Here is a 43,615-nt window from a genome sequence, read left to right on the forward strand (position 1 = left end):
ATGCCAGCCCGGGAAGCCTACGCCCCAGGGGGAATCCCATTCCATGGCGCGCTTCTTGTCCTTGGGGCTGAACTTCCAGAGTGCGAAGTCAGTAGCGTTGCGCTTTTCGCCCATGTCGATACGGCTACCCTTGCGGAGGTTTTCCACGTCAAGGCGGGCGAAGTCGGCATAGCGGGGGAACTTCAGGCTATCGAAGTAGATGCCGTCGGAAGTACGGTAGGTAAAGCCCTTTTCTTCGAGGGTCTTCACCAGGTCAATCTGTTCCTGGATGTGCTGGGTTGCAGGAGTCCAGCGGGTGGGTTCCTGAATGTTCAGACGATGCCAGTCGGCCATGAAGGCGTCGGTGTAGAACTTGGCGATGTCCCAGACGGACTTGCCTTCGCGTGCGGCGCCCTTTTCCATTTTGTCATCACCGGAGTCGGCGTCGCTGGTCAAGTGGCCCACGTCGGTGATGTTCACGATGTGGTTGACCTTGTAGCCGTAGTAGTTCAGGGTGCGGACCAGGAAGTCTTCGAAAATGTAGGTGCGGAGGTTGCCGATGTGGGCGAAGTGGTACACCGTAGGGCCACAACAGTACATACGCACGGCGGGAACGCCTTCGGGAAGAGTAAACAGTTCTTTCTTGCGTGATGCGGTGTTGTAGAATTGAAGTGCCATTTGAGCCTCCGGTTAAATATTTTTCGGCGGAAAAAATAGTAAATTCCAAGGTAGATGCACCCGGAAATTAAGCCCTAGGTGGTTGAATGGTAAAAAAGATACTTTGCATATGCCTTATTCTTGCGGCGTCCGCCCTTTGTAAATTGAACGAGGGTGGCAGTGCTGTAAGTTTTTCTGCCGGCTATGCCCAAAATTTTACCTCCTTTAACCCTGTGGCTGACCTGGATTTTAGGGTGGTGATTTTCCCCTCGGTGTCGAATGGATTGGAAGTGGGCTTTGGAGCCTTGCCGTTCCAGGTTGCCTTTACAGGCGATTTTCAAACCGTGTCCGACAATGCCCTGATGGATCTGGTTCTGGGCGCTAACGGCCTTTTATGGTATGCAATAGCCTCGCGATCGGCGGATGAAGAATCGGCACATAAGTTTATGTGGCCGGTAATTGTGCCCATGCTTCTAACCAATGGCTCTGTGTATTGGCCCCTCACTGCCAACGGAAACCTTGGCATTGTGAACAAGAATAGGCTGGTGACCCAGATTATTACCGAAGGATTTCATCTGAAGAGTTTTACCTACGAAGATGATCTTGGCGTGCGCTACTACATGGACCTGGATTCTCAGGCAACCCATAACGATAGCAAGAAAAAGATTACCCGAATGTTCTTTGACGCGGGTATTCGTCTGAGCAAGAATTTTGATTCCGATATGGATTTCAAGTTCTTTTTGAATGTGGGGCTTCTGAAGGGTTTCAGAAGACAAAATTAAAAGCATTGACCCGCCCTCAAAAATGGCCTAAAATGATGTCGCTGAACAGGCGACCACGGCGGACCTTCTCAAAAGTACATTGTATGTGTACAAAAAGAGGAGGCTCCTATGAGCGATGTAGAAAGACGATATCATGAAAATGGCAAATTGCGTTTTGAATGTCCCCTGAAGGAAGGCTTGCGCCATGGGGAAGGCCGGGAATTTTATGAATCCGGCGCTTTGCGGGGTACATACTTTTATCAGGATGGTCTGTTGGAGGGACCCCATGAGTTGCTCCATGAAAATGGTCAGAGGCTTTGCCGCCATGTTTATAGAAAGGGCCGTGTCATCGACAGCTTTGTTCCCATACTGAATCCGGATGGTTCCATTTATTACACCGAATACTGGGAAAATGGACGTTGCCGCGGTTACGATAAGAACAACCGTCTTCGTCGTGAGTTCGGTATGTTCAATACCAGCCATGACGGAATTTATCGCACGTTCTTCGGGGATGGACGCGTTGCTTCCGAGATGTTCTACAACGCTGGCACGCTGGATGGCTTTGCCAAGTACTGGTCCGAAGATGGCCTGAAGTGTAACGTCTATTTGTACGTGGATGGGGAAGAGTGTGTTTCCAAGAAGATGGAATACCATGAGAATGGTATGCAGTCCAGGGAAATCGATATGAACGGGGATCTGCCCGATGGCATGGAATTGACCTACCATGAAAATGGAACGTTGCGAACCCGCATGTTCTACGAAAAGGGTACGGCCAAGGATGGTCCCGTCAACTATTACGACGAGGATGGCGTTCCCACCGTCTTTACCCATTGGGAAAACAATGTTGCCAAGAGCTATACCGAAGAAGGAAAATTGGTGCTGAAGGCCTACTACTATCGGGATATGCAAAATGGCTTGTGTGTTTCCTATGTGGATTCCGAGGAAGTGAGTTATTACTTTGATGATGTGGAATGCGAATCCAAGGAAGATTTCCTGGAAAAGACTTTTGTTCACCTGTCTGAAAAGTTGGAGCGGAGCCTTTCTGATAATGTGGGCTTTGAAGCGAATACCTTTAAGGAATTCTTTGAGGAACAGTACAAGAAAATCATGACCCAGTCCAATGCCGGTCAGGAATTTTTCAACTATGAGGAATTAATTCGCTGCCCAGAAAATACGGGACGCGAGGAATGGATTGTGCGTTTGGCTGTTCGCGAGTTTATGCTTCGCCTTCGCTTGCCTAACGATGGCGATACCGAAGAGCGAGTTGTGAATGGATTAAAAAAGTTGCTTGGCGTGTCTTAAGGATAAGTAAAATCCTATATTGTCTAGTGATTAGAACAGAGGGTTTTATGAAAAAGTTCTTAAGTGTATTTGGTGCAGTAGCGGTGGCTGCTTGCATGACCGCTTGCAATGAGCAGAAAACCGCGCAGAATCAAACTGCTGCGGAACCTGCCGCAAAGGCGCAGAAAAATGCTGTGATTTATTATTCACAGACGGGAACCACCAAGAAGGTGGCCGAAGAATTTGCAAAGCAGCTGGGTGCCGATGCCATTGAACTGCAACTTGTAACGCCTTATCCTTCCACTTACGACAGCACCATTACCGCTGTCCGTGCTGAGCGAGAATCTAAGAAGTGGCCCGCCCTCGCTAACGCCAAGCAGGATCTTTCCAATTACGATACGCTCTATGTGGGCGCTCCCATTATGTTTGGTTTCTTTGCCCCGCCTATGTACACCTTCCTGGATTCCAACGACTTGAGCGGAAAGGTGCTTGTACCTTTCTGCACTTACGGAAGCGGCGGTCGCCTGGCCAGCGCTAAGGAATTGAAGCAGTTGGAACCCAACGCCAACGTGGTGCTTTCCTACGGTATTTCTAATCGTCGCGCAAACAATCCCGAAGTAGATTTGTCCGGCGAAGTTGAAAAGCATATTACTGCAGTTCGCGCCGGAACCGATGAGAAAAATTTCGTAGGCGCATATGGCGAATCTCGCCAGCCCACGGAAGAAGACTTGGCTGTGTTTGCCGAAGCCACTAAGGATTATGGTTATTTGAACTTGACTCCGTTTACGGTTTCTTCTCAGGTTGTGGCGGGAATGAATTACATCTTCCAATGCCAAATGAAGGCCTTTGGCGAAGAGCTGGCGGCCTCTGTGAAAATCTTTAAGCCGTTACCGGGTCGCGGCCCTGCCCAGCTTATTAGCGTGGATAAGTAAAAAGAAAAACCGCTAAAAAAATGTCCGCCAAAAAGCGGACTTTTTTGTTTTTTGAAATGGGGAAAATTACGAGAAGATGCCGTACATAAACTGATGGCAGATGTCGAAGGCTTCGCGGTCCGTCAGTTTGATAAGTCCACTCAAGTAGGCTTGTACGCTGGAGTTGATGACGCCTAGGAAAGAGTAGGCGTAACGCTGGTGGCGGCCTTTCATGTTTCCGTGATCTTTGCTTGCGGCAAGGAAAACTTCCATCAAGGCGTTAAGTTGTCTTTCGTAGAGGGGTGCCACTTCGTCGTGGATGTCGCCTTCGTTGGGTGTTACCACCATGGTGGAAAACCAAGCGTAGAATTCCGGATTGCGCTTGGCCAAATCGAAGTATACGCGGGCGATGCTTTCCAGTGTTTTGACGATGTCGTGATTGTATGCGGTTGCGGCGTCAAACTCGGTCCAGAAACTTTCCAGATTCGTTGTGAGTACGGCGTTCAAAAGGCCACGCTTATTTCCGAAGTAATGGTACAGCGTGGGCTTGCCTACGCCTGCGGCGTCTGCCACTTTCTGCACGCCGGTAGCGTCGTAGCCTTCCTTGCGGAAAAGGATCAATGCCTGCTGTAATAGAACTTCTTTTGTACTCATACTGAACTCGCGCTGTGCTTCAAATATACTTTTATGTACCGCTGGGTACAAGGACGCAGCCCCACTTGGCGGGAATTTGAACCGTCAATTTTCCGTTTTTTGTGGTAATGTTCGTCTGCGAATTCAGCAAGTCGTGCCAATGACTTGCGATCCCGCCGCAATTTAAAGAACCGCCGCAGTTTAAAGAACCGCCCCGGTTTCCGTAATGCTTCTTCAAATCGATTTCAAATTGCACCGGGGAATCCTGCAGGTTTGCAAGCACTAGCGCGTCGCCCTTCGGGTGTGTGCGCCAGAAGGCCAACTGCTGGGAATGTACGAATTCCTGCTGGTAGCCGCCATCTCGCAAGGCGTCGGAATCAAGGCGCACGCCGGCTAGATGCTGAATTTCAGAAAGAAGATTTTCTTGACCTGCGGCGCACTTGCCACTGCCCAAACTGCTCATGGGTGGGCGAAGGTTCCAATCGTCGCATCCGCCTTTCTTTGCATCAAGAGCATACTCTTCGCCATAATAGAGGGTGGGCACGCCGGGCAATGTATAGAACAGCAAATGTTGAACGTAGTTGTCGCTCTTGTTTTTCAAGGTGGTGTAAATTCGGCTTACGTCGTGGTTCTCATTAAAGAGCTGTAGTCTCGCGCCCTTGCAAGTTCCGCCCTTGTCGTCAAAAAGCTGGTTCAGGTTATAGGCCAGTTCAAACATGTTCCCGTCGTTAATGGAACTCCAGCAGGATTTATAAGTCTGATAGTTGGTCACAGAATTCAAGCCGGCCTCCAACCATCGGCGAGGATCTCCGAAAACCACTTCTCCCATCATCCAAAAATCCGCGCGCTTCCTATGGCAAGCATCCGCCAGATGCTTCAAGAAACCAAGGTCCATATCTTGGGCCGCGTCAATCCTGATTCCGTCAATGCCGAATTCATCCATCCAGTATTCTGCGCAATGGATCAACTCCCATTCCACCGCGGGATTTCGCAGATCGAAGGCCGGCAATTCCTGAAAACCGGCCCAACAGTCCACCGTAAAGGGGTCGCCGCAAAGGTTGGGCTTGTCAAACTGAATGTTGCGATACCAGGCGGCGAAGGGGGAGTTTCGTCCCTTTTCCCGCAGGTCGCGGTAAGCAAAATGATGCCTGGAGGAATGGTTCCAAACGGCGTCGAAGAACACGTGGAAACCTGCGGCCTGGAAACTGACAACCATCTGCTTCAAATCTTCGTTGTTACCCAGGCGGGGGTCCAGCTGATACATGTCGGTCACGTCGTAGCCGTGGGTTTCGCTCTTGAAAATAGGACCCAGGAGAATGGAGTCGGCGCGAAGACCCTGCAAGTGGGGAATAAGGCTGGTCAGCTCCCGGATATTCCTGAACCCGGCGCTGTTTGTGCCCCAGTATCCAGCGTGATCACCACTCCAGTCACTTTCTTTCAGTGCTCCCAAGGGGAAAACATGGTAAATGTGGTTGGGTCTCATAACGCTCTCCTTTTTTTGTTATATACCGAACGGTATAATAAATTTAGTATACCGGATGGTATATTGTCAAGGGGGAACTTCTAATACCGTCAAGGGGCGTTTCCCTAATGCCGTTAAGGGGCGCGGTCCGACATCGTAAAAGGCGCTTTCAAATAAGAAAAACCTCCCGAAAAATCGGGAGGCTTTGCGATGATCAATTTCTTGCGTTGCGCGAGACCTTAAATCTTCAAACCGTTCTTTTTCCTGTGGTGATATTCCGCTGTGGCGGTGAAGATAACGTCGCTACTGGAGTTCAGTGCGGTTTCCATGGAGTCTTGTACCACGCCCAGGATAAAGCCCACGGCTACGGCCTGCATGGAAATGTCTCCGCTAATGCCCAGGATAGAGCAGGTCATGGGAATAAGGAACAGGGAACCGCCAGCGATACCGGAAGTTCCGCAAGCGCCAATGGCACTCATGACGCAGAGAATGCAAGCGGTGGGAAGGTCCACATGGATGCCCAAGGTGTTTGCCACGGCCAGAGTCATGACGGCAATGGTCACAGCGGCGCCGCACATGTTGATGGTGCAACCCAGAGGAATGGAAACAGAGTAGAAATCCCTTTCAAGACCCAGGCGTTCGCAAAGAGCCATGTTCACGGGAACGTTGGCGGCAGAACTACGAGTGAAGAATGCGGTAACGCCACTGTCGCGAAGGCAGCGGAATACCAGGGGATAGGGGTTCTTGCGGAGGGTGATGGCCACGATGATGGGGTTCAGCACCAAAGCCACAACCAGCATACAGCCCACCAGCAGGCCCAGGAGCTTTCCGTAGTCTGCAAAGATGCTCATTCCATTTTCGGCCACGGAGGAGTACACCAGGCCAAGGATGCCGAAAGGTGCCATCTGGATAATCCAGCGGATGACCTGGGAAATGGCGGCAGAAGCGTCGGTAATGACGGTGACGGTGTGATCTACAGGAAGCTTCTTAAGAGCCAAGCCGAATACGATAGACCAGAAGAGGATTCCGATATAATTTGCGTTGGCCAAAGCTGCGATGGGATTCTGCACGCAGTTCTTTACCAGGTTGGTCAGTACTTCGCCGATTCCGCTGGGAGCGGTACCTTCTGCTGCGGTAGCGGTCAATTTCATGGTGACAGGGAACAGTTCGCTGCCCATGACTGCCAAGGCTGCGGCACCAATAGAGCTAATGACATAAAGCAGGATTACCTTGCGGAATCTGCTGCCGATACCTTCGCCTGCGCCTGCGATGGAACTTGCCACCAGAGCAAAAACCAGGATGGGAGCGGCTCCTTTCAAGGCGCCTACGAAAAGCGTTCCTAAAATTCCGATTCCTGTACATTGGGGTGCGAGAAGCCCGAGGATGGCGCCAAGTACAAGACCTATGACGATGCGAATGATGAGACTTGTGTCAATCCATTTTTTAACAATACGTTTCATGGGGAATCCTTTTGTGTTGAGCGGAAAAAATATAGTATGAACGAAATGGTTGTGTACTTATTGATTGTTGTACTCAGTTCAATGTTGGTGCAATTTGCTACCTTTGCGCTATGCTTTTTGACGAAATCATCAATGACGCTTACGAGCCCCGCGAATACCCTGCCTTGGCCAGACTCTCTGATGAATGGGTGAGAACTAGACCTTTTGAAGGCTTGAAGATTCTTGCAGCAACTCCGATTTTCAGGAACACCTTGGTGCAGTACCGCGCCTTGATTGCGGGCGGTGCTGAACTCATCGTGGGTAGGGCCGAAGGTTCCGGCGATGGTGCCAGCATGCCTTGCGATCCGTCCATTGTGAACATGCTCAAGGAAAATGGCGTTCCCGTCATTAGCGATAGGGACGTAAAGTCCGGCGCGGTGGAAGATGATTTCGACTTGATCCTGGATTGTGCAGGTCAGTTCAGTTTCTGCAACCCTCACGTGGGTTTTGTGGAACTCACTCGCTCCGGTGTCCAGTTCTATGAAAAGTCTCCCTATCCGGTTTATGTGGCCGATAGCGGTATCGTGAAAAGAATCGAAACTACCCTTGGTACTGGCGAAGGTTGCTTCCGTGCCTTGGACCAGCTTGGTTTCAATACCTTGGGTTACGAGGGCAAGAGCCTGGTGGTGTTCGGTAGTGGAAAGGTTGGTTGTGGCATTGCTCTTCAGGGTGTCCGTCGCGGAATGAATGTCTGCACAATTACGGATACAACTCGAAGAAATGCGGGTTCTGATTTCTGCCATGTGCTGGAAAACAATGAAGTGCAAATTGTGGATTGCAAGAACGACACTTCTGTTTCTGCGATAGTTTCCTCTGCGGACTATGTGGTGACTGCAACAGGAGTCAAGGGGGCTTTGAGCCTCGCGGCGGTTTCCGCAATTCTGGATAATCCGCGAATTGTGGTGGCCAACATGGGTGTAGAAGATGAGTTCGGAGAAATGGTCCCCGCCAATCGTGTGCTGAACAAGAAGGCTCCGCTGAACTTCTTGCTGGAAGAGCCGACTCACTTGAAGTACATCGACACCAGCCTTGCACTGCATGCTGCCTTGGGGGAACGCTTGCTTCAGGAATCTGCGCAGTGCATGGTGGGTTTCCCGTTCTCTGGGGTTAAGGACCCGGCAGGGGATTTGGAACAGTTGCTGTTGATGACTACCATTCAGCACGGTGTTATCGGCCCTGAAATTTGCGATATGCTGAGGTAATTTTTTATTACAAAGGGAATGGATTTTGCGCCTTATTATAAAAAACTTTTTATAGTAGGGAGTCCATTTTTTAGGATGGTTTTGGACTATATTTGGGAAAGAAGAATGGGAGTGTGTATGTTGAAAAGAATTCTTTGTCTCGTTGCTTTTTTGATGGTTTGTTCCTTTGCTGATGATATCATTGCTACCACGTCTAACGGCTCTACGGTAATTCTTCACGATAATGGCCGCTGGGAATATTACCAGAACAACGCCAAGATTCGTGATGTGCGCCCCACTGCAATTCCCGAAGATGCCAAGTACGAAATTTCCATCAAGTACGAAAGTGTTGATCGCATCAAGAAAGATGTGCGCATGGCCATGGAAGCGGACTTTGCTACTGAAGAAGAAATTAAGGATAGCCTCCGCAAGGTGCCTAAGGGAGGTATCGTTTATTTCCAGGTGCCCACCAAGCAGATCAAGCCGGGCTTCGTTCGCGAATTGACCTACTCCATTTACGATACGGGTAAGAACCCGATTTTTACAAAGACCGATAGTGATGATCACGCAACTGCTAGCGAAGACCGTGGCGTTTCTAACTTGATGGTTGTTCCCATTTATGCACGCCCCAAAGCAAAGGTAATGAAGGCTAAAGTTGTGAGCGAAACTGGTCGCCAGACTTTGGAATTTGATATTCCGGTAAAGTAATGAAGTTTGCTGTTGTTGATCTAGAAACGACAGGGGGAAAGGCCGAGCTCGGTCGAATTATCGAGATCGGAATTGTTTTGTTGGATGATTTTGAAGTGGTAAAGACTTACCAGACTCTTGTGGATCCTGGTCTGCCCATTCCTGAATTTATTCAAAATCTTACTGGCATCACCGACGATATGGTTCGTGGCCAGCCGCAGTTTAGTGCTGTTGCCGAGGAGGTGGCGGAACTTCTCCAGGGAAGGATTTTCGTTGCCCACAATGTGCTGTTTGACAGCAAGTTTATGCGTGCGGAGTTGAAGCGCTGTGCTATTAAGTACGACCCGCCGCGGCTCTGTACGGTGAAGCTTTCCCGTCGCTTTTTTCCGGGGCTTCCCAGCTACAGTTTGCATAACTTGATTATGTCTCTTGAACTGCCGGACTTTAATCATCATCGTGCATTGGATGATGCAATGGCCGCGGCGGAATTGTTGAAGCTTGCCTTGCAGAAGGCGGGTGCAGAAAAAATCCAGAAAGAAGTGAAAAACATTACCAAGGCAGAAACCTTAGTGATGTTCTAGTTTTCTGCGGCGGCGGTTTCGTTTGCTTTTCCAGCTTCGCCGTCGCTTTCGATTGCGTCTCCATTCTTCACTTGGAGAATGCCTGACTTGTATTTCATCTTCAAAATACGTGCGGCGGATTCTTCAACGCGCTGCTTGTATTTGCCGCTTTGTTTGGAAAGATTTGCCAAGATGTTCACCATGTCTACCGCCTTCCTGGGGAAGGTGATCATGAACATGTCGTTGCCTGCGGTGAGCGCAGTGAGGACTAGTTTCTTGAAATCCTTGGCGGGATAGTTCTTTCCCTTTACGCGCTCGGTTCCGCTGACCCATGCACGTAAGGAAACTCCCCAGAGGTCGTCTGTAAGGATCACTGTTTCTGGCGACATATCGCGGGCCATCTGCACAATCTTCGGTTCAAAAACCGCCGGCCTGTTGGAAATGCGAACGAATCGCACGCTGCTCATCATGGTGATGGGAATGTCGTTTGACAGCGCCTTGAAAAATTCAACGTTCTTCTGGATCTTGGCCTTAGGCGTTGCGCTGATGGCGATTTGATGGTCGCTGTTGGTCCAGGAATCGTAACCAGGGAAATGCTTCGAAACGCAGACGATTCCGCTTTGACGCATGCCGTCCACAAAGGACCTTACTTTATTTGCATTAGTGGTGTCTGCGCCCCAGGAGCGGTCGGATTCTTCCATAAAGGAATTCTTGCCTCGGCTATCTTTGGACGGATCAAGAACGGGAGCCAGGTTCACGTTGATGCCAACTTCCTTCATGGCGGCTCCGATTTTACGGCCGATGTTTTCCACCTTCTCGTTGGTCATCTTGCGCATAGATTTTGCGCTAGGTGTGCGTTCCCATTTGGGATTGATTGCGGAAACTCGATTGACTAAACCGCCTTCCTGGTCCACGGCCACAATGGGCGGGATGATCATGGTGCTATTGACGGTCTTCAAATTTTCCTGGAAGTTGTCCAGTTTCTTGAGGTGGTTCTTCATGACGAGATATCCGCCGAATTCATTCTTGATCATGAAATCTGCGGGAGTCATGTAGACCATCACCATCTGGGCGGCCTTCTGCTTGATGCTCAGCTTTTCCCAGAGGGGCATCAGTTCGCAGGGAAGATTATACGGATTCTGAGAAACGTCGCATTCGGCTGCTGTCGCGGCTGGCTCAGTTGCTGATTCTGCTGCAATCTCTGCAGAAACATCGCTTCCATTGTCTGGCTTTACTTCTGCGATGGCACTTTCCAATGCGGAAAGGTCGGTGAGCTCCTGCGCAAAAACCACACTGAACAAAGTCAGTGCGGTAAAAAAAGCGCTTGTAAACCTAAACCTAAACATCAAACCTTTCGCTAGTCAGTGATTTCTTGTGGCCTCCCAACCATCCGTCACTTTAACCCGGGTCCTGGCCTTAGGCCATGAACCTCGAACCTGACACCTGGAGCCTCGAACCTCCTAAGGCACGTAATCTTCGGCACTGCTCTTTGCGGCGGACTTCTTGGCGCCCCAGCGTCTCGGCTTGAATTCGCGAGGCGGGAAATCGAACTTCAGCTTGCCGCTCTTGTCCACATAGAGGAATGCGTCGAAGGTGCGGTGAGTCTTGTTGCTGCGGAAGCCCTTGATGAGTTCTGTCTTAACGCCCACGCCGGAAAGCATGGTCTTGATGGCGTCCAGAGGAATTTCCTTGCCCAAAAGAATCTTCGGCAACTGCAGGCCGCTAGGTTCTTTCTTCACATAGGAATCGCTGACGTAGCCGGTCAATGTTTCGAACACCGGTGCTCCATCCAGCGGGGACACGCCAACCTGTTCGCCCAATTCTACTTCGGCGCCGTCGCGGTTGTCGTCAAAGACAAATTCAATCTTGTTCTGGTCGTTGATTATGACCACGGCGGAGAATTCGGCGCCCTTCTTGCTGCGGAAACCAGCGAGAGGGCCAATCTTTCTGTTGGTCAAGAGTTCGACAATTTCTTCATCGGAAAGACGTTTACCGCCAATCATCTTGCGGATCACGATCCCGTCTTCGGTAGTGTAGCGGCTAACGGTTTCCATGACCTTCTTGCCGTTCACCGGGCTGAAGCTTGCTTCGCCTGTAGTACTTTCTTCCTTGAAGCCCTTGATGTTCTTCACCATGGTCTTGGTCATTTCCACGATGCCGTTCATGAAGCTTTCGCGGGTTTCCTTACCCTTTTCAATCTGCTCCATCTTGTATTCCCATTCGCCGGTCAGTTCCGGGCTGGTGAGGGCTTCGATGTCCATGGCCTTCAGCACCTTGATGAGGTCGAATGCCTTGGCGGTGGGGATCATGTCCTTGCCGTCGCGGACCACGTACTTGTCGGTGACCAGTTTTTCAATAATAGCTGCACGGGTAGCCGGAGTACCAAGGCCGCGTTCCTTCATGGCGTCGCGGAGTTCGCCCTCTTCCACCAGCTTACCGGCACTTTCCATCATGGAGAGGAGGGTGCTTTCGGTGTAGTGTGCAGGAGGCTTGGTAAAGTCTTCCTTGGCTTCGATTTCCACGTTCTTGGCCTTGTCGCCCTTCAGCTGCGGGATGTTGGATTCATCATCGGAATCCTTGCCGTAAACAGCCTTGAAACCGGGTTCCACCAGAATCTTGCCTTCGGTGAGGAAGGTTTCCTTTTCCACGGTGGTGACGCGGGTGGTGTTCAGGTACTTTGCAGGCGGATAGAACACGGCGATAAAGCGCTGGCAGATCATGGTGAAGATTTTCTGTTCCGCTTCGGTCAAATCCGTGGGCATGACGCCGGTGGGGATAATGGCAAAGTGGTCCGAAATCTTGGAGTTGTCAAAGACCTTGGGAGTCTTGACGATCCAGTTGTTGTTGAGGGCTGCCTGGGCGAAGGTGCTGAGGCTGCCGGTAATCTTGCCCATGGTGGACTTTACGGTGCCCACGTAGTCTTCGGGGAGGCACTTGCTGTCGGTACGCGGATAGGTGGTTGCCTTGTGGCGTTCGTACAGGGCCTGGGCGATAGAAAGGGTAGTCTTTGCGCTAAAGCCGAAACGGTTGTTGGCTTCACGCTGAAGGGTGGTCAGGTCGTACAACGGACCGCACTTCTGAAAACTGGGAGCGGTGGTCTCCTGGATGGTGCCGGCTTTGCCCTTCACCTTCTTGAGGATGTCCTGAACACGCTTTTCGTCAAAAATCTGCTTCTGCTTGCTGTCGCCTTCGGTGGTAAACCACTTACCGGCGTAGGTGCTGCCTTCGTTGTCGAATTCCGCTTCCACCGTCCAGAACTTCTTGGGAACGAACTGGTGGCGTTCTTCTTCGCGGTTCACGATGATGGCGAGGGTCGGGGTCTGCACACGGCCGCAGGGGGTAATCTGGAAACCGCCCATGGAGCTATTGTAGGCGGTAAGGCCGCGGCTACCGTTCATGCCGATAAGCCAGTCTGCCTCAGAACGGCAAATGGCGGCTGCCTTCAGGTTTTCCATGTCGGCGCCGTCGCGCATATTGTCAAATGCTTCCTGGATGGCGGCAGGGGTCATACTCTGCATCCACAGACGCTTGATGGTCTTGCCTGTAAACTTGCCCTTCAGAACGTAGTCCAGGATGTAGAAGAAAATCAATTCACCTTCGCGGCCAGCATCGCATGCGTTCACGATGGTGGTTACGTCCTTGCGCTTGATCAGCTTGCTCAAGATGGAAAGCTGGGCCTTGGTCTGCGGGTTTGCGGACAAGGGGAACTTTTCCGGCAACATGGGAAGAGTGCTCATTTCCCATTTCTTGTAGCGTTCATCGATTTCCTTGGGATCGGCGATTTCAACCAGGTGGCCGATGGCGTGGCTCACGATGGTGGTGTCGCTTTCATAGACTCCGTTACCCTTGGTAAAGGACTTTTGACCGAGGACTTTTACCAGGTCCAGGGCGACGCTGGGCTTTTCGGCGATAATGAGGGTCTTGCCTTCAACAGCGGGCTTGGCGGCTTTTGTGGCCTTAGTGGCCGTTGCCTTTGTGGCCTTGGCTGCGGTTGCAGTCTTTGCCTTGGCGGTAGTAGCCTTTGCTGTAGTAGTTTTAGACTTAGTAGTAGTTGCCATCTGCTATTTCCATTTGAATTTTCCGAGCAGACCGAAAATAACGGCTAGCACGGTGAAGGGGGCGATAAGGAGTTCTACAGGAATACACCACTTGAGGAGGTGCGGCTGTTTGAACACCTTGAGCCCGCGGACTATTAAAACGAAGTCGCCTACGCACTTGAGTGCGAAGACAATGGCTGTGGCCATGAAAATTTCAAAACTGAAGGGAGAAAGGATGGTTGCGATGCACTGCATGGCAAGGAACAGGAAAATCATGGACAGGACGAACACAATTTTCGGTGTGTAGTGGATCGTGGTGGAGGCCCAGCGTTTGCGCTGTTCCCACAGTCCCTTCAAAGTGTCTTTTCCGCTGGTGGTAACAAAGGTTTCTTCGGTTACGCAGTAGCGCATTGCCCAGGGACGTTCCTTGGCCAACTTTTGCATCAGCAGGTCGTCGTCACCGCTTTGCAGCTTGATGACGTTATCAAAACCGTTTACGTTCTTGAAGAAGGTCTTGCGGTAGGAAAGGTTGTTGCCGGTGCTGGTGAGGGGCAGGTGCATGGCGATGCCTGCGGTTCCTGCCACGCGGTAAATCATGGTTTCCACAGCCTGGAGGAAAATCAGTGCGCTTTCCTTGCCCGGGGTGGTGGGAATGTAGGAGTGACCGGCTACCATTTCGATGCCCGGTTCGAATTCGCGGACGGTACCCGAAATCCAGGTGGGCTTTACAATGCAGTCGGCGTCGGTAAGGCAGAGGATGTCACCGTCGCAAACTTCGATCATGCGGCTAAGGGCATGCTTTTTGGGGCTTACACCTTCGGGAATTTCCTTGATGGTCAAGACGTGGAAATTATCCGGATAGCGTTCGGCGTATTCAGCAAGGATTTTTGGGGTGTCGTCGTCACTGCGGTCGTCTGCCACCCAGACTTCCCAGAAGCCGTCGTAGTCCTGTGCCATGACGGAGTCAAGACAGGCTCGGATTCCTTCCGCCTCGTTTCGAGCGGCAATGAGGATACTTACCTTGGGAGCGGGGGTGACGTCGCTATTGCCAGCACGCACTTTTCCCAATACAAAGAAAAAGCGGAGGACCAGCCCGAAGTAGAACAGGCCGGACGCCACAAGCAGCGCAATGACTATATATGTTACGACGTCAAAAAACATTTTCCGCAGCAAATGTAGTTCAAGTTTCTAGGGCTCAAAAAACGTGACAGTGAAAAATGCACGGGATTTTTAAAATAATCTGCACAAATGTTTACTAAAAAAGAAGGCCCGGCCGGTTAGGTCGGGTCTCTTAATATATATGTAAGAAGTTCTTATTACAGAGCCTTTACGGTGAAGGTCCTCTGGGCGAGGCCGGAGGTAACCTTCACATGGAGAACACCCTTGGCTTTCAAGGTGAAGCTTGCGCGGCCTTCGGTGCTGATAACTTCCTGGACCTTGTTGCCCAGCATGTCGAACACCTGAACCTTGAAACCTTGGTTCTTTGCATTGACGATGGACAAGTCCATGCCGCTCTGGCTCATGGAGAAGGAACTGCGCTTGACGATTTCCGGAATGATGGTGGACGGAGAGTCCTTCTTGGTGGTGTCTGCCGGCTTTTCAGCTTCCTTGATACCGAGATCCACGTCGGTCTTCGGAGCCTTCTTGCTCAAGATGTAACCAAGTGCGCCAACCAAGGGGGCGTTCAAATCTACGCAGACTTCGTTCACGTTCCACTGGGACTTGTCACCGCTGTGGTTGCCATCGCTGAAGGCGCCTGCAATCATGCCGCCCAGCAACTTGTTCTTTTCAGGAACGTTGAAACCGGAATTCACGTCCATGTCCGGGTTTTCGTTGGCGTAGTAGCCACGATGGTGCGGGGATGTGGGAGCCTTGGCGCTGTTGCGGGTAAAGCCGACCACGTAGGACTTCTTGTTGCCGTTGTCGCCCAGCAAGTAGGCGATGTTCTTTTCAATAGCGTCATCGTAGTCGGTGTCGCCAGAGAGCTTTGCATAAAGGGCGTAAAGGAATGCGCCACCGGACGGGGTGCGTACGGAGAAGCTTCCGCCACCACCGGTTTCACGCATAAAGATGTCGCCGCTGTTCTTTTCGTAACCAGAGTAGATATGGTCAAGAAGCAGCAATGCGTCGCGGTACTGTCCACCAGGAGACAGGTCGAGAACCCACTGACCCATCACGACGGAAAGGGGAACTGCGTTGGCATAGTTCAAGCGGGTGTCGCTACCTTTCATGAATTCAATCTTGTCGAAGAGGCTCTTTGCGTCAGACTTGTAGGTTTCGTCCTTCGTGGTACGGTAGAGTTCCAATGCGGCGAGGAATACGCCATCGGTGGTTCTGCCACCCCACCAGGAGGATTCGTAGAAACCGGAGGAGTTGGTGATGCCACTGTGGCTCTTGGAGTAAGCGTAAGCGGTCTTTGCTGCAGCCAGGTACTTGGTACGGTTGGATTCGTCAGGGTCGATACGGGCCATCACAGCCAGCATTGCGGATGCCATACCCGGAGTGAAGCTGTCGTTTGCATTACCGGTAATGGAACGGGATTCGCCGCCTTCGCCAGAGCCGAGGGTGCTCATCTTACCCGGGGTCACCCACTTGGTGTGGTCTGCGTTACCGTCGCCCTTGACGGTGACGAAAGCGCTGGAACTGATGGCTGCCTTTACCCAGAAATCGGCTTCGTAACGGAGTTCTTCCAAAAGGTCGCGAACCTTATTGGGCTTACCGCTCTTACGGCTGTAGTCGTTTGCTGCCTTGTAGTCGGAATAATCACCGGTATAAAGGTCATAGAAACCTTCGGTGAATTCTGCGTAGGACAGTGCGAGAACGTAGGAAGAGAAACCCTGGGACTGACCGTACATCACGTGGTCGCCGCAGTCGAACCAACCGCCGGAAACATCCTTGCCCTGGTAGTTGTCCTTTGTGAAACTGGTAGTGTAGTTTGTGCCGAAAGCGAGCCAGTTCGGACCCTGGCCGGAACGCTGTGCGCCGTAAAAGCGTGTTGTCATCCAGGCTGCTTCAACGTAGTCGTCGGTGCTAAGTGCTGCAAGGGAGTCTGTTGCAGCGAGACCGAAGCATGCGAGGCCTGCCATAAAAAGCTTTTTAAAATTCATAGGTATCTCCGTTTTGGACCAAACACCAATGAGCCAAAATTACCTTATTTCTTAAGGCATTCCGGAAACCCCTGAGATAAATTCAGGAGGTTTTTGAAAGTGTGTAACTTTATCTAAACAGACTTGAGAATTACGGCTTCTAGGGGCAATAGAGAACCTTCGGTAGCGTTGGATTTTTTCGAAGGTGAACAGCACTCAATGCTGGAAATTTGGAGGCTGTGATTTTGGATCAATGATTTGTCGAACGTAGCTTCGGTTTCCGACATGTTCACAAGGATTGTCCAGGACCGGCTTTCGCAAGTTCTTTTGTATGCAAAAATTTGAGTGTGCTCAGGAATCAAGGCTTCGAAACGTCCGTTCATAAGAGACGGATTTTCAGCTCGCAATTGGATAAGTTTCTTGTACCAATTCAATACAGACAAACTGTCGTTAGTTTCGCTTTCCACATTGATGCTAGTGTAGTTTTCATTGACGGGAAGCCATGGCTTGCCTGTGGTAAAACCTGCGTTTGCGCTTGAGTCCCATTGCATGGGGGTGCGGGCGTTGTCGCGGCTGAAAAGGTGGACGAATTCCAGTGCCTGCGTCGGGCTGAAACCTTCTTCCAATGCAAACTTGTACTGAGCCTTGGAATTGACTTCGTTGTACGTGTCGATGGAATCCCATTTCACGTTGGTCATTCCCAGTTCCTGGCCTTGATAGAGGAACGGGGTTCCTCGCAAAGTGAACATCAATGTGCCCATGGCTTTGGCTGCCAGCACTGGGTCTGCGTCTGGGGAGAAGTAGTTGTTGATGCAGCGGGGCTTGTCGTGGTTCTCAAAGAATACGGGATACCAGCCGTTGGTGGCGGTGGCCTTCTGACTTGCGATTAGGGCTTTCTTGAAGTCCATGATTCCGAAGGGCCCCGGCTTGCACCAAAGTTCTACGTCGTGCAAATGACTGAATTCAAACAACATATCGAAGGCGCCGTTTTCTCCTACCCAGTACTTTAGATCATCGGGCCCCACACCGTTGGCTTCCGCTACGGTGAATACGTTCTTGCCGTCGGTAACGTTCTTCTTGAACTCGTAAAGAAAATCCAAAATGCCTGGCGTGTTAACAGTCATGGTGTGGACGCTGACAAGACCGTCTCCCGCGTCCGGTTCGCCATCCCCAAAATCCTGTGGTTTCTTGATGTAGGGGATGGCGTCAATCCTGAACCCGCCAACGCCCTTCTTGATCCAGAAGTTGGCGATGTCGTAAAGGGCCCGACGAACCTCGGCACATTCCCAGTTTAAGTCCGGCTGAGCGGTCGCAAAGGTGTGCATGTAGTACTGGCCTCGCTCTTCGCACCATTCCCACACCGAGCCTCCGAAAATTCCACGCCAGTTGTTGGGCGGACACCTGCGCAGTTCGCCGGTAGCTTCATCTTTCACAAAGCGGGGGTCGCGCCAAATGTACCAGTCGCTTTTTGGATTTGTTTGACTGGATCTAGATTCTAAAAACCACTTGCATTGGTCGGAGGTATGGTTGAATACCAGGTCCATCACGATCTTGATACTGTGGCGGTCCGCCTCCCGGATCAGGTTGTCCATGTGGTCCATGGTGCCGAAAATAGGGTTGATGTCGTAAAAGTCGGACACGTCGTAGCCGTTATCCACCATGGGGGAGGCGTACACCGGGGTGAGCCACAGGGCGCCCACCCCCAAGGACTCCAGGTAGGGTAGTCGGCTTGCGATTCCGTTCAAGTCGCCGATGCCGTCGCCGTTGGAATCCTGGAAACTGCTGGGGTAGATTTCGTAGGCGATGGTCTTCTTCCACCAGTCCGCGCGATTCTTGTCTGCGCAGCCCTTGCCCGATTCCTTGAAATTTGTCCGATTTTCACACATAGTGACCTAAATCTATGAACATTATGGACCTATATTGACTCAAAAACGGGTTTTTACTAAATTTGAGCCACTTTGAGATTCGATATTGCACAAACACTGACTGAACCCGAAGACCGCCAGGTGGTCTGGTCCCATGCCGATGCCCCTGAAATCTTCGACGAACTGCACCTAAAGGGCGATCTGGTAGCTCAGGTGCTGGTTAGCCCCGAAGGCGACAACAAGTGGCTTGTGACTGGTACGATCTCCGGCGTGCAAACGCTGACCTGCTCCCGCACCTTGGAGCCGTTTGACCGACCCTTCTCCACTGAAATCGTGGTCGAAGTTGAACGTACTCAGGTGCAAAAACAGGAACTGGACGACGAAGACGTCGACGTCTACGCGTTCAAGATCCCCCAGGGGCAGTACTTCGTTGACGTTTCCGAGTGCGTTCGTGAGCTAATTATACTGCAAGAACCGCAGGCACCCGTGAAAAATCCCGACGAAGATTTTATCTTTGTAACAAACAACAAGCCAGAAGAGGAAGCCGATGGCGAAAAGCCCTTGGATCCCCGCTGGGAAAAACTCAAAGCTCTTAAGAGCAAAATGGAAAACAGGAGTTAAAAATGGCAGTACCTAAAAGAAAAACTTCCACCGCTCGTCGTGACAAGCGTCGTACCCACTGGAAGATGGAAGTGCCCGCTATGGCTACTTGCGATCATTGCGGTTCCGTGAAGCGCCCGCACCGCGTGTGCCCGGTTTGCGGTTTCTACAATGGTGTCGAAGTTATCGACATGAAGGCCGAAGCCTAATTTTTAGTGTATATTAAGGTAAGCTCTGGTGCGCCCGGAGCTTACCTTTTTTTCTCTAAGGGACCTTTTATAAGGGTCAAAAGTTTTTTGATGTATAAGGAAGTCTACCATGATTAAAGTAGCTTTGGATGCCCTGGGTGGCGATTTCGCTCCCGACGTAGTGATTGATGGCGCCATTAATGCTGCCAACAAGGATGCTGATTTGCACATTGTTTTGTGCGGACCTGAGGCCGAGGTCAAGGCTGGTCTTGAAAAGCGTGGCTATACCGGTCACGGCATTTCCGTGGTAGATGCACCGGATCCGGTGGCTATGGACGAACATCCTGTCATGGTTCTCAAGAAGAAGCCCCACTCTGGCCTGGTGACCTGCGTTGCCCTCCAGAAGATGGGCAAGGTAGACGCATCCGTCAGTGCTGGTAACTCCGGCGCCATGATGGCTAGCTGCCTTATGCTTCTTGGCAAGACCACCGAAAAGTTTGGCCGTCCGCCTATCGGCTGCGTGATCCCCACCGCCGAAAAGCCCATCGTCCTTGTTGATGCTGGCGCTAACGTAGACGAACGCGCTTCTGTACTCGTAGACTTCGCTATTGCAGGTTCTGCATTTGCCGAAACCTACTTCGGTCGCGAAAAGCCGAAGGTCGGTCTCGTGAACATGGGCGAAGAAGAACACAAGGGCCCCGCAGTTTGCCAGGAAGCCTACCAGCTCCTGAAGAACGCTCCCGTGAACTTCATCGGCAACATCGAAGGTGAAGATCTGATCATGGGCAAGGCCGACGTGGCTGTTACCTCTGGCTTTACAGGTAACGTAATCCTCAAGATGATCGAAGGCTTCTACGAAATGCATCACAAGATGTTCGGCAACATTGATTCCGAAGCTGGACGCAAGTTCGACAATATGTGGGACTACCGCATGACTGGTGGCGCTCTGCTCCTCGGCCTCAATGGTACTGGCATTATCGCTCACGGTCGTTCCGATGCTCTCGCAATCGAAAAGGCTGTTGAAGTTGCTGCCAAGTACGCTCGTCTTGGCGTGGCTAAGAACGTGAACGCACGTCTTGCCGAAATCAAGGACGAAGAAGCTCCCGCTCAGGCTTAATCCGCGGATTGTCATCCCGGGCTCCGACCCGGGATCTCATAAAAAAGACAGGTTTAAATGAAAACCTGTCTTTTTTATATTTGATAGTAGTAATTGTCTTGAATGAGGATGCTGAAATGAAGAATGTTTTTCATATGATCTGTATTCTGCTGGCAATAGTTAACTGTGCCTGGGCGAATGTTTGGACTGGTTCTACGAGCGAACCTCAAGAAATAAAAACGATTGATGGTAGGGAATTTTATGTCATTACCAATGCAGAAGAATTGGCGTGGTTTGCGGCCAAGGTGAATGGCGGCGATGTTGATGTCAGCGCGATTCTCGGCAACGACATTTTTTTGCTTCAGATGAAGCTAGCACGAGTGCTGTTGCATGGACCCCGATAGGGGTGGATGAAAACCATCAGTTCTCGGGTACCTTGGATGGTGCGGGTTTTACCATTTATGGACTTTATGTGGGAAAACATCAATATGCAGGACTCATTGGGGCTTTAGCTGAAACAGGTGTTGTAAGGAACTTGAAACTTGCTAGTGGTTCCAATGAAGGTACGAAATATGCTGGGGGAGTTGTGGCTTTGAGTTATGGTACTATTCAAAACACAACGAATTTTAGTTCTGTTTCCGCTACAGGAACCCTAGTTTATGCGGGGGGCATCGTTGGCTATAACGAAGGAAATATCCTTGATTGCGATAATGAAGGAAAAGTATCCACTACTTATGAAAGTGAGAAGGCTGGAAAATACTATGGTTATTCTGGTGGTATGACTGGTTACAGTACAGGTTTTGTAACGGGATGTTTGAATAAAGCTGCTGTTTCTGCCTATATCCGTATATACAATTCTTACTCCGCTTATGCATATGTTTATGCGGGAGGCATTGCCGCTTATAGTACGGGCTCTGTCGTCAAGAGCATGAATAGTGGATCGACTTCTGCGAAATTCGGAGCGTCTTATTCCTATTCTCCTGATGCCTATGCTGGCGGAATCGTGGGATATAATACAGGAATTCTCTCCACTTGCGTCAATAGCGGGGTTATTGAATCCAATGGAAGTACGTACTCTACTCAAGGTTATGATCATGAATATGCTGGAGGTATTGCTGGTTCTAGTGTAAGTGTAGTTTCTGATTGCTTTAATAAGGGAAAGACTAGTTCGTCGGGGTATTATCACTATGCTGCAGGGGTACTTCCGAAGGGAAAAGCGGCAAACTCGTTTGATGTAGTCTCTTTAAAGTACTGGATTAAAGAATCTGAAATTCAGGGGACGGAGAGCTTGATGAAAAGTGCTCAGTTTGCTTGGCTTCTTAACACATCGAACGGAAGTACTGATAATAGTGGTATTTGGAGTTGGAACAATGAATTCCCCTATTTAGCAGATGAATCTAATAGACCTATTTACAGGGTGACATTCAATGATGGTATCGTTGATTCTTATGTGTATAGTTCCTATATGGGGACCACTCCGAAGCCTGAGGATGCTGAACCTGAAGCTGGAGAAAAATTTGTTGCGTGGATAGATAAAGATGGAAAGGTGTTCCGTTCTCGTGATATTGTGTCTGAAGATCGTGCCTTTTATGCCGTATTTATTGATGAGGAGGCTTCTGCCTATATAATCACCATTAAAGACGGAGATAATACTTACTCGATTTTAACAGATGAAGAAGGAAAATTGACTTCGTTGCCTGAACATGGTTTAGTTCCTGAAGGAATGGAATTTGATGGTTGGTTCACGTCCGACAAGAAAAAAGTTGATGAATCAACAATTTTCAATTCTTCGACAACGATTACTGCGGTATATACTCGCTTAAAGTATACGATTACATTCCTTGATTTTGATGATAGGGTGGTTCTTGAAGATCGCTTTGAGTTGGGCTCTACCCCTGTTGCTGAATCTCCAGAACGGTCTTCAACGAGTTCCTATTCTTACACCTTCAAGGAATGGACTCCTCAAATTGTTGCTGTTGACGGTCCTGCTACTTATGTTGCGGTCTATGATTCAACAAAAATAATATGGTTGTCCGTAAATATAGACGGAAAGGAAAGCTCTGTTGTCGATGGTGAAGAAATTTTACTGCCTTCGGCATCGGAACGAGACGGCTATGTCTTTGTTGGATGGTATGATGCGGAGGGAAACAAATTAGGGGATGAAGGTGATAAGATCGTAGTTAACACGGACTTAGTCATAGAAGCCAAATACGAAAAGATAAACGACAGTTCGTCTAGTTCCAAAACGGAACCTACTAGTTCTTCATCAATGCCTATGGAGTCGAGTTCCAGTCAAACGGAAAAGGTTATTACTGTTGTAAATAACCCAAAATTTAATGTAAACGTCGAAGGTCACGTATTGCATGTTTCTGGAATTCATGAAAATTCTCTTGTTGCTGTTATGGATCTGCAAGGACGGGTTGTAAGAACGGGATATGCTGATGGTGCAAATTTTGATGTGGTACTTCCGGTTTCTGGTTCGTATATGATTCGCATAAGCAATTATACCCGACTTGTGCATGTTAGATAAGGTCTGTTCAAAAACAGGACGTAAGCCCTAGGACACCTTTTTATATCATTGAATTTGGGCCGGACCCTCCTGTTTGTGGTATGAATTTTGTAATTTTGTGATGTAAATTACAACTCGTTGTTTAACTCAAGGAAAAACGATGTCCAAGACTATTCTTCTTTTCCCTGGCCAGGGCGCACAGTACGTCGGTATGGGCCAGACCCTCGCTTCTACTTTTGAACCTGCAAAGAAGATCATGCAGGAAGCTGACGAAATCCTCGGCTTCTCCCTGTCCAAGCTCATGGCAGAAGGTCCGGAAGAAGTTCTCAAGAGCACCGACAATACTCAGCCGGCTCTCTTCACCGTGTCCGCAATGGTCATGGAACTCCTGAAGTCCGAAGGTTTTGAATTTGACTACGTTGCGGGTCACTCCCTGGGTGAATACTCTGCAATCTACGCTGCCGGCGGCTTCAGCTTTGCTGACGGTCTCCGCCTGGTCCGCACCCGCGGCGAACTCATGGCTTCTGCCGGTTCCAAGAACCCGGGTGCCATGGCCGCTATCATGGGTCAGGAAGAAGCTAAGATTTTGGAACTCTGCGAAGCCGTGAAGGATGCTGGCGTCGTGGTTCCTGCAAACATCAACTGCCCGGGCCAGATCGTCGTGTCTGGTGCTCAGGAAGGCGTTGCCAAGCTCTGCGAAAACTGCGGTGCTGCTGGCATCAAGGCCATTCCTCTGGCAGTGTCCGGCGCTTTCCACTCTCCGCTGATGCAGTTCGCTCAGCCGGGTCTCGCAGAAGCTATCGCAAAGACCACTTTCAACGATGTGGCTAAGCCGGTTATCGCTAACGTTATCGCAGAACCTGTCACCTCCGGCAAGGAAATTGCAGACCTCTTGGTCCGCCAGCTGGTATCCCCGGTCCGTTGGAACGACTGTATGAACAAGGCCATCTCCCTCGGTGTTGACCAGGGTGTTGAAGTGGGTTCCGGCAAGGTCCTCATGGGCCTCATGCGCAAGATCAGCCGCGACGTGAAGGTCACCCCCGTCGAAACCATCGAAGCATTTGCTGCATTAAAAGGTTAATAGGCTCGAGGCACGAGGTCGGTCGCAAGGCTCCCTCCGAGCTAAATGAACGCGGCTTTGCCGCAAAAAGTAGAATTAGAACTCTAGGCCCAGAACCTCAACCCTGGAACCTGGAGCCTCGAACCTCATAGGAGAAATATATGGGTAAACTTACTGGTAAGAAGGCAATCGTTACTGGCGCATCCCGCGGTATCGGTCTCGCCATTGCAACCGAACTGGCACGTGAAGGTGCCGATGTTGCCATCCTTTCCACTTCCGTGAAGGAAGACTTGGCAGCCAAGTTGAGCACCGAACTGGGTGTGCAGGTCAAGAGCTATGCTTGCGACGTGGGCAACTCCGAAACTGTGCAGAACGTGTTCAAGCAGATCATCACTGACATGGGCACTGTAGATATTCTCGTGAACAACGCTGGCATTACCCGCGATGGTCTCCTGATGCGTATGAAGGACGAAGACTTCGACGCCGTCATCCAGACCAACCTCCGTTCCGTATTCCTTTGCACCCGCGCCGTGGCTCGCACCATGATGGGCAAGCGCGCAGGCCGCATCGTCAACATCACCAGCATCAACGCTATCCGCGGTCAGGCTGGTCAGGCCAACTATGCCGGTGCTAAGGCTGGCGTTATCGGTATGACCAAGTCCAACGCCATGGAATTTGCTTCCCGCGGCATTACCGTGAACGCTGTTGCTCCGGGTTTCATTGGCACCGACATGACTGCTAAGATGGACGACGCTACCAAGGAAAAGTACGCTGCTTCTATCCCCCTGCAGCGCATTGGTAACCCCGAAGACGTGGCCAAGGCAGTGGCATTTTTGGCATCTGACGACGCTTCCTACATTACCGGACAGGTATTGGGCGTTGACGGGGGCTTGAACGCTTAACGATTTTTTACTAAATTAAACACAAACACTTAATCCAAAAATGGAGACTAAAATGAACGAAGAAATTTTTAAGAAGGTTGTCGACGTTATCGTTGCCAAGCTCGAAGTTAAGGCTGAAGATGTGAAGCCGGAATCCGAATTCGGTAACGACCTCGGTGCTGACTCCCTCGACCGCGTCGAACTCGTCATGGCTCTCGAAGACGAATTCGAAGTCGAAATCCTCGACAGCGATGCAGAAAAGTTCCAGAAGGTTTCTGACGTCGTCGCTTTCATCGAATCCAAGAAGGCATAATTAATCAATATGTGTAGCGGCCGCAACATTGGTCGCTCCCAAAGTTGATTAACGACTTTAAAAAGTGGCCCCTGGTTAAGCCGGGGCCGCTTTTTTTATTGCCCTCACTCATGGCCGTCATCCCGGACTTGGTCCGGGATCTCCTTTTTATTAACTTTGTACAAAACCAATCTGCGGCCCAATCCGCAATCCCCAAAGGAGATAAACTTGGAAAAATCAAATCTACTTCACAAAGTCTTAAAACTCTGGTTTCGCCAGAAGTCCGGTGACGGGCTTGAGGCGAAGCTCGGGTACCAGTTCAAGGATCCGGAACTGCTGGCTCACGCTCTGGTTCACCGTTCATACCTCATGGGCAAGGACATGCCCTACGAAAGCAACAACGAGCGCCTGGAGTTCCTGGGCGATTCCGTGCTGAACATGCTGACCACGGAATACCTGTACAAGATGTTCCCCGACGATCCGGAAGGTGAACTTTCCAAGCGCAAGAGCGCCATCGTCTCGGGCCACGCATGCGCCCAGTCCTCCGAAGCCTGGAACTTGAGCGAATATGTCAAGGTAGGGAAGGCCGAAGCCAACATGGGTGGCCGTGGCATGGAAACCATCCTAGCCGACGCCTACGAAGCTGTGCTTGGCGCGGTGTACCTGGATGGCGGGTTGGAAGACGTTCGATCCATTTTGAACAAGTTCCATTTCCCCCGCATTCCTGAAATAATCAGTGCCGCGGAATTTGTGAACCACAAGAGCGCCCTGTTGGAATATGCCCAGGGAGTTTTGCGTACGGTTCCGGAATATATTCTCATTGCAGAAGAAGGCCCGGAACACCAGAAGGTCTTTACCACCGAAGTACATGTGAATGGTAAGACCTACGCCCAAGGTTCCGGCCCCAACAAGAAGAAGGCTGAACAGGAAGCCGCCCGACTGACTCTGGAAATGCTGAAGGTGGAAGCTGCCGAAGCGGAGGCAAACAATCCTGCTGCAGATTCCAAGCCCAAGAAACAGATCCGCCATGTTGGACTGCCGTAACTTAATTTGTCATCCCGGCCTTTGAGCCGGGATCTCCTTTGAGAAGATTATGAAACTCTACAAGAACATTTTGACTATCGCGGCTGTGGCCTCTCTCGCCTTTGGCCTTTCCGCCTGTAACGAAAAGTCCGGCAAGTCCGGCGCCTCGGGAAAATCCGCCGCCCCGGTCTCCGAAGCTGATTGCCCCGTCATCCCTCAGGATCCTGAAGCTACGGGTGAGTTCGACCCGGTGGCCGGCAAGGACGCCCGCGCCTGCGGAAGTATTACCCTCTGGGGCTCCGCCATGCCCAAGTCCTTCAACATGTGGGAAGACTACAATAGCTTCTCGGCAGAACTGATGGGCATGATGTTCGAACCGCTGGTCAGCCTTCACAGCACTGAAGACCGCGAAGTCGGTATCCTTGCTGACAGCTGGACCGTTGGTGAAGATGGTAGAACTTTTACCTTCCACGTGGACCCACGCGCCAAGTGGAGCGATGGCAAGCCCATCACCGCAGAAGACGTGCAGTACTACTACGACGTAATCATGGACGAGAAGAACCTGACTCCCATTTTCAAGGTGGGCCTCTCTCGTTTCGACCGCCCGGAAATTGTGGACAGCCTTACCATCAAGATGGTGGCCAAGGAAATCCATTGGGGTAACTTCTGGGAAGCCGCGGGAATGCTCGCTTTCCCCAAGCACGCTTGGCAGGGAAAGGACTTCAACCAGATCCGCTACGAATTCCCGGTGGTCTCAGGTCCCTACATCATTAAGACTTTCCGCGAAGACCGCTATGTGGAACTTGCCCGTCGCGCTGACTGGTGGGGTTTCAAGAAGAACTGGAACCGCGGTAAGTACAACTTCCAGAAGATCCGCTATCGCTTCATGAACGACCAGACCAAGGCTCTGGAAGCTTTCAAGAAGCAGGACTTCAACGCCTACGCCATCTACACCAGCAGCATTTGGATGAAACAGACCGACTTCGATGCTGTGCAGAAGGGCTGGGCTGTAAAGCAGCGTATTTTCAACAAGGAACCTATTGGTTTCCAGGGCATGGCCATCAACTTGCGTAAGCCCGAATATCAGGATGTTCGCGTTCGTCGTGCATTGAACTTTATGCTGAACCGTGAAGCTATGAACGAAAAGTACATGTACGGTCAGTATTTCTTGCTGAACAGCTACTATCCGGATTTGTGGAACAACAACCAGAATCCTACCGCTACTTTGTACAAGTTCAATCCGGACAGCGCCCGCGCCCTCTTTGCAGAAGCGGGTTACAAGGTGAATGCGCAAGGTGTTCTTGAAAAGGACGGAAAGCAGTTCTCCATCAATTTCATTACCAGCAGCGAAGACCTCCGTCACTTGACTCTCTTCCAGGAAGACCTGAAGAAGATTGGTGTGGTGGCTACCATCGAACAGATGTCCCACAGCACCTTGCGCAAGCGTCTGGACGATGCCGACTTTGACCTCTACTGGGTGAACTGGGGCGCGGGCCGACTCCGTGATCCCGAAGCTAGCTGGCATTCTTCTACTGCAATGCAGAAGGGTACCAACAACCTGAGCGGTCTGCAGGACTCTGTGGTGGATAGCCTTATCAACTTGCAGAAGACGGAATTCGACCTGGCCAAGCGTAACGAAATCCTGAAGGCTCTGGATAACCGTCTTGCAGAAATCGTTCCCTACGTTTTGATGTGGCAGTGCGATCACCACCGCATCCTCTACTGGAACCGTTACGGCATGCCGGAAAAGGTGCTGGACAACTTCAACCGCGAAGATGCCATCCCCGTTTACTGGTGGGTGGATCCGGTTAAGTCCGCCGCCCTCGACAAAGCTATGAAGGCTGGCGAATCCATGCCTGTGCCCGCTTACGATGTTAAATGATGCAAGGGGTTTGCGATAGATAAGGAAAAAGGCACCACCATAGTGGCGCCTTTTCTGCTGCTTAATATGTTGATTCCGTTTAGAAGCTAAACTGGACGCTTGCGTTAACGTGGCCGGAGAAGGAATTCTCGTGTTTAAATTTTCCGAAGCCTGCAGTGAAATTTCCGACCAGGCTAACGTTCTTGTTAAAGATTGCTTCAAGGCCGAGCCATGCGGCTCCACTGAATTTGGCGATTTCGTAATCGTCTGATTCTTCCAGAGCCCAATTTCTTGCGATACTGGCGCCAGCCAACAGATTCAGCCTGTTGTCAATAAGATTGAAGCCGACTTCGCCCAAAGCCATTAACTCGGCCATATCGTAATCAATATAGCCTTTTGCTGCTACACCGAATTTCGAGATGATGTTGGGGTTTTCGTAAACCTTTCCAAACTGTACCCCCAGCTCGGCGTTATAGTCATATTGGAAACGACTAGGTTCCCAAATGGGAAGGCCGACTTCGGCAAACACAGACAACATCGGAATGACTTGGTAGCGGGCTTCAAGTACAGGGACGCTTAGCAACACTTCCATTTCGGCATCGGGGTCGAACAGGCCTCCGGCTTTGTAAAGACTTACGCCCAGACCTTCAATGGAAAGTTCCAGGGATTTGTTGAATATATACCGGAAGCTTACACCGTAGTGACTGTCGTGGCTTTCTTTTGCGGGCATGTTGGAAAACTCTCTGAAAAGTTTCATGCCGGTGCTTACTTTGACGCTTCCGTTCACATCCTGGGGCACAGGGTAAAGATCCCATTGGGCGAAACTTGCAGAAGCAACAAGTGCTAAGGTTGCGATAATTTTCTTGAACATATCAATCCTCCTAACAGATTTGCCACAAAATACAAAAACTGGTTATAAAAAACAAAAAAGCGCAACTTTTTTGAAGTTGCGCCTTAAAAATGCCGTTCAGTGGCGTTTTTCTTTAGAAATTGAGAGCTGCGCCCAGGTAGATGCCCCAGGCGTTACCGTCCATCATGAGATACCAATAATCGTAGTAATCGTTGTAATGGTCGTGGCCTCTGTAACGTTCGTGACGATAGGTGAGCTGCATCTTGGCGGAGATGTTCTTGGTGATGTCGAAGGAGCCGCCGAACCACAAGTTGAATTGGGTGGAACCATTGTCATCATAGCCATAATCGTGGCCATGGTAGTCGTCCCATTCACTTTCAAATATACGGAGCTTGAACTGGAAACCGGCGTAGGGGGTGAGGCCGATTCCCGGAATGGTATAGCCAGCTTCGAAACCCATATGGGCTTCCAGACCGCGATCAAAGTGGTCATGTTCAAATGCCCAAAGCAAACCTGCTTCGGAGCCAATCTTGAATCCCGGAACCTTGGTGTCGGCAGAGAATTGAGCACCCAGGTAGAAGGAAAATTCATTTCTGGAAGGGGGGTGTGTTACATCGCCGTGGTCGTCCCATTCGGTTCTACCGGTGGGGAGGTTCAAGTCCAGGAAGGCGGTAATCATGGGGGCCACTTCAAATCGGCCACCAATGGTAAGGTCGCGGACGCCATCACCACCGTTGATGCACTTGTAGCAGTCACGTTCGTTCCAGAACTGATAGCCCCAGCCTTGTAAGGAAAGTTCAAATTTCTTCATAAAGAAGACTCGGACGCCCATTTCCAGACCCATTTGTGACCAGTCATGGTCCTTGTCATAGTAGAAACCGGCTTCTACAGATCCGATGCCTTCCCTGGGGATGGGGTAATAATCCCAGGTTGCGAAGCTTGCTGTGACGAAAAATGCCAGCAACAAGGCGATTTTCTTGAACATCCAAAACTCCTTGAGAATGTTTGAGATTTTGCCTTTAATTTAATAATCCGCGACCATTTTTCAATTCATTTTATCTTTACAAAAACGGGCCTGATTTTGCCGCGGTTTGTTCATAACAAAAAAGCCGTCGCTATTAGCGACGACTTTTTAAAATTTTTAGCTAGACTAAGCTATTAGAACAGCCAAATGGAAGCACCCAGAGCGAACTGGAGGTTCTTCATAGCAGGTGCTTCGCCCTTGCTGAAGGTGTAGCCGGCGATAGATGCCTTGTCGGTGAAGATGTCGGTGAGGCCCATGTTGACGCGGAAGTCAATATCCACAGAGGAGATGATGTTGGTGCCAACGCCGAAGGAAAGGCCGAATTCGAAGGTGCTCAGTTCGTCGCCATCATAGTCGTGAGAACCGCTCTTCTTGGTAATGCCTTCGGTCCATTCTTCGCTGGTGGACAGGTTGAAGTTGAAAGACGGACCAGCTTCGATGTAGATGAGGCCGAGGAGTTCGCAACGGATCATGACGGGGATGTCCAAGGACCATTCAGTCATGGATCTGTCCTTGAAAGTCAAGAAATCTTCCTTGTTGGTGTTGCGCATGTCAATCATGACTTCCGGGGTAATGGAAATCGGAGAATCCTTGAAAGCAAGCTTTGCTGCGATACCGGCGTTAAAACCGAAACCTGTGGTAACCTTTTCAGCATCGTCACCCCACATGGTGGTCATGTTGCCGCCAACACGGGGGCCGAATTCGATTGCAGAAGCGGCAGAAACGAGAACAGCAGCTGCCAAAAGGATCTTCTTGAACATTGTTATACTCCTTGAAAAAATTTGATTGTAACACAAATATAATACTCCAGCTTGGAATAAGCAATCCGTTGTAAAACAATGTTGTGATATAGTTCACTTTTTTGGATAAAAGAAAACTCTTACACGGCCTTGCTCGAAATTTACTTCGTTTGTTCAAAGTCACAAGTTGCCCTTTTTTGAGCAAAATCACGTTAAAAATCCCTTAAAAGTGAATATCTTTAATATGTAAAAAATTGGAAATTTAGAGGTTCTTATGATTACACGACAGCTTTTTGTTAAAATGGCTATGCTGCTCAGTTGCGGCATGGCCTTTGCTGCCCCAGGAACTAAATTTTTCACCTTGACCGAAGAAAAAGTTACTTCGCAGGCAAGACCTGGTACTGTAGCAAAAGTAACGGGCTACAACTTGTATTTGCGTCAGGCGGATACTGGGTGCGAAGCTGGTCGCTTGTTTGAAGAAGGAACTTGCCTTGGCTCTGTGGCCAATACCCCCGAGAACTTGTTCAAGTTGCTGGATGAACAGTGGGTTAACCATAAGGGCGATCCCGGTACCGAAGTTCCGTCCTTGACCTTTATGACCGATATCGACTTGCTTGAATTCTCTGCTAAAACTGCTGTAGGCAAGTGCGAGGTCAACCACGTTGCTTGGCCTGTGCCGACCGGCGCCGTGATTAACGGTAACAACAAAACTGTCAAGAATCTTTGTTTTGTTTCCGATAAGCCGATGACCAATGCCATGGGTCTTTTTGAACTTGTGGATGGAACAAATGTTTCCAACCTGAAGATCGACAATGTCCGTATGTCGGTTGGTGGCAGTAACGATGGCGCCGACTACTATCCTATGGGTGCATTTGCTGGCATCACCAATATGACTACGGTCCAGAACGTTACCGTAAGTAACGTAGATATCCAGGGTCCCGTCGCAGGTGGTATTGTTGGTCTTCTCAAGACTTCTACCTTGAAGAGCATCAATAACCATAAAAACATTTCAGTTACAAACAATGTTACTATTACCAAAGGCTATGCAGGGTCCAAGACTTTTGAAAGCTTTTCCCTTAGTAGAGATTCCGTTTCCTCTCACGATGCTTTTGTGGGCGGTCTTGTTGGCGTAATCCTCCGTGCTGAAAATGCCGGCGACCCTTCTTTGGATGACGTGTTTGCAACTGTTACTGTAAAGGATTTGGCCAAGGGCCATAAGTCTGCAGTGGGCGGTATTGCTGGTGTGTACAAAACTGTGGGTGAAACGATTTCTGGCATTGGCATCGGCAGAAAAATTGTCCCTGCTACCTGTGGCTGGGGTGGCTACTGCACTCCTGCCTCGGTTTCGGATGCAACGGAAGCTTCTGAAATTTCTGGTGGTAGCTCCATGGGCGGTCTTTTTGGTGCTGTGGTGGTTTATAACAATTATGAATACAGTACGGATGATGCTAACAAGTTCCACCTTACAATGAAAAATTGCGCATTCAAGGGCTCTATTTCTGATGCTTCTGTTTATGCCTCCGAAGATGCCGGTCGTGTGATGGCTGTTGGTGGCATCGTTGGCTGGGATTCTCTTCAGACAAATGATATGTCCTTGTCTATCGAAGAAAGCAATGCTGAAGCAACCATTCAGGACTCTGTAGAAACTGCTGGTAACTATTACTACTATGCAGGTGGTATTACAGGTTATGGTGATGATCGCCTTTGCAACAATGGTGTAAAGGATGCTTCTGCTGCAATGTCTTTTTCTAATAATACCGCTTCGGGCTCTATCAATATTAAGGCTTCTAGCTCCGATATTGAAGGCCTGCATGTACAGACTTTTGTTGGTGGCGTTGTTGGCACAGCTTGCTTGTCTCAAAGTGCAAAGAATTTTGTAGGTAACACCTCTTCTGTTGACATTGCTTTGGATATTAAGACCGTTGCTGACGAAAATCTGGTTACGAATGGCGCAAACGTTTATGACACCCTTATTGTAGGTGGCCTTGCAGGATTTGTTGCGACAGGCTTAACAACGACCTTGCAGGTTTCCAAGGATGTCTTTAAGGGCTCCATTTCCGTGGAAGATAATTTAAATACAACCATGATTGGCGGTATCATTGGTGGTACTTTGCAGCGTGGAGTGAATACTCAAGGTAATGGACATAAGATTGATTTTGCCAGTATGAAGGTTGAAAAACTGAATGAAAAGTTCGTTGACTACAAAATGAATTCTGCGACCAAGCCCTATTCTGCATTGCAAATTTCTAGAGTGGGCGGTATTTGCGGCTTCTGTAGTGAACTTGAGAAAATGGATCTTATCAGCGTGATGGGTTCCATCGAAGTGTCTGGCAATTCTGCTGGAGATTCCTTGCTTGTGGGTGGCCTTGCGGGATCCCTTTATGCATCGGAAGCAACATTGGCTTTCATTACTAGAAGCTTTGTAAATGGCGACATTGCAGTTTCCGCTAATGCTGCAAATAAAAAAGTCGGCTTTATGATTGGTTCTGCAGTCTTTAACAAGGGTTGCGCTCTTACATCTAACTACCATTATGGTGAAAATGATGCTGATGTGACCATGCCGGCAGGCGCTCTTTATAGAGGCGGCGAACTTGCTGAAACATGGATGTCCAGTATCAATGTGTCTTACACAGTACGAAATGGTGCTGCTGAAAATTTGGATGAAATTCAATTCAATGGAACCAAACTTGCCGCAAATATGAAGGTGGATGAATTCACCAAGTTCCTCAAGGCTCCGTATGCCAATATCCAGAATCAGGGTTGGGTTCGTTTGGATGGCAAGAATAACGATTTGCCTTATGTGGAAGGTGATGCCTCTGGTTGTGACGCTGGATCATTCCTGGTGAATTACTTCGACAAGGATTTGTCCCTTACCAAGCATGAATGTGTGCCGACAGGTAAAACCATCCAAAAGTTTACTACCGAAGATGTGGCTTATCCGGATAGTATGCATTGTACTGGTTGGAGAGTCCTTGATGCAAATAAGGATACCGTTGATTTTGACTTGAAAACACCTATTGACGCAGAAGTAAATCTTTACGCAAAGTATGAACTCAATACCTATACGGTGACCTTTACAAAGGGTGGTTCTGCCGTTGGTTCCCCGAAGGTTGTTGCTCATGGTGAAAGTGTCGAATTTCCGACGGTTTCTGGTGGTGCATGGGATTCCCTGGGCTACAATTTTGTTGGCTGGAACGACTCTGTTAGCGTTCTGCGTGTAATCAAGAACTTGGATATCGGTGCCGTCTATGATCCTAAGGTTACCTATTACACTTACTTGAATGCTGATACTACTGTCTTTAAGCAGGAATCTTATACCTATCCTGCAAAGCGCGAGGTTATTCCTGATGGCCCTGAGATGGTTGATGGTACTGGTGTTTACGAATTCAAGTTCTTGGAATGGATTAGCGTTGAATCCGAAGAATATGTCGGTAACGTTTATCAGGCTCTTTATGACACTTCCAAGGCTGTTTACACCATTGTGTTCAAGGATAAGGAAGGCAACGTTTATGGCGATACTTTGCGATTGGAATACGGTGAAAAGATTGAATATCCCAATGCGCAAAAGCCTGGTAAGGAACTTGTCGGATGGTTGCCGGAACCTGAATTCGTAACCAAGAGCGAAGAAATCATTGCTTTCTTTGTGGATGTTAAGAGCTCCAGCAGCGTTGAAGCCGAAAGCAGTTCCAGCAGCGTTGTTCCGGAAAGTTCTTCCAGCAGTTCTTCTGAATCTGTGCTTGTGAAGAAGGAAATGATTACCGACACAAATACTGTCCATCAGGAATCCTATTCCAAGGCTGTCAAACTGGAATTCTCCATCAAGGATGCCGACCCGAAGCATAATACCGATGTTGCTTTGATCGTGCGCAGAGAAGGTTCCGAAGACTCCATTGCAAAGGCTATGACATTTGATGGTATCGCAAGCATCGATACTGCTTGGGAATTGACGGTTTCTGCCGCAGGTAATTATACTGCTGATCTCGTCATTGCCAATGGCGCTTTCGTCGATTCAGTCAAGTTCTCCTTCGTTGTCGAAGACCGAATTACCGTGACCCAGAATAGCTGGAACATGGTTGCCATGTCTGCAATCAAGTCCCAGAAGCAGGAATGGGGTAAGGGTGGCGCCTTCTTCTGGTGGGATGAATCCAATCCGGTGGGTGATTACTGGCAGTACAAGGCTTATGCAGGTGAATCTGCAGAAGATACCAAGGGCTTCTGGTACGGTACCACCGCAGGAACTCCTTTGGTAATTGAAGGTGTTGCCAATTGCAAGGACTCCATGATTGTTTGGGGCTTGAAGAATGTCTACAGCGGTTGGAATCTGGTTGCAAATCCCTGTGGCTGGAGTGTCGACCTGTCTAAGGGCGAAAACGACAGTGGTGAAAAGGTTGTCTTCTGGCAGTGGAATGCTGCAAAGAGCGACTATGATTCTGTCAAGGTGATTGGTCCCTACAGTGCTGTATGGGTCAATGTGAAGAAGGCTACCACCTGGCGCATGCCTTCCGCTCCCAGCTTTAATGTTGTAACAAAGAAGATGAGCGCTGAAGATAAGTTCAAGTCTCTCCGCAAGTCTGCACTGCGCAAGGCTTCCTCCAAGAATTGGTCCGTGTTGGCAGTGCTCAGCGACAATAACGGAAAGACTGACTCCTGGAATATCCTTGGTGCTGGTGAAACTTCTGAAACCACTCTGGAACCGCCTTCCGGCATGGGTGACCGCGTCAACCTTTATGTAAAGGATGGCAAGGAAGCCTTGGCAAAGTCTGTGAAGGCTGTGGCCGACGAATACGAATGGACTTTGAATGTGAACGCAAGCACCAATCGCGAAGGCAAGATTTCCTTTGAAGGTGTTGACGAACTTCAGGCTGCTGGCCTCCACCTCTATGTTACCGTGGATGGCGTTACCTCCGAAGTCAAGCCGGGCGAATCTGTGAAGGTGGCTCTCACCAAGTCCTACAAGCAGGTGAATGTCCGCGTGGCTTCCGCCCCGAAGGCTATTGCCGTGGCAAGCCAGATCAATGGTTTCCGTGCGGTCAAGGCTGCCGATGGTCTCCAGATGCAGTTCGAAACCACTGGAGACTTGGCTGGTGCTGCTTCCCGCTATGCTCTGGTTGATGTGAAGGGCAAGGTGATTGCTTCTGGCAACTTCTCTGCAAGCGCTGGCAACAATTCCATCACCGTCGCCGCTCCGAAGGCCGGCATGTACTTCGTTCAGCTGAAGGTTGGCTCCCAGATGAGTTCCGCCAAGGTCCTGGTGAAGTAAATAGAAACTAGACTCCTCAAGATGAAGGCTCCCGCGAGAAATCGCGGGGGCCTTCTTTGTATGAAAAATTCACTCCAAATTAACGTTTTTTGGACGTAAATTCCTTCAACAATCGGCCATGTAAACGAAAATCAATACTTTAAAATTTTCTTACAATTATCTAAATTCGTTATGTTTGGATGCCCTTTTTGAGGGACGTTGTGCCGTGTATGGCGAAGGTTTTAAGGGAGAATCTTATGAAAAAGATCTCGTATGTTGCTTTTTTGTTGTTGACGCTGGTTGCGTCTGTTTTTGCTGCAGAAGGTGAAAAATTCCATTACCAATGCTATAACAAAGGCTTGTTCAAGGAGGGGGACAGTCCTGTCGCCGCACCAGATGTTGGTAGGTATTGCTATGTGAACTATGGCAAGGCCATGGCTGATTCTGCGGTTCAGAGTAAGGATGATCTTGCGGAAAATGGTTCAACTACCAATTGGAATGATGTAGTTAATGTAATCCAAACGTATCCAAATGGGGTCTCCCTCAATTCGCTCCATTTGATTTTGCTGTCTGATTTGAAATTTCCAGGCTATAACGATATTACAAAGAGTTGCTTTGATAATGCTTCTTCGATAACTTTGACCGAAAAGGATTTTACACAAACAGCTTTTGTTTTTGATGGGAAAAAACACGTTATCAAGAACTATTGTCAACAAGGACGTCACGAAGTTGGCTTTTTTGGAACATTGTTGACTAAGCATAATGAACTTAATGACGTGACTTTTGAAAATGCCTATATAGAAATGACGGATGATAACACGGCTTCAACACTTAATAAAGTGGCGGTTTTTGTAGATAGTGTTGGCCCAGGCTCTCTAACGGGTATCTCCATAAAAAATTCAAAAATCGTGGTCAACAATAATTCTGGAAAAAATTCTGAGATTTTTCTGGGAGCGATAGGAGCTCGTGTTGGGAATGTTCAAATTCAACAGGATACGGTGGAAAATGTTTCCATAACTGGATCGGTTGGTACTTTAGGATCAGGTTCTTTCTATGTTGGCGGCCTTGTTGGAACTGCTGATTTTATAGGGGATGAAGGACGAGGAACCTTTACTGCAAATAGGGCGTCTGTGCAAATTGATTTGCCGGAAGTAGCTGATGTTGATGTTGGTGGCTTGGCTGGTTTTGTGAGAGTGGGCGGTGGTTCCTATCATTATATTCAAAGGAATTATGTCTCTCCTCATACTTCGATTAATGGGGGAAATGCAGATTCTTTGTTTATTATAAAGTTGTCACAAAAAGAAATGCGTCGAGTGAATGCCGGTGGCCTGGTTGGAAGACTGTACGCTGTCTCTTCGTTTGTTGATTGCTCTGTTGAAAACAACAGCGTTGTTGGACGCTTGTCTGTGGCTGCTACAAAAATAACGAGCGATGATTCTCCTTTGGAATCAGGGGCTGTGGGTGGCCTTTTTGGGTATGTTTTTTTGGGTGATCGAACGCTCACGATTATTTATAATAAAATCATTGGGGATGTGGATGTTAACGATATGTTCGTAGGAACTGGTTCTTACTACTGTGGCTATGTAGCAGGTGTTGTGGAAGAAAGTTTGGGGTCAAATGCGAAGAATCGTTTGCTTTTGAATTACCATTATGGTTTTGCTGATCAAAATGTTGATAAGTATGTGAAGTTCTGGGGCGTGTTTGGTGCTGATGGTCCTAAAGAAATTGATTCTTCAATCCGTAATGAAATCCGCTATAATTACCGTAATGCTATAGGAAAAGGAAACGATGTTAAGCTTGCTGCCAACGGTTCCTTGAATTATGAAGGTACGGTATACGGCCCAACCGCAACGTATGACAATCCAATTCTGAGTGAAGAGGACATGAAGTCACGCTTGTTTGCCTACGTGTTGATTGAGAATGGAAAAGCCATTTCTGTGGCTAGCGGAAACCCCCACCCCTCCTGGGAGGTTGATTCTACCAATGGGGGCTTGCCGTATATAACAGACAAGCAATCTGTGTATATGGTGGCAATTGATATTTCGAAATTTTCAAACTTTACGGTTTCGCCTGTTGAAAATGATCTGTATGACAAATTCAAGAATTTGAAAAAATTTTACGACTCAAAAAGAGATCGTACACAATATCGTTATGTGGCACTGACTGATATTAATGGCCGACTGCCCAAAGACTTTGTTGACGCCTATGAAAAGGACGTGAAAAATAACGGGTATGCGTTGAATTATGATAATCGTGCAGCGACTCTTTCCCCTTATAAAGTGTACGAATTAAAAAATAGGTCGGGTTATCATGAGTATGAAGTTGTTGAAGAGATTCCTTTTAATATTGAATATGGAATTTTAGGATTGGATCCTAACGGAGGTCTCCATATTGATAAGTTTGAGGATGAAACCTATTTTGTCTATTCTCCAGCCAAGGTTGAAAAAGCTGGTGCTTATGATGTGACAAAGATTATTCCTAGAATATTTGATACGAGTGATAATAATGCAGAATGGTTTGTTAGTGCTTATGAACTACGCTGTGTAAATGAGGAGGGTCTCGATGTCCGTAAAGAAGGGGATGATGTAGATATTAATCATTGGAGCTTGTCTAGAATTTTAAACGAAATTGTTTCAGCAGGCGACGTGTATAAGACATGCGCAAATACTCCGACATTACGTTTGGGATATGAAAAGCTGAGTACAGGTGTTGCGAAGACTATTGCTGTTTCTCCAAACGAATGGTCCTTGGATACTCCCGTTGAAATTTACGGATACAAAAAGGGCCAATTGGAAAGGCTTGACAGTACCTCTGTTGGTCCAGATCCTGTTTATGTTCCTTGGACTTCCCAGTATAAAATTGATTTGATGAGCCGTGGCTATGAGCATGTCAAGCCAATGGAGGTGGATGTCTGGTATTTTGATCAATATTTTTATGCCAGTGCAGAAATGTTGTTGGATTGCTTGAAGGATCACCCCTTGAAACTAGATGGTTGTTTTGAACAGACAGAATATGAGCATAAATACTATGATTCTGCTTCCGCTTATTTGGGCTCTCCTGATGAGATTAGTGCGGCCATCGAAACTTATCCTGCTGTTCGTTGGAGAGTTCCATTGGACTCCTCCAAAAAAATATCCTTGGATAGTTTGACTGCAGGCTTGTTTAGAAATGTAAATACTGACTTAAGTAACGTTTTGATCAAGATTGTTCCGAGACCCAATGTTATTCCGGAAATCTACAGCATCGCCTTTATGCTAGATGATACTACCGGTGTACTCAGAGAGTATCCGTTTTATCATTCGCAAACAGGCGAGGTGTATGCCTGGGGTGATACCGTTGATTATTGCATTGATGGGGATCTATGCATGCGAGATTATCCGCATGACATCTATCGCAATGACGGGTGTGTTGTGGGGTGGACTTCCGAGAACATGAAAATGAATGACTCAACCTTGAAATTCGGCTTGGGGGGCGATTTCCAGTTTGAGCTTCTTAGTGAAGCCTTGGAACCTGGTGCGTCGACGCTGTATCCCCTCTGGGCTCCCGCAGCGTATTGCGCCGAAGAAAAGCTTTCTGAAGAAGATAACGTCAAGTGGTCTGGAGCTAATGTTGAAGGAACCTTTACCCGGACTGTAATGAATGTTTTGGGTGGTGAAGTGATAATCCTGGACATTGATAAAAGAGCTGAGATTCTTGATACAACAATTCGTTATTTGGGAAAGAGCAAGTCAATGCTTCTTCCGCTAAATGATCCTGTGGAAATTGCAATTACTCGCAAACGAATTCTGCAATTTGAAGCCAAGGCTGGGTTCAAGGCTCCGGAATACATGACGCTTAGTTATGATAGTTCCCGCGTGTCAGATTTTTCGAATCTTGATGTTGATTTCACTTCGATTCATGTGAAGGACGGGGATTCCTTGCCGTCTGATTTAAGATGGAGTGTGCTAGAGGGTGTTTTTGAAATGGTGGATACTTCATCTCTTGCATTTGTTGACACCGCAGTGATTTCTTCTGGATATGCGGCTCGCTTGAAGGTTTCTACAACCAAGTTTGCTGCAGGTCGTGATGCAACGTTGAAGATTTCCTTTACGGATAATCTTGGCAATGAACTTAAATTCCCGAAGGCTATTGACACCGCAATTGTTGAAACGCCCTTTGTCTTGGATACTACGTTCATTCTTCGCCCTGGCAGCTATGTTGTTCGTGGAGAATTACGAGATGCATGGGATTCCGTGGCAACCTTTACATCTCATGTCGTAGTTTCCTCCGAAATCCCTGCCGGTAAGGATAAGTGGATTATGGTTAATCTTAAGGCTGTTGACATGAAGAGCGTGGGCAAGGACGATGACCAGATTTTCTACTGGTGGAATGACAACGCCGACGTTGGGGAATTCTGGCGATACATCCGCTTTATTCCGGGTGAAGACTTAGCTGCAAATAGAGGTTATTGGTATAGCTCTCTGGAAGGTCGCTCTCTGAAAATCAATACATCCTATGTAGATAGTGTCTACGATGTGGTCTGGAACTTGGTCAATGGCTACGATGGCTGGAACCTTGTAAGCAATCCCCACAGCTGGGATATCGCGGTCCCAGATTCTTTGGATATGTCCTGCTGGGATGAAAGTGTTTCTAATTACGACGATTGTCATAATGTACTGCGTGGATTCAGGGCTGCCTGGGTTCATGTGGAAAAGTCCAACAAGGTAAAGTTGAAGGGCGAGCCTGTCTTTACTTCGGGTGTAGCCGGCTTCAAGAAGCGCGCCTTGGCGAAGGCCAAGAATGCGGAAAACTGGACCATCAGTGCTGTTCTTGCAGATAATCGTGGCCATCAGGATTTCTGGAACGTGTTGGGTATGGGCGAGGAGCTTGAAGGCTATGAACCTCCTGCCGGCATGGGCGACCAGGTGAATTTCTCCATCAAGAATGGCAAGAAGTTCCTGGCTAAGTCCGTGAAGGCCGCTCCCGCATCTTCCAAGGATGCTGCTGATCTGGAATGGGACGTGGTGCTGAGCGCCTCTTCTGATCGCAAGGGCAAGCTTTCATTCGATGGTCTGGATGGTATTGCCGGCTTTGGATATCATCTGTACGTGACTATGGATGGCAAGACTTCTGAATTAATGGCCGGTGATACGCTTCCTGTGGCCCTTAAGGCGGCAGGGACCACTGCCAAGGTTCGCGTCACCAAGGAAAAGCTGTATTTCAAGACCTCCGTGGATGGCCTCCGTATGGCACAGTCCGGAAACAAGTTGAATGTGAGCTTTACCGCTACCGAAAATCTGGCTGGTACCCGCGTGGTGGTGGATGTGCTGGGTATGGATGGCAAGGTGATTTCCTCCATCGCCGACAAGGCTGCGGCCGGAACCAACGCCGTAACTCTGGATGCCCCCAAGCCAGGCCTCTATATGCTCCGTGTCCGAGTGGCAAGTCAACAGGCTAGCCGCAAGATTTTGGTGAAATAAATCTCGAAATTTGCTGAAAATTGCGTTTTTTGGTTGAAATTTGGGAAAAGCCCTCTTTTGCGGGGGCTTTTTTTAATTACGAATTATGAATTATGAGGTACGAGAGTCCGCGAACGATGATAGACAACCGATAATAAATTCTTATAGATTAATAACAAAAAGTGATTAGTTGCCGGAAAATGATTGTTTTGGGCTATTTATTGCTTTTGATTATCAATCATCTGTTTTCAATTATCAATCATAAATAAAAACATTGCCATGGGTACCCTTTTATTCTAAATTTGGCGTCACTATGACAAAGGCTAAATTCATCAAATTCGTTATCGCATCGATTCTCGCAATCGTTGCTCTCTACTTGCCGTACGAATCCCTCGGTTTCGACGCTGCAAGTCCCATGGGCGTTCTGAATCCGCTGGAAATCCGCGTCATTGGCGTGTTCGTCATGGCTGCTCTCTTCTGGATTCTCCAACCGTTCCCGATTTGGTCCACCTCCATGTTGGTGATCGTTCTCATGATCATCACCATGTCTGACTCCGCCCTCTCTCCGTTCCGCGTTGACGGTGTTACCATGATTAGCCACAAGTCTGTGATGGCTACTTTTGCTAACCCGATCATCATGCTGTTCCTGGGTGGCTTCTTCCTGGCTGCTGCAGCAACCAAGTACAAGCTGGACTTGAACTTGGCTCGCGTGCTCCTGAAGCCCTTCGGCAAGAACCCGAAGTTCGTGCTTCTCGGCCTCATGCTCATCACCGCAGTGTTCTCCATGTTCATGAGCAACACCGCTACCGCTGCTATGATGCTCGCTATCTTGGCTCCGGTGCTCAAGCTCTTCGACGAAGACGACCGCGGTAAAGCTGCATTCGCTCTCGCTATTCCTCTTGGTGCAAACATCGGTGGTATGGGTACCCCGATCGGCACTCCTCCTAACGCTATCGCTCTTGGTGCTTTGAACGACGCTATCGCTCGTGGCGACCTGGCTGCAAATCCGGTTTCCTTCGGTCAGTGGATGGCTTTCGGTGTTCCGTACGTTATCATCCTTATGGTGATCGCATGGGTTCTCCTCATGAAGATTTACCCCATCAAGATGAAGCAGATGGTTCTGAACATTGAAGGTGCTGGCAAGTTCGATACCAGCCCCAAGGCAATCATCGTTTACATCACTTTCGTTCTCTGCGTTCTCCTGTGGGTCACCGGTAAGGGTGTTCACGGTATCAACGATAACGCTATTGCTATGATTCCTATGGCTGTGTTCGCCCTGACTGGTGTTATCACCAAGAAGGACTTGAACGAAATGAGCTGGGACGTTCTGTGGCTCGTTGCTGGTGGCTTTGCTCTCGGTGTTGGCCTCAACGCTACCGGTCTTGCCGCTCACTTGATCAAGACCATCCCGTTTGCAAGCTGGTCTCCGGTTGCTCTCATGGTCGGTTGCGGTATCATCTGCTTGTTCATGGCAAACTTCATGAGCCATACCTCTACTGCAACTCTTCTCGTTCCGATTCTTTGCGCAGTTGGCATTGCTTGCCAGGACAACCTCGTTGGCCTCGGTGGCGTTACCGCTCTCCTGGTTTCTGTCGCCTTCGCTTCTTCTCTCGGTATGTCCATGCCAATCTCCACTCCGCCTAACGCTCTCGCCCACGCTACCGGTTACACCGATACCAAGGGTATGGCAATCACTGGCGTTGTGATGGGTCTCGTCGGCCTCGTGCTCTCCTGGGGCATGATGATCCTCTTGGCAAACATCCACTTCTTTGGCACTCCGGCTCCGAAGGCTGAAGAAGCTGTTGCTGCACCTGCTGCTGTTGAAGCACCGGCTCCTGCTGCCGCTGCTGAAGCTCCGGCTGCTGTTGTTGATAGCACCGTCGCCCTCTCTGCAGACTCCGCTGCAAACGTTGTCGTTGACTCCGTTCCCGCAGTTCCGGCTGTAGAACAGGTTGCTCCGGTTGAAGCTGCCCCGGCTGCTGAAGCTAAGTAATTTTAGCGGAATAATCTGAAAAGATTGAGGACACCTCGGAAACGGGGTGTTCTTTTTTTTATAAAGAACACAAGTGCGCCGGGATGAAGTCGCGGCGCTTTCCCTAATCACAAAAGAAAAAGCCCCGCTTTCGCGAGGCTTTTTTCAGTGGTCGATACAGAACTCGAATCTGTGACCTCTACCATGTCAAGGTAGCGCTCTAACCAACTGAGCTAATCGACC

General features: G+C 49.1%; 31 protein-coding genes and 1 tRNA gene. 19 read left to right on the forward strand and 13 right to left on the reverse strand.

What is annotated here, in order from left to right:
* Positions 1 to 657: class I tRNA ligase family protein (locus MJZ25_12290; protein MCQ2124951.1), on the reverse strand; the 657-nt coding region annotated here is incomplete at its 3' end.
* 86 nt (positions 658 to 743) lie between these two features.
* On the opposite strand from MJZ25_12290, the gene MJZ25_12295 reads away from it, so the two are divergent.
* The 3 genes from MJZ25_12295 (at position 744) to MJZ25_12305 (ending at position 3,610) form a co-directional block, all read left to right on the forward strand.
* On the forward strand, positions 744 to 1,418 hold the full coding sequence (locus tag MJZ25_12295) for a hypothetical protein (protein MCQ2124952.1): 675 nt from the start codon (positions 744 to 746) through the stop codon (positions 1,416 to 1,418).
* A 108-nt stretch (positions 1,419 to 1,526) separates the two neighbouring features.
* Positions 1,527 to 2,699 (forward strand): hypothetical protein, encoded by a 1,173-nt coding sequence (locus tag MJZ25_12300; GenBank protein MCQ2124953.1) that lies wholly within the window; start codon positions 1,527 to 1,529, stop codon positions 2,697 to 2,699.
* A 47-nt stretch (positions 2,700 to 2,746) separates the two neighbouring features.
* Positions 2,747 to 3,610, forward strand: coding sequence for a hypothetical protein (locus tag MJZ25_12305; GenBank protein MCQ2124954.1), 864 nt, complete (start codon positions 2,747 to 2,749; stop codon positions 3,608 to 3,610).
* A 66-nt stretch (positions 3,611 to 3,676) separates the two neighbouring features.
* Here the strand turns inward: MJZ25_12305 and MJZ25_12310 are convergent, their stop codons facing one another.
* The 3 genes from MJZ25_12310 to sstT all read right to left on the reverse strand — a co-directional run bounded on the left by MJZ25_12310 (position 3,677) and on the right by sstT (position 7,144).
* A complete protein-coding gene (locus MJZ25_12310; protein ID MCQ2124955.1) occupies positions 3,677 to 4,243 on the reverse strand; it encodes a TetR/AcrR family transcriptional regulator in 567 nt (188 codons plus the stop codon).
* Between the two features lie 31 nt (positions 4,244 to 4,274).
* Entirely contained in the window at positions 4,275 to 5,705 is a 1,431-nt protein-coding gene (locus MJZ25_12315) for an alpha-amylase family glycosyl hydrolase (GenBank protein ID MCQ2124956.1), read from the reverse strand.
* A 218-nt stretch (positions 5,706 to 5,923) separates the two neighbouring features.
* Entirely contained in the window at positions 5,924 to 7,144 is a 1,221-nt protein-coding gene (sstT, locus tag MJZ25_12320; protein ID MCQ2124957.1) for a serine/threonine transporter SstT, read from the reverse strand.
* 110 nt (positions 7,145 to 7,254) lie between these two features.
* Here sstT and MJZ25_12325 point away from each other — a divergent pair, with 110 nt between their 5' ends.
* The 3 genes from MJZ25_12325 (at position 7,255) to MJZ25_12335 (ending at position 9,632) form a co-directional block, all read left to right on the forward strand.
* Positions 7,255 to 8,385: an adenosylhomocysteinase gene (locus MJZ25_12325; protein MCQ2124958.1), complete on the forward strand. Its 1,131-nt coding sequence runs from the start codon at positions 7,255 to 7,257 to the stop codon at positions 8,383 to 8,385.
* Between the two features lie 117 nt (positions 8,386 to 8,502).
* On the forward strand, positions 8,503 to 9,072 hold the full coding sequence (locus MJZ25_12330) for a hypothetical protein (GenBank protein ID MCQ2124959.1): 570 nt from the start codon (positions 8,503 to 8,505) through the stop codon (positions 9,070 to 9,072).
* Positions 9,072 to 9,632 carry a 3'-5' exonuclease gene (locus tag MJZ25_12335; protein ID MCQ2124960.1) on the forward strand — a complete coding sequence of 187 codons (561 nt, stop codon included), beginning with the start codon at positions 9,072 to 9,074 and terminating at the stop codon, positions 9,630 to 9,632. Before MJZ25_12330 ends, MJZ25_12335 begins: the two co-directional genes overlap by 1 nt.
* Here the strand turns inward: MJZ25_12335 and MJZ25_12340 are convergent.
* The 5 genes from MJZ25_12340 to MJZ25_12360 form a co-directional block, all read right to left on the reverse strand.
* Entirely contained in the window at positions 9,629 to 10,903 is a 1,275-nt protein-coding gene (locus MJZ25_12340; GenBank protein ID MCQ2124961.1) for a hypothetical protein, read from the reverse strand. The genes MJZ25_12335 and MJZ25_12340 overlap by 4 nt on opposite strands.
* A 168-nt stretch (positions 10,904 to 11,071) precedes the next feature.
* The gene (locus tag MJZ25_12345; GenBank protein MCQ2124962.1) at positions 11,072 to 13,669 is read right to left on the reverse strand and encodes a DNA topoisomerase III; all 2,598 of its coding nucleotides are present in this window, start codon (positions 13,667 to 13,669) and stop codon (positions 11,072 to 11,074) included.
* A 3-nt stretch (positions 13,670 to 13,672) separates the two neighbouring features.
* Complete coding sequence (locus MJZ25_12350) at positions 13,673 to 14,809, reverse strand: glycosyltransferase (protein ID MCQ2124963.1); 1,137 nt, start codon at positions 14,807 to 14,809, stop codon at positions 13,673 to 13,675.
* Positions 14,810 to 14,964: 155 nt separating this feature from the next.
* Positions 14,965 to 16,755 (reverse strand): glycoside hydrolase family 9 protein, encoded by a 1,791-nt coding sequence (locus tag MJZ25_12355; protein MCQ2124964.1) that lies wholly within the window; start codon positions 16,753 to 16,755, stop codon positions 14,965 to 14,967.
* Positions 16,756 to 16,868: 113 nt separating this feature from the next.
* The gene (locus tag MJZ25_12360; protein MCQ2124965.1) at positions 16,869 to 18,620 is read right to left on the reverse strand and encodes an alpha-glucosidase; all 1,752 of its coding nucleotides are present in this window, start codon (positions 18,618 to 18,620) and stop codon (positions 16,869 to 16,871) included.
* A gap of 72 nt (positions 18,621 to 18,692) precedes the next feature.
* On the opposite strand from MJZ25_12360, the gene MJZ25_12365 reads away from it, so the two are divergent.
* The 10 genes from MJZ25_12365 (at position 18,693) to MJZ25_12410 (ending at position 28,130) form a co-directional block, all read left to right on the forward strand.
* Entirely contained in the window at positions 18,693 to 19,220 is a 528-nt protein-coding gene (locus MJZ25_12365) for a DUF177 domain-containing protein (GenBank protein MCQ2124966.1), read from the forward strand.
* A 2-nt stretch (positions 19,221 to 19,222) separates the two neighbouring features.
* Complete coding sequence (gene rpmF / locus MJZ25_12370) at positions 19,223 to 19,408, forward strand: 50S ribosomal protein L32 (GenBank protein MCQ2124967.1); 186 nt, start codon at positions 19,223 to 19,225, stop codon at positions 19,406 to 19,408.
* A 109-nt stretch (positions 19,409 to 19,517) separates the two neighbouring features.
* Positions 19,518 to 20,504, forward strand: coding sequence for a phosphate acyltransferase PlsX (gene plsX, locus MJZ25_12375; GenBank protein MCQ2124968.1), 987 nt, complete (start codon positions 19,518 to 19,520; stop codon positions 20,502 to 20,504).
* Between the two features lie 116 nt (positions 20,505 to 20,620).
* On the forward strand, positions 20,621 to 20,887 hold the full coding sequence (locus tag MJZ25_12380) for a hypothetical protein (protein MCQ2124969.1): 267 nt from the start codon (positions 20,621 to 20,623) through the stop codon (positions 20,885 to 20,887).
* A 2-nt stretch (positions 20,888 to 20,889) separates the two neighbouring features.
* Positions 20,890 to 23,013: an InlB B-repeat-containing protein gene (locus MJZ25_12385; protein ID MCQ2124970.1), complete on the forward strand. Its 2,124-nt coding sequence runs from the start codon at positions 20,890 to 20,892 to the stop codon at positions 23,011 to 23,013.
* Between the two features lie 139 nt (positions 23,014 to 23,152).
* Positions 23,153 to 24,073, forward strand: a complete 921-nt coding sequence (gene fabD / locus MJZ25_12390) for an ACP S-malonyltransferase (GenBank protein MCQ2124971.1) — start codon at positions 23,153 to 23,155, stop codon at positions 24,071 to 24,073.
* Between the two features lie 140 nt (positions 24,074 to 24,213).
* A complete protein-coding gene (gene fabG, locus MJZ25_12395; GenBank protein ID MCQ2124972.1) occupies positions 24,214 to 24,954 on the forward strand; it encodes a 3-oxoacyl-[acyl-carrier-protein] reductase in 741 nt (246 codons plus the stop codon).
* A gap of 52 nt (positions 24,955 to 25,006) precedes the next feature.
* Positions 25,007 to 25,246: an acyl carrier protein gene (gene acpP, locus MJZ25_12400; GenBank protein ID MCQ2124973.1), complete on the forward strand. Its 240-nt coding sequence runs from the start codon at positions 25,007 to 25,009 to the stop codon at positions 25,244 to 25,246.
* A 207-nt stretch (positions 25,247 to 25,453) separates the two neighbouring features.
* Positions 25,454 to 26,269: a ribonuclease III gene (gene rnc, locus MJZ25_12405; protein ID MCQ2124974.1), complete on the forward strand. Its 816-nt coding sequence runs from the start codon at positions 25,454 to 25,456 to the stop codon at positions 26,267 to 26,269.
* A 49-nt stretch (positions 26,270 to 26,318) separates the two neighbouring features.
* On the forward strand, positions 26,319 to 28,130 hold the full coding sequence (locus tag MJZ25_12410) for an extracellular solute-binding protein (GenBank protein ID MCQ2124975.1): 1,812 nt from the start codon (positions 26,319 to 26,321) through the stop codon (positions 28,128 to 28,130).
* 79 nt (positions 28,131 to 28,209) lie between these two features.
* Here MJZ25_12410 and MJZ25_12415 read toward each other — a convergent pair whose 3' ends face one another.
* The 3 genes from MJZ25_12415 to MJZ25_12425 form a co-directional block, all read right to left on the reverse strand.
* Positions 28,210 to 28,980 (reverse strand): hypothetical protein, encoded by a 771-nt coding sequence (locus MJZ25_12415; GenBank protein MCQ2124976.1) that lies wholly within the window; start codon positions 28,978 to 28,980, stop codon positions 28,210 to 28,212.
* 112 nt (positions 28,981 to 29,092) lie between these two features.
* Entirely contained in the window at positions 29,093 to 29,944 is an 852-nt protein-coding gene (locus MJZ25_12420; GenBank protein MCQ2124977.1) for a hypothetical protein, read from the reverse strand.
* 173 nt (positions 29,945 to 30,117) lie between these two features.
* Positions 30,118 to 30,744: a PorT family protein gene (locus tag MJZ25_12425; protein MCQ2124978.1), complete on the reverse strand. Its 627-nt coding sequence runs from the start codon at positions 30,742 to 30,744 to the stop codon at positions 30,118 to 30,120.
* Between the two features lie 253 nt (positions 30,745 to 30,997).
* Here MJZ25_12425 and MJZ25_12430 point away from each other — a divergent pair, with 253 nt between their 5' ends.
* From MJZ25_12430 to MJZ25_12440, 3 genes are all read left to right on the forward strand, one after another.
* Entirely contained in the window at positions 30,998 to 35,983 is a 4,986-nt protein-coding gene (locus MJZ25_12430; protein MCQ2124979.1) for a T9SS type A sorting domain-containing protein, read from the forward strand.
* 236 nt (positions 35,984 to 36,219) lie between these two features.
* Positions 36,220 to 41,421, forward strand: coding sequence for a T9SS type A sorting domain-containing protein (locus MJZ25_12435; GenBank protein MCQ2124980.1), 5,202 nt, complete (start codon positions 36,220 to 36,222; stop codon positions 41,419 to 41,421).
* Between the two features lie 292 nt (positions 41,422 to 41,713).
* Positions 41,714 to 43,393: an SLC13 family permease gene (locus MJZ25_12440; GenBank protein MCQ2124981.1), complete on the forward strand. Its 1,680-nt coding sequence runs from the start codon at positions 41,714 to 41,716 to the stop codon at positions 43,391 to 43,393.
* Positions 43,394 to 43,541: 148 nt separating this feature from the next.
* Here the strand turns inward: MJZ25_12440 and MJZ25_12445 are convergent.
* Positions 43,542 to 43,615 (reverse strand) — tRNA-Val (locus MJZ25_12445).

This window comes from Fibrobacter sp. (genome assembly GCA_024399065.1).
In the GTDB taxonomy this organism is placed as follows: Bacteria; Fibrobacterota; Fibrobacteria; order Fibrobacterales; family Fibrobacteraceae; genus Fibrobacter.

What these genes read in the sequence shown, in the direction of transcription:
- MJZ25_12295 (MCQ2124952.1), top strand. Translation starts at nt 744, where the DNA reads ATGGTAAAAAAGATACTTTGCATATGCCTTATTCTTGCGGCGTCCGCC.
- MJZ25_12300 (MCQ2124953.1), top strand. Translation starts at nt 1,527, where the DNA reads ATGAGCGATGTAGAAAGACGATATCATGAAAATGGCAAATTGCGTTTT.
- MJZ25_12305 (MCQ2124954.1), top strand. Translation starts at nt 2,747, where the DNA reads ATGAAAAAGTTCTTAAGTGTATTTGGTGCAGTAGCGGTGGCTGCTTGC.
- MJZ25_12310 (MCQ2124955.1), bottom strand. Translation starts at nt 4,243, where the DNA reads ATGAGTACAAAAGAAGTTCTATTACAGCAGGCATTGATCCTTTTCCGC.
- MJZ25_12315 (MCQ2124956.1), bottom strand. Translation starts at nt 5,705, where the DNA reads ATGAGACCCAACCACATTTACCATGTTTTCCCCTTGGGAGCACTGAAA.
- sstT (MCQ2124957.1), bottom strand. Translation starts at nt 7,144, where the DNA reads ATGAAACGTATTGTTAAAAAATGGATTGACACAAGTCTCATCATTCGC.
- MJZ25_12325 (MCQ2124958.1), top strand. Translation starts at nt 7,255, where the DNA reads ATGCTTTTTGACGAAATCATCAATGACGCTTACGAGCCCCGCGAATAC.
- MJZ25_12330 (MCQ2124959.1), top strand. Translation starts at nt 8,503, where the DNA reads ATGTTGAAAAGAATTCTTTGTCTCGTTGCTTTTTTGATGGTTTGTTCC.
- MJZ25_12335 (MCQ2124960.1), top strand. Translation starts at nt 9,072, where the DNA reads ATGAAGTTTGCTGTTGTTGATCTAGAAACGACAGGGGGAAAGGCCGAG.
- MJZ25_12345 (MCQ2124962.1), bottom strand. Translation starts at nt 13,669, where the DNA reads ATGGCAACTACTACTAAGTCTAAAACTACTACAGCAAAGGCTACTACC.
- MJZ25_12350 (MCQ2124963.1), bottom strand. Translation starts at nt 14,809, where the DNA reads ATGTTTTTTGACGTCGTAACATATATAGTCATTGCGCTGCTTGTGGCG.
- MJZ25_12355 (MCQ2124964.1), bottom strand. Translation starts at nt 16,755, where the DNA reads ATGAATTTTAAAAAGCTTTTTATGGCAGGCCTCGCATGCTTCGGTCTC.
- MJZ25_12360 (MCQ2124965.1), bottom strand. Translation starts at nt 18,620, where the DNA reads ATGTGTGAAAATCGGACAAATTTCAAGGAATCGGGCAAGGGCTGCGCA.
- rpmF (MCQ2124967.1), top strand. Translation starts at nt 19,223, where the DNA reads ATGGCAGTACCTAAAAGAAAAACTTCCACCGCTCGTCGTGACAAGCGT.
- plsX (MCQ2124968.1), top strand. Translation starts at nt 19,518, where the DNA reads ATGATTAAAGTAGCTTTGGATGCCCTGGGTGGCGATTTCGCTCCCGAC.
- MJZ25_12380 (MCQ2124969.1), top strand. Translation starts at nt 20,621, where the DNA reads ATGAAGAATGTTTTTCATATGATCTGTATTCTGCTGGCAATAGTTAAC.
- fabD (MCQ2124971.1), top strand. Translation starts at nt 23,153, where the DNA reads ATGTCCAAGACTATTCTTCTTTTCCCTGGCCAGGGCGCACAGTACGTC.
- fabG (MCQ2124972.1), top strand. Translation starts at nt 24,214, where the DNA reads ATGGGTAAACTTACTGGTAAGAAGGCAATCGTTACTGGCGCATCCCGC.
- acpP (MCQ2124973.1), top strand. Translation starts at nt 25,007, where the DNA reads ATGAACGAAGAAATTTTTAAGAAGGTTGTCGACGTTATCGTTGCCAAG.
- MJZ25_12410 (MCQ2124975.1), top strand. Translation starts at nt 26,319, where the DNA reads ATGAAACTCTACAAGAACATTTTGACTATCGCGGCTGTGGCCTCTCTC.
- MJZ25_12415 (MCQ2124976.1), bottom strand. Translation starts at nt 28,980, where the DNA reads ATGTTCAAGAAAATTATCGCAACCTTAGCACTTGTTGCTTCTGCAAGT.
- MJZ25_12420 (MCQ2124977.1), bottom strand. Translation starts at nt 29,944, where the DNA reads ATGTTCAAGAAAATCGCCTTGTTGCTGGCATTTTTCGTCACAGCAAGC.
- MJZ25_12425 (MCQ2124978.1), bottom strand. Translation starts at nt 30,744, where the DNA reads ATGTTCAAGAAGATCCTTTTGGCAGCTGCTGTTCTCGTTTCTGCCGCT.
- MJZ25_12430 (MCQ2124979.1), top strand. Translation starts at nt 30,998, where the DNA reads ATGATTACACGACAGCTTTTTGTTAAAATGGCTATGCTGCTCAGTTGC.
- MJZ25_12435 (MCQ2124980.1), top strand. Translation starts at nt 36,220, where the DNA reads ATGAAAAAGATCTCGTATGTTGCTTTTTTGTTGTTGACGCTGGTTGCG.
- MJZ25_12440 (MCQ2124981.1), top strand. Translation starts at nt 41,714, where the DNA reads ATGACAAAGGCTAAATTCATCAAATTCGTTATCGCATCGATTCTCGCA.